Source organism: Actinomadura sp. ATCC 39365 (genome assembly GCF_054392275.1).
The window spans coordinates 6,731,066-6,786,858 of the sequence record NZ_CP184335.1 but is presented as its reverse complement, the minus strand read 5'-3'; the positions used below and the strand labels follow the sequence as shown (position 1 = coordinate 6,786,858).

The window sequence follows — 55,793 nt, the reverse complement described above, 5'->3', positions numbered from 1 at the left end:
CGTCCGAACCGCAGTCCAGCGCCCCGCCTTGACCTTTGCCGCTGATCAGCGTAAGTTGCGGCATTCGCAAACTTGAAGAGCGAAGGCAGGCGCGTCCCCAGCACCGTCGCCGCGTCTTCGCGGTAGGAGGCCGAGCCGATCGATGCCGAGCGTCTACTGCACGCAGTGCGGGCACGCCAACCCCGAGGATGCCCGTTTCTGTTCCCGCTGTGGGTCACCGCTGACCAGACCCGAGGTCTCCGGGGACACCACGTCGACGATCTCGGTCGCGGGAATCGAGGCGTACGAGGCTGAGACAGGCGACATGCTCCTGGCCGAACGGGCGCTGGTCGAACAGCTCCCGCCCGGCACGGCGTTGCTCACGGTGACCAGAGGGCCCAACCAGGGCAGCCGGTTCCGGCTGGACAAAGACCTCACCACGACCGGGCGCCACCCGGAGAGCGACATCTTCCTCGACGACATCACCGTCTCCCGCCGCCACGTCGAGTTCTACCGCCACCGCGGTGGCCAGTTCTCCGTACGCGACGTGGGCAGCCTCAACGGCACCTACGTCAACCGGGAGCGCATCGAGGAGGTCCCCCTGCACTCCGGAGACGAGGTGCAGATCGGCAAGTTCCGCCTCGTCTTCCTGATGAGGGTCAACGCCGGCGCATGAGCTCACAGGCGGCACGCTCGCACATGAGCATCGGGGAGGTGCTCGCCCTGCTGCAGGGCGAGTTCCCCGACGTCACCGTGTCCAAGATCCGCTTCTTGGAGGGCGAGGGGCTGATCGAGCCCGAGCGCAGCCCCTCGGGCTACCGCAAGTTCACCCATCTCCACGTCGAGCAGTTGCGCTTCATCCTGACCGAGCAGCGCGACCACTACCTGCCGCTGCGGGTGATCAAGGACAAGATGGCCGAGAGCTTCGGCCGTCCGCGCGCGGTGCAGCAGACCCAGGAGATCCGGTACGACCGGGCCCAGTTGCTGGAGGCGGCCGGCATCGACGAGGAGACCCTCGCCGAGCTGGAGGACTACGGCCTGCTCACCCCCGTGGCCAGGCGCTACGACGAGGAGGCGCTGAAGATCGCGCGCAGCGTCGGCGCCCTGGCCCGTTTCGGCCTGCACGCCCGCCACCTGCGCGCGGTCAAGGTCGCCGCCGAGCGGGAGTGCGGGCTGGTCGAGCAGACCGTCGCGCCCATACTCAAGCGCCGCGCGCCCGGCGCCATCGGCGAGGCCGACGAGGCTGCCAGGGAGTTGTCCACGCTCCTGCTCGACCTGCACGCCTCCCTGGTCCGCGTCGGCGTCAGGTCTGTCCTGGGCCGCTGAGGGCACAGAGCTGGAAGGCCGGGGCACATTCCAGGCCTGCCGGGTGTTACGTTGAAATGCACAAGCGTGTAGCAGAAACGACCCAGTCAACAGCTGTGCCGGGCGACCGGCCGGTCGAATACGGAGCAGCCCGTGTTGCAGATGGAGGTCGTGGGCGTTCGAGTTGAGATGCCCACAAATCAGCCGATCGTCTTGCTCAAGGAGGCACACGGGGAACGGTTCCTTCCGATCTGGATCGGCATGACCGAGGCGACCGCGATCGCCCTGGCGCAGGCCGAGGAGCCGCCGCCCCGGCCGCTCACCCACGACTTGTTCAGGGACGTGCTGAGCGCGCTCGGCGTCGGGCTGCGCGCGGTCAACATCGTGGCCCTGCGTGACGGCATCTTCTTCGCCGACCTGGTGTTCTCCAACGGCGTGGAGGTCAGCGCCCGGCCCTCCGACTCGATCGCCCTGGCGCTGCGCACCGGCGCGCGCATCTTCGCCAGCGAAGAGGTGGTCCAGGAGGCCGGCGTGATCATCCCTGACGACCAGGAGGACGAGGTGGAGAAGTTCAGGGAGTTCCTTGACACGATCACTCCCGAGGACTTCGGCAGGGCGGGGTAGGTATTTCAGTGCATTTACGCTTCACGACGCGCCGAGCCGGATCGTTGACTGAGCATGGTCACGGTCCTACGGTGCAAGTGAAACCCGTGGTCGCCCTTTACGAACCCCCAGATCAGGCCATGGGATGAGAGAAAGCCGGAGGTCCGCGTGGCGGTCAGCAGCGGCGAGGGAAAGACGGCCGGCCAGGAAGATCCGGTGCGGCGCGAGAGCGCGCGGCAGCGTGCCGGAGAGCAGGGCCTGCTCTTCGACGAGCAGCCCGCGACGCTGCCCGACGACATCGGATACCGCGGGCCCACAGCCTGCTCGGCGGCCGGCATCACCTACAGGCAGCTCGACTACTGGGCGCGCACGGGCCTGGTCGAGCCCACGATAAGAGCCGCGCACGGCTCGGGCTCGCAGCGGCTCTACAGCTTCCGCGACATCCTGGTGCTCAAGGTCGTCAAGCGGCTGCTCGACACCGGAGTGTCGTTGCAGCAGATCCGCACCGCGGTGCAGCACCTGCGTGACCGCGGGGTCGCCGACCTCGCGCAGATCACGCTCATGAGCGACGGAGTCAGCGTCTACGAGTGCACCTCGGCCGACGAGGTGATCGATCTCCTCCAGGGCGGCCAGGGCGTGTTCGGCATCGCGCTCGGCCGGGTCTGGCGAGAGGTCGAGGGCTCCCTCGCGGAGCTGCCGGGGGAACGGGCGGCGGTCGAGGACACCGTCCCGGCCGACCATCCCACTGACGAGCTCGCCAAGCGGCGCCGCGCACGCCGCACGGGGTGAGCTGAACCGCTGAACACACCGTAGTAATCTAGGACAGAGTAAGGCTGATGACCCCGTGCGGGAGAGTCCCTGGGCTTCGGTCCTGGGGCGCCGAAGGAGCAACCCTCCCCGGAATCTCTCAGGCATCCCGTACCGCTCGGGTGAGGCAACTCTGGAAAGCAGGTGCGCCCGCCAGGCGCACCTCACCGACGGTGCAAGCCCCACGGTGGGGTGAAGCTCTCAGGTCGCGATGACGTCGCGATGACAGAGGGGGAGATCCGGCACTCGCCCGCGCCCTGGCGCCGGTCTCCAAGCCTCGGGAGGCAACCTCCATGACCGACCTGTCCGCTCCGCCGTTCTCGTCCAGGCACATCGGCCCATCCGAGTCCGAGCAGCAGCGCATGCTCGAGGCGGTGGGCTTCGAGTCCGTCGGCGATCTGGTGGCCGTGGCCGTGCCCGAGGCCATCAGGGTCAAGGACCGGCTCAAGCTGCCGGCCGCCGCGAGCGAGACCGAGGCCATCGCCGAGCTGCGCGAACTGGCCTCCCGCAACCGGGTGCTGACCTCCATGATCGGCCTGGGCTACCACGACACCGTCACGCCCGCCGTCATCCGGCGCAACCTGCTGGAGAACCCGGGCTGGTACACCGCGTACACGCCGTACCAGCCGGAGATCTCGCAGGGCCGCCTGGAGGCGCTGCTGAACTTCCAGACGGTCGTCTCCGACCTGACCGGCCTCGACGTCGCCGGCGCCTCCCTGCTGGACGAGGCCACCGCCGCGGCCGAGGCCATGACGCTGGCCCGCCGGGCCGGCAAGTCCAAGAGCGACGTGTTCGTGGTCGACGCCGACACGCTGCCCCAGACCAAGGCCGTGCTGGCCACCCGCGCCGAGCCGCTCGGCATCACGCTGGTCGAGCACGACCTCGACGGCGAGCTGCCCGAGTGCTTCGGCGTGCTCGTCCAGTACCCGGGCGCCTCGGGCCGTCTGCGCGACTTCCGCGACGTGGCCGCCAGGGCGCACGAGGCGGGCGCGATCGTCGTGGCCGCCGCCGACCTGCTGGCCCTCACGCTCGTGGCCGCTCCCGGCGAGCTGGGCGCCGACATCGCCATCGGCTCCTCCCAGCGCTTCGGCGTCTCCTTCGGGTTCGGCGGGCCGCACGCGGCCTACATGTCCGTACGCGAGGGCCTGCAGCGGCAGATGCCCGGCCGCCTGGTCGGCGTGTCGGTCGACGTCGACGGCGACCCCGCCTACCGGCTGGCCCTGCAGACCCGCGAGCAGCACATCCGCCGCGAGAAGGCCACCAGCAACATCTGCACCGCCCAGGTCCTGCTGGCCGTGATCGCCGGCATGTACGCCGTCTACCACGGCCCCGAGGGCCTGCGCCGGATCGCGCACCGCGTGCACCGGCACGCCGTCGCGCTGGCCGGCGGGCTGCGCGAGGCCGGCCTGGAGGTCGTGCACGGCGAGTTCTTCGACACCGTGCTCGTCCGCGTGCCCGGCAGGGCCGCCGAGGTGGTGGCCGCCGCCGCCGAGCGGGGCGTCAACCTGTGGCAGGCCGACGACGACCACGTCTCGATCGCCTGCGACGAGAAGACCGGCGCGGCCGAGCTGGTCAAGGTGTGGGCCGCCTTCGGCGTCGAACGCGAGGAGGTGGCGCTGGAGGCCGACGCGCTGCCGGCCGAGCTGCTGCGCGAGTCGGACTACCTGACCCACCCGGTCTTCCACAGCCACCGCTCCGAGACCGCGATGCTGCGCTACCTGCGCAGGCTCCAGGACAAGGACATCGCGCTCGACCGTTCGATGATCCCGCTCGGCTCGTGCACGATGAAGCTGAACGCGACCACCGAGATGGAGCCGATCACCTGGCCGGAGTTCGCCGGCGTGCACCCGTACGCGCCGGAGGCCCAGACCGAGGGCTACCGGGAGCTCATCGGCACCCTGGAGGGCTGGCTGGCCGAGGTGACCGGCTACGACGCGGTCTCCATCCAGCCGAACGCCGGCTCCCAGGGCGAGTTCGCCGGTCTGCTGGCCATCCGGGCCTACCACCAGGCCAACGGCGACACCGGGCGCGACGTGTGCCTGATCCCGTCCTCGGCCCACGGCACGAACGCGGCCAGCGCCGTCATGGCGGGCATGCGGGTCGTGGTCGTGGCCTGCGACAGCGACGGGAACATCGACCTGGCCGACCTCGACGCCAAGATCGCCAAGCACCGCGAGAAGCTCGCCGCGATCATGGTGACGTACCCGTCCACGCACGGCGTGTACGAGGAGTCGATCACCGAGGTCTGCGCCAAGGTGCACGAGGCCGGCGGCCAGGTCTACGTCGACGGCGCCAACCTCAACGCCCTGGTGGGCCTGGCCAAGCCGGGCGAGTTCGGCGCCGACGTGTCCCACCTCAACCTGCACAAGACGTTCTGCATCCCGCACGGCGGCGGCGGCCCCGGCGTCGGCCCGGTCGCGGTCCGCGGCCACCTGGCGGCCTACCTGCCCGGCCACCCGCTGCGCGACGGCGGCCCGGTCGGCCCGGTCTCGGCCGCCCCGTACGGCTCGGCGGGCATCCTGCCGATCTCGTGGGCGTACGTGCGGATGATGGGCTCCGAGGGCCTCACGGCGGCCACCGAGCAGGCCATCCTGTCGGCCAACTACCTGGCCCGGCGGCTGGCCCCGCACTACCCGGTGCTCTACACCGGCCGCGGCGGCCTGGTGGCCCACGAGTGCATCGTGGACCTGCGCCAGATCACCAAGGAGACCGGCGTCACCGTCGACGACGTGGCCAAGCGCCTGATCGACTACGGCTTCCACGCGCCGACCATGTCGTTCCCGGTGGCCGGGACGCTGATGATCGAGCCGACCGAGAGCGAGGACCTGGACGAGCTCGACCGGTTCGTGGACGCCATGATCGCCATCCGCGGCGAGATCGCCAAGGTGGCCTCGGGCGACTACGACAAGACCGACAACCCGCTGCGCAACGCGCCGCACACGGCCGAGTCGGTCACCGCCGACGAGTGGGCCCACCCGTACTCGCGGACCGAGGCGGCCTACCCGGTGGCCTCGCTGCGCGAGGGCAAGTACTGGGTGCCGGTGCGCCGCATCGACCAGGCGTACGGCGACCGCAACCTGGTGTGCTCCTGCCCGCCGCTGGAGGCGTACGAGGACTGATCCGCCGCCGCGGGTCCCCGTCCGGGGGCCCGCGCCGGACCCGGCCAGTCCCACACCGTCAAGTGAGCAGACATGATCGCGACGAGCCGTTAGGCTCGGTGCGATCCGTCGCCGGAAGGAGCTCTCTTGACGTTCTCAGAGCTGGAGACCCCGCCTCTCGACACCGCCCGCCGCCTGGCCGAGGGCGGCGACCTCGAGGGTGCGGCGGCGATACTGACCGAGCTGGTCGCCGACCACGACAGCCCCGACCGGGCCCAGGCGGCCGTGGGGCTGGCCGTGGTGCTCGACGAGCGCGGCGACACCGAGGCCGCCCGAGCCGCGGCCCGCACCGCGCTGGCCACCGGCCATCCCGAGTACGCCGCCCAGGCCGCCTGCCACCTGGCCCAGGGCTTCGAACGCGAGGGCCGCGACGACCAGGCCAGGGCCGCCTGGCAGGCCGTGCTCGGCGTCGGCACGCCGGCCTACGTCCCGCTGGCGCACCTCGCGCTGGCCCGGCTGGCCGGCAGCCCGCAGGAGGCCGGCAAGGAGCTGCGCTCCGCCCTCGACGCGAGTCTCGACGCCGGCGACGCCGAGGCCGCCGCGCACGCGGCCCGCCAGCTCGCCGAGACGCTGCTGGAGTACGGCGACCCGGGGGAGGCGGCCGGGCTGCTGCTGGACGCGCTGGAGTTCGCCCCGGCGCGGGAACTGCCTGGGCTGCGGGTGCTGCTCGGCATCGCGCACCTGGAACTGGCCTGCGCGGAGTTCGCCGAGGCCGTCGAGAGCGGGGCCGACCCCCAGACGGGCGCGCTGGCCATCGAGCTGCTGGCGCGCACGCTGCCGCTGCGCGGGCGCACCGAGGACGCCGGCCGGGTGTGGACCTACGGCCTCGAACACGAGGACCTGACCATGGCCGCCGAGGTCCGGCTGCGTTTCCACCGCGACACCTGACCGCCCGCTGAGCGCGGCCCCTGAGCGCGGCCCCTGAGTGCGGCCGGGGAGGGCTCAGCCGCGGCGCATGATGGCCACGGCGGCGGCCAGGTTGATGGCGACGATCGCCAGCCACGTGATCGTCAGGCCGACCAGCCCCGAGTTGCCGGCCGCGATGGCGGTCAGCGGGATGCCGAGGCCCATCGAGCCCAGCGCGATGGGGATCATCGCCGCGCCGTTGTTCTGCCGCTGCCTGGGCTTGGCCGGGGCGAGGCCGTGGCCGTCCAGCTCGGCCTGGACGCGGGCGGCGATGGTGGCGTCGAGCCGTTCGACGAAGGACTCGACGAGCGCGGCCTCGTAGTCGGGACCGAGGTCGCGGCGGGCGTCGAGGGTGGCCTGCAGGTCATCCCGGATGGGGCGCATCTCTGGCATAAGGGTCATCATCCCGGTTGTCCGGCGCGCCGTCATCAGACCTGGGGGCCAACGGCGGATCCTCCCCAGGTACGGTGCTGCCATGGAGATCATGACTCCGAGGGGGCCGGCGCTGGTGCAGGTCGACGAGGCGGCCGAGCCCCGGCTGCTGCTGGTGCTGACCCATGGCTCGGCCGGGGGAGTGGACGCGCCCGACCTGCTGGCCGTCCGCGACGCCGCACTCGGGGTGGGGGCGACCGTGGCCAGGGTGTCGCAGGCGTTCCGGGTCGCGGGGGCGCGGGCGCCGGGGTCGGCCGCCAGGCAGGACGAGGCCTGGGAAGCGGTGCTGGGCGAGCTGCGCGCCGGCTGGCCGGGGTTGCCGCTGGTGCAGGGCGGCCGGAGCAACGGCGCCCGGGTGGCCTGCCGTACGGCCTCGGCGGTGGGCGCGGCGGCGGTGGTGGCGCTGGCCTTCCCGCTGCACCCGCCCGGCAAGCCGGAGCGGTCCAGGGCCGAGGAGCTGCGCGGGGCCGGCGTGGACGTACTGGTGGTCAACGGGGACCGGGATCCGTTCGGAGTGCCGGATCCCGCGGACTGCGCCCGGCTGGTGGTGCTGCCGGGCGAGGGCCACGACCTGAAGCGGGACCCCGCCCGGGTGGGCGAGGTCGTGGCCCGGTGGATCGGCGGCTACGCCGCCGTCAGGCGGCGCCCACCAGGGGGTCGGGCCGGTGCGGCGCGATGACGGTGCCGCTGGGCAGGAGCTCCCCGGTGTCCTCGAACAGGACGACGCCGTTGCAGAGAAGGCTCCACCCCTGCTCGGGGTGGCATGCGAGGGTGCGTGCTGCCTCGCGGTCCGGCGCCTCGGCAGACGGACAGGCCGGGTCGTGCGGGCACATCGGCGTGCCTCCGATATCTCGTGGGTGCTCCCGGGAGAGGGACGGGAGCGGCTCGGGTTTGTTGTTCTGGCAAGTGTGCGACGTGTGTCACACGGTCCGACATAGCCCGTTCGGACTGTTACAGGAGGATCCCCCGGTCGTGTGACCTTCGACACAGCGTGCCTTATGCAGGATAACGGGCCAAGCGCGACACGCGCACTACGTTTGCAACCCCTTGAGCAAAGCGTCGAGCCCTCTTTCGAAGTCCACATCCGCTCTTTCGTCCCGCCTGACCCATTCATCGACTTCTGGGTCAGCCCATCCTGATTGCTGGACTTCGACCGCCACGCTGCCGAACACGAACGCCCGCAGCGCGCGCACGGCCTCCGGGGCGTCGCTCAGACCCCCTTCGGCGAGCTGCTCGGTCTGCTCCCTGATGGCGACGGCGGTGGCGCCCTTGGGCGGCTTGGTCAGGGCCAGCGCGAGCACGCCCGGATGCTCGCGCAGCAGCTCCCGGCCCGCCCGGCACCACGCCCTGGCCGTCTCCTGCCAGGTGGCGGCCTGCTCCACGTGTACGGACGTGACGTGCTCGGCCAGCGCGTCCATCAGCGCCTCCTTGCCGCGGGGCAGGTGGTGGTAGATGGCCATGGCCTCCACCTCCAGAGCGTCGCCCAGCCGGCGCATGGTGAGCCGGCGCAGCCCCTGGCTGTCGGCGATGTGGAGTGCGGCCTCGATGATGCGCTCGCGGGAGAGTGGGACGGGAGGTCTCTTTGCGGGCATGGTGATCATCTTACTGGGCGGCCCCGTCCGTCGCCCGGTGTTCTGAGGCGGTGTCGGACGGCGTACCCTTGTGGGTTGAACAGCAAAGACTGCGTGAAGGGCAGGGTCGATGGCGTTTTTCCGTCCGCGCGTGAGCCGGGAGGCCGAGGTTCGCTACCACGCGGACCAGGAGATCTCCAAGGGCTTCCCGCAGCTGCTTGACAAGGCCAGGCAGGCCGAGCAGATCGTGCGCGACCTGCGTGCCGCCGCGGCCGACGAGATCGAGCTGCTGGCGGCGGGCCGGGCGTTCGACGTCGCGCTGACCGAGGCGCTGCGGGCCGCCGAGGCCGGGCAGCGGGCCACGTTCGGTGTGCGTTCGTACGACGACCGCATCGCGCGCCGCAAGGCCAGGGCCACCCCCGCGGGGCCATGTGGACGGCCGAGGTCGACCGGCTGCGTACGCTGCGCGAGGAGAACCGTATGTGGGGCATCCCGCGCGTGCCCCGGCCGGTGCCCGCCACCGTCTGACCGAAGGCACACGATAGCCCCGGCGCCGTGCGCGTCGGGGCTATTCGTGCGTTCCGGGCCGTCACCGTCAGGTCCTGACGGCCGGGGCGGTGCGGGTCAGCTGGCCCAGTCGAGCAGGGGGCGGGTGTTGCTCGGGTGGCGCAGCTTCGACAGCGACTCCTTCTCCAGCTGGCGGATGCGCTCGCGGGTCAGGCCGAGGTGCTTGCCGATCTCGTCCAGCGTGTGCGGCTTGCCGTCCACCAGGCCGAACCGCAGGGCCATGATCTTCGCCTCGCGCGGCGAGAGGTTGTCGAGCACGCCGCGCAGCTGGTCGCCCAGCAGCTGGCGGTCGACGATCTCCGACGCCTCCGGCGAGTCGACGTCCTCGATGAGGTCGCCGATCGTGGTCTCGCCGTCCTCGCCGATGGTCGCGTTGAGCGAGATCGGCTGGCGGCTGGTGCGCAGCAGCTCCTCGATCTGGTCCGGCGTCTTGTCGAGCTCGACGGCCAGCTCCTCGGGCGTGGGCTCGCGGCCCAGCCTCTGGTGCATGTCCCGCTCGACCCGCGACAGCTTGGAGAGCATCTCCAGCACGTGCACGGGCAGCCGGATCGTCCGGGCGGAGTCGGCGAAGCCGCGCTGGATGGCCTGCCGGATCCACCACATGGCGTAGGTGGAGAACTTGAAGCCCTTGGTGTAGTCGAACTTCTCCACGGCCCTGATCAGCCCCAGGTTGCCCTCCTGGACGACGTCCAGCAGGGACATGCCGCGGTCGGTGTACTTCTTGGCCACCGAGACCACCAGGCGCAGGTTGGCCTCCAGCATGTGGTCCTTGGCCTGCCGGCCGTCCTCGATGACCAGGTGCAGGTCGTCGCGCACGGACGGCGGCGCGTCCGGGTCGGTCTCCAGCTTGTACTCGGCGTACAGGCCGGCCTCGATCCGGCGGGCCAGCTCGACCTCCTGGGCGGCGGTGAGCAGGGTACGGCGGCCGATCGACTTCAGGTACGTGTGCACCGAGTCGCCCATCACGGACTGGGTGTCGTCCAGGTCCATGGCCTCGGTCTCGATCTCGGCGTCCTCGGCCGTGAGTTCGAGGTCGTCGGGGGCCACGTCCTCCTCGTGCTCCGGCTTGCCGTCCACCGGGTTTTTTGCCTCGGCGGCCGTGCGGCCGGTAGCCTTTGCCCCGGAAGCCTTCCTCGGCTTGGGGGCGCTCTTGTTCGCGGTCTTCTGGGTGGTCTTCCTGGCGGCGGTCTTGGCCAGCGACGGCTCGTTCTCGGCAGCCAGGCTCACACCGGCCTCCGAGAGCTCGCGCAGGATCGTGCGGCCTTCAGAGGGGCTGATGCCGGCCTCGGCGAACGCGTCACGCAGCTCCGCCAGAGAAAGGTGACCCTGGGCTCGCCCTCGTTCAATGAGCTGGTCGAGAGTCGCGGGTGGGGTCGCCACGGCGGTTCTGGGCATGAGGACACCTCCTCCGTACGGAGTCGAAGCGATCAGGCAGGTTGTGGTGGGGCGGTGGTCAATCTCCGCACGGCGCACCAGTATCAATAACGCCATCCACCGCTATTTGTTCCCGGAGGGATGAAAAAGGGGCGGAACGCCCAGAGGGCGCGCCACCCCCGGGAGGCGGGAACTACTCCGCCACCTCGAAGCTTCCGGTCCCCTCGGGCATGGGCATGGGCTCGGCCTCTTCCATGCGCTTGTCGGTCCAGTAGTCGATGACCTCGCGTGGATCGGGATTGACCTCCGTGGAGACCACGACGCCCTCGGTGTCGCCGGGCGAGGGCACCGGCCGGCCGGTCGGCGACGTCTGCTCGACCACGGCCCGGGTCTCCCTGGCGACCGCGTCGAGCTTGCCCGCCGAGGCGGCCGCCGCGACCGACGCGCCGCCGACGACGATCACGCCGACGACCGCCGCGGACGCCCACATCTTGCGGGTCTGGTTCATGAAGGCTCCCTTCCTTCTCTCCCCGTTATGACGCAGCCGCACCGCGTCAGGTTCCTGTACGCAGCCGTACGAGATCGGTCTTGCCGTTGGGCAGCAGCGGCAGGCGGGGGAGAAGGCGCAGGCCGCGCGGCGCGGCGTGGGCGGGCAGCCGGTCGCGGCAGTAGGCGCGCAGCTCGGCCAGCGTGGGCGGCGCGGCCGGGTCGGCCGGCACCACGAACGCCGTGACCGCCTCGCCCCACTCCGGGTCGGGCAGTCCGGCCACGGCCACGTCGGCGACCTCGGGGTGCGTGCCGAGCACCGCGCTCACCACGCCGGCCACGACCTTCTCGCCGCCGGTGTTGACGACGTCGTCGGCCCGGCCGAGCACGCGCAGCCGGCCGCCGTTCAGCTCGCCGAGGTCGGAGGTGACGAACCAGTCGCCGTCGAACGCGGTCCGCCCGCCGAAGCGGTAGCCGGAGAAGAGCACCGGCCCGGCGATCCTGATCAGGCCGTCCTCGCCGATTTTGAGATCTACATCGTAAAGGGGGCGGCCGTCGTAGACGCAGCCGCCGCACGTCTCGCTCATCCCGTACGTGGTGAACACCCGCGCGCCGAGCTCCACGGCCCGCTCGACCAGCCCGGCCCTGGGCGCCGCGCCGCCGAGCAGGATCGTGCGGAACACCGACAGGTCGGCGCCCGCCTCGACCAGCCGGTGGAGCTGCGTCGGCACCAGGGAGACGTGGTGGGCGCCCGAGGACAGCACGGCCCGCACGTCGAAGGAGGGGTGGATGATCGGCTCGCTGCCCGACAGCAGGGCGCGGACCAGCACCTGCAGGCCGGAGACGTGCGAGACGGGCAGGCAGCACAACCACCGGTCGCCCTCGGCGGCCCCGATCCTGCTCAGCGAGGCCGACGCCGAGGCGCGCAGCGCGGAGGCCGACAGCTGCACGCCCTTGGGCGCGCCGGTGCTGCCACTGGTGGCGATGACGACCGCCACGTCGCCCGGGACGCCTTCGCCGCCGGGCCACGGCTCGCCGCCGGCGTGCGTGGGGCGCAGGGCCTGGAGGGCCTGGTGCTCGTGGCCCGGCTGGAGCGGCAGGACGGCCGGGCCGTCGCCGGAGAGCGCGTCGCGGATCGCGGTGAAAAGGCCGGGGCCGGGAGGCTGCACAATGGCATGCAGCGGACGGTCCGGATGCGACGGGTTCCTCCACATGCTCGTAAGGTTAATGGCGACAGGTCGGACACAGGTGCAGGGTAGGGTCGTGACGCGTTCTCCCGTGGTCTTCCGGATTCCGATGCGGACGCGGTTTCGCGGGCAGACCGTCAGGGAAGGCGTGCTGCTGCACGGCCCGGCGGGCTGGGGCGAGTTCTCCCCGTTCCCCGAGTACGGTCCGCGCGAGTGCGCCCGCTGGCTGGCATGCGCCCGTGAGGCCGCCTTCGAAGGCTGGCCGGAGCCGGTGCGCGACCGCGTCCCGGTCAACGCGACCGTCCCGGCGGTCGACGCCGAGCAGGCCCACGAGCTGGTGCGGGGCTCCGGCTGCGGCACGGCGAAGGTCAAGGTGGCCGAGCGCGGCCAGACGTTCGCCGACGACCTGGCGCGGGTGGAGGCGGTGCGTGACGCCCTGGGGCCCTCCGGGCGGCTGAGGGTCGACGTCAACGGCGCCTGGGAGGTCGACGAGGCCGTCACCCGGCTCAAGCGGCTCGACCGGTTCGGCCTGGAGTACGCCGAGCAGCCGTGCGCGACCCTGGAGGAGCTGGCCGCGGTGCGCAGGGCGGTCGACGTGCCGATCGCGGCCGACGAGTCGATCCGGCGCGCCGAGGACCCGCTGCGGGTCAGGGCGGCCGAGGCGGCCGACATCGCGGTGGTCAAGGTGCAGCCGCTGGGCGGGGTGCGCGCCGCGCTGCGGGTGGTGGAGTCGTGCGGGCTGCCCGCCGTGGTCTCCAGTGCCGTGGAGACGTCCGTGGGTCTGGCCGCGGGGGTCGCGCTGGCGGCGGCGCTGCCGTCGCTGCCGTACGCGTGCGGGCTCGGCACGATGTCGTTGCTGGCGGGCGACGTGGTGGACGACTCGCTGGTGCCCGTGGACGGCTGGCTTGAGGTGCGACGCCCCTCGGTGAATTTTCAGCATTTGTCGGAATTTGAGATTGAATCTCCCCAGTGGCTCGGCCGGATGCAGGAGGCGTCACTTTGAACCCCGCAACCGCGCTGGCCACCGTGCTCGTCGACGAGCTGGTGCGCTGCGGCCTGACCGACGTGGTGCTCGCCCCCGGCTCCCGCTCGGCCCCCTGGCCCTGGCGCTGCACGCCGAGTCGCGGGTGCGCCTGCACGTCCGCATCGACGAGCGCTCGGCCTCCTTCCTCGCGCTCGGCCTGGCCAAGCGCTCCGAGCGGCCGGTGGCGCTGATCTGCTCCTCCGGCACGGCCGCGGCCAACTTCCATCCGGCGGTGATCGAGGCCGACGAGTCGGGCGTGCCGCTGCTCGTCCTCACCGCCGACCGTCCGCCCGAGCTGCGCGGCACCGGCGCCAACCAGACGATCGACCAGGTCAAGCTGTACGGCACCGCCGTCCGCTGGTTCGCCGAGGTCGGCGTGCCCGAAGACCGTCCCGGCATGGTCGCCTACTGGCGTTCGCTGGCCTGCCGCGCCTACCAGCGGGCCGCCGGGGCGGCCAACCCCGGCCCCGTGCACCTCAACCTGGCCTTCCGTGAGCCGCTGATCCCCGACGGCGACACGAGCTGGTCCGAGCCGCTCGACGGCGGCGCGAACGGCCCCTGGGTGCGGGCCCGCGTCGCGCCCCCGCCCATCGCCCTGCACATCCCGCCCACCAGGCGCGGCGTGCTCGTCGTCGGCGACGGCGCGGCCAACGTCCGGCGCTACGTGGCCGCCGCCGGCATGGCCGGCTGGCCGGTGCTGTCGGAGCCCAACGGCGGCGCCCGCTACGGCGACCACTCCATCTCCAGCTACCACTACCTGCTCGGCACGCCCGAGTTCGCCGACTCCCACCGCCCCGACGTGGTCGTCACGCTGGGCCGGCCCGGCCTGTCGCGGCCGCTGCTGTCATGGCTGAAGCGGACGGACGAGCACATCGTGGTCGCCCCCGACCTCGACCGCTGGCCCGACCCCACCAGGTCGGCCACCCAGGTCGCACAAGCCGTGGAGATCCCGGTGGCCTCCGGCGACGACAGCTGGCTGCACGCCTGGCGGCAGGCCGACACGGCCGTCCGGTCGGCCCTCGACGCGGTCCTGGACGTCTCCGGCACCTCCGAGCCGCGCCTGGCCCGCGACCTGGCCGACGCGCTGCCCAACGGCGCGCTGCTGTTCTGCGGCTCCTCGATGCCGATCAGGGACCTCGACCAGTTCATGCGGCCGCGGCGCGGCATCAGGCTCATGGCCAGCCGGGGCGCCTCGGGCATCGACGGGCTGGTGTCCACGGCCATGGGGGCCGCGCTGGCGCACAACGGGCCCTCGTACGCGCTGCTCGGCGACCTGTCGTTCCTGCACGACCAGAACGGGCTGATCCTCGGCCCCCGCGAGCCCAGGCCGGACCTGTGCATGGTGGTCGTCAACAACGACGGCGGCGGCATCTTCTCGCTGCTGCCGCAGGCGGCGGTGCGCGACCCGTTCGAGCGGGTCTTCGGCACGCCGCACGGCGTCGACCTGGCCTACGCCGCCGCCGCGAGCGGGACGCCGTACACGCTGCTCGGGGACGTCAGCGAGCTGTCCAAGGCGATGCGCGGCGAGGGGCCGCGGGTGGTGGAGGTGCGCACCGACCGCGAGGAGAACGCCGCCGTGCACGGCCGCCTGCGCGAGGCGGCCCAGGACGCCGTGCGCGAGTTCCTCAGCTCCTGAGCGCCTCCAGCAGGCGGTTGAGCGGGCTGTCGAGGCCGTGGCGGTCGGCCAGGGCCACCAGGGCCTCCGGGTCGCGCGGCTTGTCGGGCAGCGTCAGGTCGGCGGCGGGCAGCGGCGCGTCGGAGGCCACCTCGACAACGGCGGGCGCGGCGGCGAGGTAGTCGCGGGCGGCGGCCAGGCGGTTGCGGCTGCCGGCCGGGAAGCCCTCGGTGACGCCGGAGTCGAGCGCCTCCAGCAGGGCGGCGAGCGAGCCGAACCGGGTGATCAGGGCCGCCGCCGTCTTCTCGCCGACGCCGGGCACGCCGGGCAGGCCGTCGCTGGGGTCGCCGCGCAGGGTGGCGAAGTCGGCGTAGGCGCGGCCGGGGACGCCGTACTTGGCGGCGACGAACGCCTCGTCGACGAACTGCAGGTTGCGGATGCCGCGCGCGGTGTAGAGGACGCGGACCGGGCGCGAGTCGTCGACCAGCTGGAACAGGTCGCGGTCGCCGGTGACGATCTCGACGGCGCCCTCGGCCTGGTGGGTGAGGGTGCCGATCACGTCGTCGGCCTCGTAGCCGGGCGACTCGGGACGGGCGATGCCCACGGCGTCGAGGACCTGGTTGATCACGGCGATCTGCGGCACCAGCGCCTCGGGCACCTCCTCGACGTCGCCGTGGGCCACCCGGTGGGCCTTGTAGGTCGGGATCGCCGCCACCCTGAAGGCGGGCCGCCAGTCGGCGTCCATGGTGGCGGCCAGCGCCGTCGGGGAGTGTTGACGGACCAGCGTGGCGATCATGTCGATGAGCCCGCGCACCGCGTTGACCGGGGAGCCGTCGGGCGCCTTGACCGACTCGGGCACGCCGTAGAAGGCACGGAAGTAGAGGGACGGTGTGTCCAGAAGCATGAGCACCCGTCTATGGTCGCACTCCCGCCGCCCTCCCGTCCGGCTCCGGGACGGCGACGGCCAGCAGGCACGCGTCGTCCTCGGGGTTGGGGCCGCCGATGCGGGCCAGGAGGCGGTCGAGCCCGGCTTCGAGGTCGTGGGCGGACAGGCCGCCGGCGGCCGCCAGCACCAGCTCCAGGCCGACGTCGATGTCGCGGGTGCGCCGCTCGACCAGCCCGTCGGTGAACATCAGCAGCAGGTCGCCGGGGCGCAGCCGGGTGCGGGCCAGCTCGTAGGGCCGCCCGGAGACCGCGCCGAGCAGCACGCCCGCCGGCCTGCCCAGCCGGGCCGCCCGGCCCCCGCGCACCAGGATGGGGTCGAGGTTGCCCGCCTGCCCCCAGGTGAACAGCAGCGTGGCGGGGTCGAGGTGGCCGATGACGGCCGTGGCGGTGGTGTCCTTCAGCTGGTGCAGGACGAGGTCGTTGAGCCACGACAGCAGGCGGTCGGCGGGGCGGCCGGTCATGGTGAGGCCGACGAGGGCGTGGCGCAGGTGGGCCATGTGGGCGATGGCGGGCAGCCCGTGGCCCGACACGTCGCCGATGGCCAGCAGCAGGCGGCCGTCGGGCGTGGTCGCGGCCTCGAACCAGTCGCCGCCCAGGCTCGCGGTCTTCTCGGCCGGCACGTAGCGGACGGCGATCCTGGCCCCCGGCAGGTCGAGGCAGCCGGTGGGCGCGGGCAGGATGGCCTCGCGCAGCGCCAGCATCACGTTGCGCTCCTCGGCCGCCTGCTCGCGGGCCTCCAGGAGCTGGCGGCGCGACTCCGACATCATGCGCTCGGCCCTGCGGCGGCCGGTGATGTCCTGGATGACGCCGTGCATGCCGACCGGGCCGCCGGGCGACATCAGCGGTTCGAGCACGACGCGCAGGTCGCGCAGCTCGCCCGTGCCGCGCCTGACGCGGAACTCGGCGTGCACGGGCTCGACGCCCTCCACCACGTGCCACAGCAGCCGGTCGAGCGCGTCGAGGTCGGCCGGCTCGACCATGGCGGCCAGGTCGGGAAGGGACAGCGGCCCCTCCTCACGGTCTCTTCCGAAGATCGCGTAGACCTGGTCGGACCAGATGGCGGCCCCGGTGCGCAGGTTCCATTCGGCCCAGCCCATGTTGCCCAGCCGCTCGGCGTGGGCCAGCCGGACGGCCAGCAGCTCCGCGCCCGCCCCGCGTGCCCGCCCGTGCGGGGCCTTCTGCCTGACCAGCTCTGCCGCGCCTGCGAAGTCGACCATGGCCTCACTCTCAAAGTGCAGTGGAACTGGACAATTGGTCCCACACTACGTGATCAATGTGGAACGGAGTGTAGTCATGGGCTCTCATGTTGTGAGAAGTTTTCGCGGATTTTAGCCCTCGGCGGACAAGCGGCCTGCTGGAGTGGGGGCACCGGCCGTCCGAGTAGATTTGGCTCGTGACGTCCTCAGACCTGTATCCCGTGTCCCGTCTTGCCGCCGCGCAGGAGGCCACCGCCAAGGCCGGCCTCGACGCCCTGCTGCTCACCCCCGGGCCCGACCTGCGCTATGTCAGCGGCTACGACGCCAAGCCGCTGGAGCGGCTGACCTGCCTCGTGGTGCCCGCCTCGGGGGAGGCGTACATGATGGTGCCCCGCCTTGAGCTGCCGGCCGCGCAGGCCTCGCCCGCCTCCCGGCTCGGGCTGGAGTTCGTGGCCTGGGACGAGACCGACGACCCCTACAGCATCGCCGCCTCCCGGCTGGGCCGGGTGGCCAAGGTGGGGCTCGCCGACCGCATGTGGGCCATGTCGTCGCTGCGCTTCCGCGACGTGCTGCCGGAGGCCGAGCAGGTGCTGGCCGGCACGGTGCTGCGCGACCTGCGCATGCGCAAGTCGCCGGCCGAGGTGGCGGCCCTGCGCGAGGCCGGCGAGGCCATCGACGCGGTCCACCGGCAGGTGCCGGAGCTGCTGCGCGCCGGTCGCACCGAGCGCGAGGTGGGCCGCGACATCGCCGAGGCGATCCTGGCCGCCGGCCACGCCACGGTCGACTTCGTCATCGTCGCCTCCGGGCCCAACGGCGCCAGCCCCCACCACGACGTGTCCGACCGGGTGATCCAGGCCGGCGAGCCGGTCGTGGTCGACATCGGCGGCCAGCTCCACAACGGCTACTGCTCCGACTCCACCCGCACCTACTGCGTGGGCGAGCCGCCCGCCGAGTTCGCCGCCTACTACGAGGTGCTGCGCCGCGCCCAGGAAGCCGCCTGCGCCGCGGTGCGGCCGGGCGTGTCGTGCGAGTCGATCGACGCGGCGGCCCGCGAGGTCATCGCCGAGGCGGGCTACGGCGACTACTTCATCCACCGCACCGGCCACGGCATCGGCATCGAGACGCACGAGGAGCCCTACATCGTCTCGGGCAACGACGAGCCGATGGAGGCCGGGTTCGCCTTCTCCGTCGAGCCCGGCATCTACCTGCCCGGCCGCCACGGCGCCCGCATCGAGGACATCGTCGTCTGCACCGAGACCGGCGGCGAGCGGCTGAACAACACGCCGCGCGAGCTGGTGACCGTCCAGCCGTAACGGCATGTTCACTGAGGTCAGGTACGCCACCCGGCCCGGGTCGGCGCGGCCCAACGAGGACCTGGCGGTGGCCGGGCCCTCGTGGGCGGTCGTGCTCGACGGGGCCACGGCGGCGGCCGGGGCCGGCGGCGGCTGCGCCCACGGCGTCGCCTGGCTGGTCGGGCGGCTCGGCGGGGCATTGGCCGCCGGGCTGGCCGCCGGTGGGCGCTCGTCGCTGGCCGACATCCTGGCCGAGGCCATCTCCGTCACCATGGGCGCCCATTCGGGCACGTGCGACCTGGGCGACCCCGACTCGCCGTCCGCCACCGTGGCCATGATGCGTCTCGGTGGGGGAGTGGTGGAGTACCTCGTACTGGGGGACTCCCCGGTGGTGCTCGCGCGGGCCGGCGGCGGGGCCGAGGTCATCGGCGACGACCGGGTGGAGCGGCTGCCGGGCGGACGGCCGTACTCGCCGGCGCTGGTGCGGCGCATGCGCAACGCCGAGGGCGGGTTCTGGGTGGCCTCCACCCGGCCCGAGGCCGCCGGGCAGGCGGTCAGCGGGGTCGTGGAGGCGTCCGGGCTGCTGGGGGCCGGGCTGTTCACCGACGGGGTGACCCGGCTGGTGGAGTGGTACGGGTGGAGCTGGGAGGCCGTGCTGGCCGAGCTGGTCGGCGGGGGCCGGGGGCGTTGATCTCGGCCGTACGGGGGTTGGAGGTCGAACGCGGGGCGGTCCGCGGCAAACCCCACGACGACGCCACCGCCCTCTGGGCCGCTTTCCCTTCCCCACCCTGACGTCGCCTCCCTCCTGACGTCGCCTTCTGTGTGACCCGTCCTCCCGCTTGGCTTGCGCCGTCGGCCTGCCGCTGTCTCGGGACCGGTCGACGGCCTCCCCGCCTGATTCGGCCTCCGGCGTGACCCCCGTCTCTCGCCTGGCTCGGCCTCTTGGTCTGACCTGGTTCCCGGACTGTCCCTTGATCGGGTCGCTAGATCCCGTTTCCGTCACATCCCGCGTGGCTTGCGCCGCTGGCATGCCGCGAACTCTGGACCGGTCTCCGGCCGCCCGGCTTGGCCCGGTCTCCTGGCTTGGCCCGGCCTGATGCTGACCGGCTGGCTCCTGTCTTGCCTGGGACTCGGTGGGACGTCTCTGGCTTGTGGCGGGCCTGGTCGGTTTTCTGTGGCGCCTGGGGTGACCGGGCGGTTGGTAGTGGTTGGGGGGCGTTTGGTCGGGTGCCTCTGGCCCGGTTCTGGTGTGGGGGTGGGCGGGGGGAGGTGGGGATGGCTTGATGGGGTGTATGTGATCATGAAAGGATTCTTCGGCAGGTGCATTCGTCCGGCCGGCTGTTGGGGGGCGTCGCCATGAGCTGTGTACCGTGCGGGTGGCCCTAGGGTGCCCGGCGAGGAGCTGGACGAGGCGTACCGGCTCGGCCGCACCTGCGCCCTGGCCGCCGAGTGCGGCAGGGACCTGCGGCGTTGCGCCCAGCTGTACGACGGCCTGTTCCTCGGCGCCGCCTTCGACGCCGAGTTCTACCAGGCCCTGACCCTCGGCACGGCCTTCAGTGCCCCCTGGGCGGGCGCGGGCGGGCTGAAGGCGGTCAACCGCAGCGCCCTGTGGGTGCTGGCCGTCGGCCGCCTGGTCGACCACACCGCCACCACCCGCGAGCAGGTCGACCGGCTGACGCGCGAGTGCATGGAGGTCGCCGGCGGCGCGGTGCCGCGGTCGCCGGTCACCCGCTTCCTGGCCGACCTGCGTGACGAGCTGGCCACAGTCGAGGGGTCCGGGCCGGCGCAGCGACTCTGGCACGACCAGCTCGCCCGGACGCTGGCCGGGATGGCCAGGGCCTGGGTGTGGCGGGACACCCGGGCCGTGCCCACGCTGGAGCGCTACCTCGACAACGCCGACAGCCGCGGCTCCTGCTTCGTGGACCTGTCCCACTGGATCTACACCGGCGACGGCTGGACCAGGGGCCACCTGGAGGAGCTGCGGGCGGTCAGCCGCCAGGTGCAGCGTTACCTGCACCTGCTCGGCGACGTCGCCTCCTACCGCAGGGACCTGAGCTGGGGCGATCTCAACGTGCTGGGGCTCGGGGTCACCGGCGGCGAGGTCACCACGGCGATGGACGGCCTGGCCCGCGAGGCGACCGGCCTGATCGAGACGCTGCGCGGCTGCAGCCCGCGGACGGCCGCCTACCTGGGCCGACGGATCGGCTTCAACGCCGGCTTCACCGGCATTTCGGACCCGGACCACGCAACCTAACGATCTCGTCGAATAAGCTGACAAGCCTCTTGACCACCTGTCGCCCGCCAGGCGATTTATGGGACTAGCGACGATAAATCGTGACATTTGGTTCGTTGTAAAAGTTTATGTCTTGAGTGGAAAATGTGGCGTTGCTAGGGTGACTCGATGCCAGGCACGTCGAACGGCCTTCACCACGCGCCTTGACAGATTTCACTGACCATGCGCGAAGGCCGCGACGTGCGCGGGACCTGTACGGGCGGTGCTGGATGGAATTCGGTCGCGTCGACCGTTGGCGGCTGCCGACCGCGATCAAGATCTTGATCGCCGGCGGATTCGGCGCGGGCAAGACCACCATGGTCGGCGCCGTCTCCGAGACCCGCCCGCTGCGCACGGAAGAGGCGCTCACCCACGTCGGCACGCACGTCGACGACCTGTCGGGCGTCGAGCGCAAGCTCACCACCACCGTCGCGATGGACTTCGGCCGCATCACCATCCGCGACGACTACATGCTCTACCTGTTCGGCACCCCCGGGCAGGAACGTTTCTGGTTCGTGTGGGACGAGCTGGCCATGGGCGCGCTGGGAGCCGTGGTGCTGGCCGACACCCGCCGCCTGGCCGACTGCTTCCCGGCCGTCGACTACTTCGAGAAGCGCGAGCAGCCGTTCATCATCGCGCTCAACTGCTTCGACGGCACCCGCCCCTTCACCGTCGGCGAGGTGCGCTCGGCCATCGGGCTGGAGCCCGACGTGCCCATCGTGCTGTGCGACGCCCGCCGGCGCGATTCCGGCCGCCAGGTGCTCATCACCCTGGTCGAGCACGCGATGAACCGAGGGGTCGCTCCCGTCGGGACCATGTCGTGACCATCACCGGCTACCTTTGACCGATGGAGGAGATCGACCGCCGGATCGTCACGCTGCTCGCCCACGACGGCCGCATGAGTTTCACCGACCTGGCCAGGGAGACCGGGCTCTCCGTCTCCGCGGTCCACCAGCGCGTACGCCGCCTGGAGAAGCGCGGCGTCGTCCGCGGCTACGCCGCCATCATCGACCACGACGCGATCGGGCTGCCGCTGACCGCGTTCGTGTCGATCAAACCGATCGACCCCGCCGCGCCCGACGACGCCCCCGTGCGGCTGGCCCACCTGAGCGCCATCGAGGCCTGCCACAGCGTCGCCGGGGACGAGAGCTACATCCTCAAGGTGCGCGTGGCCTCGCCGGTGGCGCTGGAGGACCTGCTGCAGCAGATCCGCGCCTCGGCCAACGTCTCCACCCGCACCACCGTGGTGCTGAGCACGCCCTACGAGCACCGCGCCCCCGTCGTCGCCCCCGACGTCACGCCGGCCGAGCCCGACCACAACGCCTCCGCCTGAGAGCGCGGAGCCCGACCATAACGCCTCCGCCCGAGAGCCCGCTGGGCGCCGCCCCCGTAGGGACCGGCGCCCAGGCCCGGCGGAGAAGCCGGGCGCGGCCCCGTACCAGGCGAACGGGACACGCACGGCGGCGGGCGGGTCAGCGGGTGACCGGAAGCGCGAAGTGCGAGCGCAGCCGGGCCAGCGCGGTCTCCGGGGCGCCCAGGTGCTCCAGCCCCAGCAGCGCCGCTCCCGCCACCGGCGGCAGGTCCGCCACCACGAGCTCGGCCTGCGGCGCCCTGGCCGCGAACGCCGCCTCCAGCAGCGGCGTCAGCAGCGGGTCCCGGGCCGTCAGCATGCCGCCGCCGAGCACCACCTCGACCGGGGTCTGCAGCAGGCCGAGCCGCCGCAGGCACACCTCGGCCATCACGGTCACCTCCTCGGCCTGCCGCTGGACCAGCGACCGGGCGACCGCGTCCCCGGCCGCGGCGACGGCCAGCACGCCGGGGGCCAGCTCGTGCAGCCGCCCTTCGTCCACGCGCCCGAAGTGCAGGTCGAGCACCAGCTCCTCGACGGTGGCCGTGCCGAAGTGGGCCGTGACCAGCTCCGCCAGGGCCGTCGGCGCGCCACGGCCGTCCTCGGCGCGCGCGGCGTGCCACAGCGCATCCTCGGCCACGCCCTGGCCGCCGCCCCAGTCGCCGCTGATCCGGCCCAGCGACGGGAAGCGGGCCACCTGCCCGCCGGGGGAGACGCCGACCGCGTTGATGCCCGCGCCGCACACCACCGCGACCCCCCACGGGGCCGACGTGCCGGCCCGCAGCAGCGCGAAGGTGTCGTTGCGCACCACCACGTCGCCGAACCCGCGGGCGGCGAACTCGGCGGCCAGCGCCTCCTCCTCCACCGGGAAGTCGGCCCCGGCCAGGCAGGCCGACACGTGGCCGAACGCCTGGGCCGGCAGGCCGGTGCGGGCCGTCGCCTCGGCCACCACGTCCACGGCCGCGGCCACGCCCGCGCTCTGCGGCTCGAAGGGGCCCGCCCGGCCGGTCGCGACCACCTCGCCGTCGTCCGCGACCACCGCGACGTCGGTCTTGCTGTTGCCGCCGTCGACGGCCGGGAGCAGCCCGGGGCCCGCCACTAGCCCACCGTCCAGGGCAGGTGCTCGCGGTTGGCCGCCAGCAGCAGGCCGGTCAGCTCCTCGGCGACGTCGTCCTGGCCGATCAGCGGGTGCGCCAGCAGGGCGTCGCGCACGCGGTCCGCGCCGCCCCGGCGGGCGGCGTCCAGGGCCAGGGTCTCGTACGCCGACACGTGCGCGATCAGCCCCGCGTACAGCGGCTCGACGGGCGGCACCGGCAGCGGCGCGGCGCCGGACGCGGTGACGGCCGCGGGCACCTCGATGACGGCGTCGTCGTGCAGGAAGGGCAGGGTGCCCTGGTTGCGCACGTTGACGACCTGGGCGTCGCCCCGGTCGCCGAGCAGCGAGGCGATCAGCGCGACCGCCGACTCGGAGTAGAACGCGCCGCCGCGCCGGTCCAGCAGCTCCGGCTTGGTCACCACCGACGGGTCGCCGTACATCTCCAGCAGCCGCGTCTCCATCTCCGCCACCTCGGCCGCCCGCGACGGCTTGGAGCGCTGCTCGCGCACCACCGCGTCGTGGGCGTAGAAGTAGCGCAGGTAGTACGACGGGATGACGCCGAGCCGCCGGATCAGCTCCACCCGCAGCCCGAGGGCGTCGGCGATCTCCTCGCCGGCCCGGTCGATGATGTCGGGCAGCACGTCCCGGCCGTCGAGGTGCACCGAACGTTCCCAGCTCAGGTGGTTCAGCCCGACGTGACCCAGCGAGATGCGGCCGGGGTCGACGCCCAGCCCCGCGGCGAAGCGGCGCTGGAAGCCGATCGCGACGTTGCACAGCCCGATGGCCCGGTGGCCGGCGTCGAGCAGCGCCCTGGTGACGATGCCGACCGGGTTGGTGAAGTCGATGATCCAGGCGTCCGGTGCCTCCCGGCGTACGGTCTCGGCCAGCTCCAGCACGACCGGCACCGTGCGCAGCGCCTTGGCCAGGCCGCCCGCGCCGGTCGTCTCCTGGCCCACGCAGCCGCACTCCAGCGGCAGCGTCTCGTCGACGTTCCTGGCCGCCTGCCCGCCCACCCGGAGCTGGAACAGCACGACCTCGGCCCCCGCGACCCCCTCGGCCACCGAGGAGGTGGCCAGCACGCGCGCCGGATGCCCGGCGTGCGCCAGCATGCGCCGCGACATCCCCGACACCAGCTCAAGACGGGACGGATCCGGATCGATGAGGGCGATCTCCGTCACGGGCAGCTCGTCGCGCAGCCTCGCGAACCCGTCGACCAGCTCCGGCGTGTACGTCGAGCCGCCCCCGACCACGGCGAGTTTCAACCCTTCACTCCTGTCAAGGTCACGCCCTCGATGAAGACTTTCTGGGCGAGGAAGAACACGATGATCACCGGGGCGGTCACCAGCAGGGTGGCGGCCATGGTGAGATTCCACTGGACGCTGTGGAACGCCTTGAACGTGGCCAGGCCGAGCGAGAGCGTCCAGCCCTCCTGCTCGACGCCGGCGTACAGCAGCGGGCCGTAGTAGTCGTTCCAGCAGTAGAAGAACTGGAACAGGGCGACGGCGGCGACCGCCGGACGGGCCATCGGCAGGATCACCCGCACCAGCGTCCTGAAGTCCGAGCAGCCGTCCACCTTCGCCGCGTCGATGTACTCGCGCGGGATCGTGATGAGGAACTGGCGGAGCAGGAAGATGGAGAACGCGTCGCCGAACAACATCGGCACGATCAGCGGCCACAGGCTGTCGGTCAGCCCCAGCCGGGCCCACACCAGGTAGATCGGCACCGCGATGACCTGCGGCGGCAGCATCATGGCGGTGATCACCAGCAGGAACGCCGCCCGCCGCCCCCGGAAGCGGAACCGGGCCAGCGCGTAGGCCACCGGGATGGAGGAGGCCAGCGTGAAGACCGTGCCGAGGCCCGCGTACAGCAGCGTGTTGATCCCCCAGCGCAGCAGCTTCGACTTCTCGAACACCACCACGAAGTTGTCGAAGTTCCACGTGCGCGGCCACAGGTCGCCGGTCAGCGCCTGCTCGTCGGTCATCAGCGCGGTCAGGGTCAGGAACACCACCGGCGCCAGGAACATCAGGGCCAGCACGATCGCCGTCGCGTGCGTGGCGATCCACATCAGCGTGCGCCGCCGCCGCGCCCTGACCCCCTGCCGCCGCGCGGGGGCCGCGGGCGGGGCGGGGGCGGTCATGGTCGCGCTCATATCGCCTCCTCGGCCCGGCGGAACTGCCGCAGCAGGATCAACGTGAAGATCATCGACGTGGCGAACAGCAGCAGCGCCAGCACGCACGCGTAGCCCATCGTCCAGTCGCGGAAGCCCGACTGGAAGAGCCACTGAGGCAGCGTCAGCAGCGACTCGTCCGGATAGCCGGGGGTGAAGGTGGAGCCGGGGGAGTCGGTCGAGCCCGAGGCCACCCGGGAGGCGATCATCGCCTGGGTGAAGTACTGCAGGGCGTAGATGACGTTGGTGACCAGGGCGAACATCAGCACCGGCGCGATCGTCGGCAGCGTCACGCTGCGGAACTGCCGCCAGGCGCCGGCGCCGTCGATGGCGGCGGCCTCGTACAGGTGCCGGGGGACGTCCAGCAGCGCCGCCATGAAGATCACCGCGAGCTGGCCGCAGCTCCACAGCGACAGCAGCGTCAGGCTCGGCTTGGACCAGGCCGGGTCGCCGAACCAGTCGGGCCCGTGGATGCCGAACAGGGCCAGGAACTTGTTCCACGGTCCGGTGGCCGGGTTCATCAGGAAGACGAAGGTGATCGTCCCGGCCGCCAGCGGGACCAGCGACGGCAGGTAGAAGATCGTCCGCAGCACGCCGACGCCGGCCTTGAGCCGGACCACGAGCTGGGCCAGGGCCAGGGAGAACAGCACCGTGGCCGGCACCATGATCGCCACCAGCCACAGCGTGTTCTTGGCCGACATCGCGACCCGCGGGTCGTGCAGCAGGTACGCGTAGTTGTCCAGCCCGATGAACTCCGGCGTGCTGGTCATGTCGTAGCGGTAGAAGGAGAAGTACACCGTGGACAGCAGCGGATAGACGAAGAAGATCGACACTCCGGCGATCCACGGCGACAACCACAGCAGGGCGCGCAGGCCCTCGCCGCGCCGCCGCCTCGGCGGCGCGGCGTGGGGGGAGGAGGCCATCGCCGATCAGCCCCCGGACAGCTTCAGCTTGTCGTCGATCTGCTTGTCCACGCCCTTGAGGCCGGTGTCGAGGTCGGTGACCGCGCCCTTCTCCCACTTGACGACGAAGGTCGCCAGCGCCTCCTGGTTGAAGACGCTGTTGACGCTCGGCGGCAGCGTCGAGGTCTTGGGGTGGGAGAAGACGTCGAGGAAGGTGGCGAAGTTCGCGTCCTTGCTCAGGTCGGGCGATTCCATCGCGGCCTTGGTCGTGGGCACGTTGCGCAGGGCGTTAGAGAGCGTCACCAGCGAGCTGGTGTCGGTGGTCAGGTACTTGACCAGCTCCCAGGCCTGCTGCGGATTCTTGGCGCCCTTGGGGACGCCGATGACGGTTCCGGCGGTGAAGCCGCTGCCGTACAGGTCGGGCTTGTCGTCGGCGACCGGCAGGGGAGCGGTGGCGTAGTCGAGCTTCTTGGCGTCGTTGGCGATCATGGCGTTGCGCCATTCGCCGTCCAGGACCATCGCGATCTTGCCCTTGTAGAACGGGTGGTCGGCGCTCCACTCGTCGCCCAGGCTCTTGCGGAACTTCTCCAGCTTGTCGTAGCCGTACCAGTCGATGAGCTCCTTCTGCCAGCGCAGCAGGGCCTTCCACGCCGGGTCGGTGCCGATGGCCGAGGTGCCGTCGGCGTTGTACCAGGTGGCGCCGACCATGGGGGCCAGGTGGCTGGGGCTGTTCTCGTAGTACTGCGTGCTGGGGACGAACCCGGCCACCTTGATGTCGCCGTTCGCGTCGCGCACGGTCAGCTTCTTGGCCAGCTCGGTCAGCTCGGTCAGCGTCCTGGGCGGCTGGTTGCCCTTCATCAGGGCCTTGTTGTAGTAGAGGCCGTACGCGTCGGCCAGCAGCGGCAGCGTGCACTGTCGGCCGCCGAAGCCGGTGTAGGAACGTGCCACCTCGGGCAGCACCGACAGGTCGATCCCGTCCTGCTTGATGACGGGGGTGAGGTCTTGGAACGATCCCGACCTGCACCATTGGGCGACGTTGTCCGTCGTGAACGAGGCCGCCACGTCCGGCGCGTTGCCGCCCCGGATGGCCTGCGTGATCTGGTCGTCCTGGACGCCCTTGGTGGCCTTGACGGTGATCTGCGGGAACTTGGCGTGGAACCCGGCGATGGCCTCCTCGAACGCCTTGACCTCGGCGTCGGTGGAGAATCCGTGCCAGAGCTGGATCGTGGCCGCCGGGAGGGCCGCGGAGGCCGAACCCGAGGGTCTTGGCTGGGAGCCGAGCGAGGGCCCGGCCTCCCTGCCGGCGGTGCAGGCGGCGAGCGCGAGGATCGCGACGGCCGCCAGGGGGACGAAGCGCACGGGGGGTGCCTCCTACCGCTGGGGGATCATGAAGGGAGGGTGGAACGGGATGGAGAAAGAGGTTCAGGAAGGGACGGTCGAGCTGAAGACCTCGTCGCGCACGGTGTCCAGGGCCAGATCGAGCGCGCCGGCCAGCACCGGGTTGCCCTCCACGTGCGACAGCCGCACGACGGGGCGGGGGATGGTGAGCGCGTGCAGCTCGTGCTCGACCAGCTCGCGCAGCGGCTCGCCGCCCGACAGCACGACGCCGCCGGTCAGCACGATCAGGCCGGGGTCGATGACGGAGGTGATGGCCGCCAGGCCCACCGCCAGGCGGGCGGCGATGTCGCGCAGCCCCGCCTTGGCGTCGTCGGCCTTCTGCCCCGAGCCCTCCGACACGCGTACCGCCTTGGCGATGGCCTGGCGGAAGTCGGTGCCGTGCACGCCGTAGGAGCGCAGCAGCCGCAGCACGGCCGGGCCGCCGGTGAGCGCCTGGTAGCCGTGGTTGGCGTAGCGGCCGGCCTCGCGGGCGGTCGGCGCGCCCGGGGTCGGCATGTAACCCACCTCGCCCGCGCCGCCGGTCGCGCCCCTGTGCATGCGACCGCCGAGCACGATGGCCGAGCCGATGCCCTCGTCGGCCCACAGCAGCACGAAGTCGGAGTGCCCGCGCGCCGCGCCGTGCGCCTGCTCGGCCAGGGCGACGAGGTTGACGTTGTTCTCCACGTCCACGGCCGTGCCGAGACCCGCGCTGAGGGTGGGCACGAGGTCGTCGATCTGCCAGCCGGGCACGTCCTTGGCGGCGGCGTAGCCGAGCCGGCCGGTGGCCGGGTCGATCGCGGCCTGCACGCCGATCACGACCCTGCGCAGCTTGTCCGGCGGGTTCGCGCCGGCCAGCGCCGCGCCCAGCCGGTCGACCAGCTCGCCGCCCGGCCGCCGGGGCGTCGGCAGCGTGTACGAGCCCACGACCGTGCCGGTGATGTCGGCGACGCGGGCCTCGATGCGGTCGGGGGCGACGTCGAGCGCGCCCACGTAGGCCGCCGCCGGGTTGATCCGGTAGACCTCGGCGGTACGGCCCGGCAGGCCCTCCCTGATGCCGTCCAGGACCACCAGCCCGGCGTCCTGCAGGCGCGACAGGAGCTGGGAGGCGGTGGGCTTGGACAGGCCCGTCAGGGCGCCCAGCTCCGGGCGGGTCAGCGACCCGCGCTCGAGGAGCGCCCGCAGGGCCGCGCGGTCGTTGATCGCGCGCAGCAGGCTCGGCGTTCCCGGAACCGGACCGCTCATCAGGAGGACCCCTTCGACGAAGTTAGGAAACTTTCCTAACTCGAGAACATAGGGAGTTCTCCCATGCTGGTCAAGAGGGCGAAACCAAGCCGTGACCCGGAAGGGGGAAGGGAAGATGGGAGTGCCTCGACAGGCGTGCTAATGTCATCGTTTGTCGCAACAACAAGCAGAATGGCCCGGAGTGTCCCATTAACCACAATAATGGTCAGGCGGCAACTCGTCAAACGGAGCTCGCCAAAGAGCAGTCCTACGTCACCGGTCTGTACGACCGTCTCGACGAGCTGCGCGAGCGCACCCAGCGCCGGCTCAAGGAAGTGCTGGCCACGGGTGCCGTCGGCACGATGCAGAACAGATCCGAGCGCGACTCCTTCGCCGACATGTACGCCGGGCGCCTGGCCCGGCTCTGGGCGGTGGAGCGCGGCCTGGTTTTCGGCCGGCTCGACCACGTCGAGGAGGGCCGGCTCTACATCGGCAAGCTCGGACTCACCGACGACGAGCAACGCCGTCTGCTCATCGACTGGCGCGCGCCCGTGGCGCAGCCCTTCTACCGCGCCACCCCCGCCGCGCCCATGGGCGTGACCAGGCGCCGCCACCTGCAGACCAGGGAACGCAGCGTCGTCGGCGTCGACGACGACCTGCTCGATCTCGACGCGCTCACCGACGACGACCGCGCCACCCTCAACGGCGAGGCCGCGCTGCTGGCCGCCCTCGACGAGCGCCGCACCGGCCGCATGCGCGACATCGTCGCCACCATCCAGGCCGAGCAGGACCGCGTCATCCGCAGCGACCTCAACGGCGTCCTGGTCGTGCAGGGCGGCCCCGGCACGGGCAAGACCGTCGTGGCCCTGCACCGGGCCGCCTACCTGCTCTACACCCACAGGGAGCGCCTGGAGCGCCGCGGCGTGCTCATCCTCGGCCCCAACCTCACCTTCCTGCGCTACATCGAGCAGGTGCTGCCCTCGCTCGGCGAGACCGACGTGCTGCTGTCCACCGTGGGCGAGCTGTACCCGGGCGTGACCGCCACCCGGCGCGACCGTCCGGAGGTGGCCGCGGTCAAGGGCGACGCGCGGATGGCCCAGGTGATCGAGCGCGCCGTGCGCGACCGGCAGAAGGTGCCGCGCAAACCCATCGAGCTGACGATGGGGCGGCTGACGCTCACCGTCGACCGCGCCATGCTCGACGCGGCCAAGAACAAGGCCGTGCGCTCGCGCCGCCCGCACAACCAGGCGCGCGCGGTGTTCGTCAGGTCGCTGTTGAACGCGCTGGCCCGGCAGCAGGCCCGCAAGATCGGCAAGGGGCTCATCGACGACGACGAGCTGGCCGATCTGCGCGAGGAGCTGCGGACCGAGCCGGTGGTCAAGGCGGCGCTCAACCGGCTGTGGCCGTACCTGACGCCCCAGCGGCTGCTGCTGGGCCTGTACGGGTCGCCCGAGCGGCTCGACGCGGCGGGGGGCGTCCTGAGCCCCGCGGAGAGGGCGCTGCTGCGCCGCGACTCGGCCGAGTGGACCGACGCCGACGTGCCGCTCCTGGACGAGGCCGCCGAGCTGCTGGGCGACATCGACGAGCACGTGCTGCGCGCCTCGGCGATGCAGGCCGAGGAGGAGCTGGCCGCCGCCCGGCAGGCCGAGGAGCACCAGCGCGAGGCCGAGCTGGCCTACGCGCGCGAGGTGCTGGAGCTGACCGGCCTGTCCGACGTCATGGAGGCCGAGCGGCTGGCCGAACGCCAGCGCGGCGACGGCCCCTACCTCACCACCGCCGAACGCGCCGCCGCCGACCGCACCTGGGCCTACGGGCACGTGATCGTGGACGAGGCGCAGGAGCTGTCGCCGATGGCCTGGCGGGCGGTCATGCGGCGCTGCCCGACGCGGTCGATGACGATCGTCGGCGACATCGCCCAGACCGGCTCGGCGGCGGGGGCGCGCTCGTGGGCGCAGGTGCTGGACCCGTACGTGGCCGGGCGCTGGCGTCAGGAGCGGCTGACGGTCAACTACCGCACGCCCGTGGAGCTCATGGAGGTGGCCGCGCGGGTGCTGGCCACCATCGACCCGGCCCTGGAGGCGCCGACGTCGGTGCGCGAACTCGGCGCGCGGCCCTGGTCGGCGCCGCTGCCCGCGCTGCCCGAACTGGCCAGGTCCGAGGTCGGGGAGGGCGGCAAGGTCGCCGTGGTGGTGCCCGACGCGCTGCTGGACACGCTCGGCGCGCGGCTGGTCGCGGCCGTGGAGGGCGCCGCGGTGGTCACGCCCGGCGCCGGACGGGCCGGCGGGGCCGCCGCCCTGGACGCGCCCCTGGCGGTGATGGGCGTGGCCGACGCCAAGGGCCTGGAGTTCGACTCGGTGATCGTGGCCGAGCCGGACCTCATCGCCGCCCAGTCGCCACGCGGGCCGAGCGACCTGTATGTTGCTCTGACGCGTGCCACGCAACGGTTGGGCGTCGTCCACGAAGGGCCGTTGTCGCAGGCGCTGTCGGGCCTGCCGGGCAGGTCCCCGACGTCGGCAAATGGGCTTTGACCCGCTTTACGACGGCAGGCCGAACATGTCCCACCTGCGGAAACTTGAGGTTCCCGCTGATCGGGACACGGTTGACATCTGAGGTGGAGTCGGTAGTTTGCTGCGCAGTCCAGCACGGGACTTGGCCGGTTGGCCGTCTCTGACATCGCCGGATCCTGCGTCCGTGACGGAGCGTGACTTCGTCCACACAGCCAGGTGCAGGGCCGTCGGTCCGTCGAGTCGGGGCACCCCAACCGGTTGGGGGTTGGACCCGGGACGGGTCCGGGAGCCCAGTAGACAACGGAATTCCGCGCTCGCCGCCGACGAGACGGGTCCGGTCCGAAGGGTTTCCGGGCCCTCTTCCCGCTCTCGTGCGCAGGATCGCGGATCGCGCCGGGTGATCCCGTCCCGAACGGGATCACCCAGCCGGCCGCCTGCGAGCGGCCGTTTTCGATCTAGGTGTGCGCCGCTGGCTTGAGCGCGGCCCCGGGGCGGTAGCGTTTTCGCAAGCAGGCGTGCGATTTTGCGAGGAGACCCGGCGTGGTTCAGGACAAGACGAGCGTTCCGCCCGTCCCCGGGCGCGAACCGGCTCCCGAGGCGGACGCCACAGCCGCCGACACAGCCGCCTCCTCGGGTGAGGGCGACGGTGTTCGCGCCGAGGGCGAGGGCCGGTGGGTCCTGGCCGCGCGGGTCGTGGCCGTGGTCGCCGGCGGGCTGCTGCTCTTCACCGCCTTCCCGCCGCTCGACTGGTGGTTGTGCGCGCCGGTCGGCATCGGGCTGATCGTCGCCGCCCTCTACCGCGCCCGTCCCCGGCGCGCCGCGTGGCTGGGTTATCTGGGTGCCGCCGTGTTCCTGTTCCCCGCCCTGGCCTGGGTGCGCACGATCGGCGACGACGTCTGGGTCATGCTGGTGGCCACCGAGAGCGTGTTCTACGCCGTCATGGCCGCCCTGGCGGCCCTGGTGTTCCGGCTGCGGCTGTGGCCGCTGTGGTTCGGCGCGCTGTGGGTGATGATGGAGTGGGCCCGCGGTCTGGTGCCCGTCGGCGGCTTCCCGTGGGCGCGGGTGGCCTTCAGTCAGGGCGAGTCGCTGTTCACCTCCTACGCCGCGCTGGGCGGCGCGCCGCTGGTGTCCTTCGCCGTCACGCTGTGCGGCGCCCTGCTGGCCCACGCCGTCCTGGTGCGCCCTGCCGCCACCGTGAACAAGGGCGTGAACAAGGTCGTGCGCAGGGCCGTCCCGGCGGCCGTGGCGCTGGCCGTGCCGCTGCTCACGCTCGTCCTGCCGAGGCCGGGCGACGAGGGCCGCTCGATCAACGTCGGCATCGTGCAGGGCAACGTTCCGGGGCGGGGCATGCACCCGCTCGGCGACGAGCCGGCCGTCGTCCTGCGCAACCACGCCGAGGAGACCAAGCGCCTGGCCGACGCCGTGCGCGCCGGGGCCCTGCCGAGGCCCGACATCGTCGTCCTGCCCGAGAACTCCACCGACATCGACCCCTACACCAGCGCCTTCGCCCGCCAGGTCATCGACGAGTCGGTCAAGTACGTCGGCGTCCCCACCCTGGTCGGCGCCGTCGTGGCCATCGGCGACGAGCACCGCGCCACGCGCAGCCTGGTGTGGGACCCGGTGACCGGTCCCGGCGCCTACTACGACAAGCAGCACCTGGTGCCGTTCGGGGAGTACACGCCGTTCAAGGAGATCGTGCTGGCCCTGTGGGAGCGGGCCAACCTGGTCGGCCGGCAGTCGGTCGCGGGCACGAAGCCGGGCGACCTGAAGCTCGGCCCGGTCACGATCGGCGCGGTCAACTGCTACGAGGTGGCCTACGACGACACCGTGCGCGGCACCGTGCGCGCCGGCGGCACCCCGCTGGTGGTGCAGACCAACAACGCCAGCTACGCGCTGTCCAACCTGCCGCCGCAGCAGCTCGCGATGTCCAAGCTGCGCGCCGTCGAGCACAACAGGGCCGTCGTCACGGCCGCCACGACCGGGATCTCCGCATATGTCACGCCTGACGGTAAGGTCTCCTGGCAGACCCGTGAACTTGTCCCCGACATGAACGTGGTCAAGGTGCCCGTACGCACCCAGGAAACGATCGCCACAAAGGTGGGCGAGCTTCCTGAATGGGCATTGATGTTGATGGGAGCGGTGGCTGTCGGAGTCGCCGCACGGCGCGGCAGGCGAGGCGACCGAATGGGGAACGGCTCATGATGGAGACTGTCGGCCGGGTGCTCGTCGTCGTCCCGACCTACAACGAGCGCGACAACCTGCCCGCCATCGTCGAGCGGTTGCGCGCCGCCCTGCCGGAGGCCCACGTGCTGGTGGCCGACGACAACAGCCCCGACGGCACCGGCGAGGTCGCCGACGGCCTGGCCGAGGCCGACGAGCACGTCCACGTGCTGCACCGGCCGGGCAAGCAGGGGCTCGGCGCGGCCTACATCGCCGGGTTCCGCTGGGGCCTGAGCGAGGGCTACGACGTGCTGGTCGAGATGGACGCCGACGGCTCACACCAGCCAGAAGAGCTGCCCAAGCTGCTGCAGGCCCTGGCCGACGGCGCCGACCTGGCGATCGGCTCGCGCTACGTGCCCGGCGGCAAGGTGGTCAACTGGCCCCACCGGCGCGAGCTGCTGTCCAAGGGCGCCAACATCTACACCCGGGTGATGCTCGGCCTGCCGGTGCGCGACGCCACCGCCGGCTTCCGCGCCTACCGGGCCTCCACGCTGGAGAAGGTGGGCCTGGCCGGGGTCGAGTCGCAGGGCTACTGCTTCCAGGTCGACCTCACGCTCCGCACGTCCAGGCACGGCCTGCGGGTGGTGGAGGTGCCGATCACGTTCGTCGAGCGCACGGTCGGCAAGAGCAAGATGAACGGCAAGGTCATGTCCGAGGCGTTGTGGCGCATCGGCATGTGGGGCGTCACCGGTCTGCCCCGCCGTCTGCGCCGCACCCGCGGCTGACCGGCGCGAGGATCCGCGTCCAGGAACGCGCGCGGCCCGCCGGACGTTGTTCCTGATGTACGTGTGCGCGGAATCGAGGAAACGATGCGGCTGCTGCTGTTCCTGGCCTTGCTGGGCGTCCCGGTGCTGGAGGTCTGGCTGCTGATCCAGGTCGGATCGATGATCGGCGGATGGCCGACCGTCGGCCTGCTCGTCGCGGGCAGCCTGGTGGGCGCCTGGCTGGTGCGCCGCGAGGGCCGCCGGGTCTGGCGGCGTCTGCAGGCGGCGTTGTCGGAGGGCCGGGTGCCCGACCGCGAGCTGGCCGACGGTGGCCTGGTGCTGGCCGGCGGCGCGCTGCTGATGATCCCGGGCTTCTTCACCGACGTCGTCGGCTTCGTCTTCGTGCTGCCCTTCACCCGGCCGCTGATGCGGCGGCTGGCGTCGTGGTTCTTCGACCGGCGGGTCAAGCGGGTGGCGGCGGCCTCGCCGTACGCGAACCTGTTCCCGTCGGCGCCCGGCGTGGACCGGGCCCCTCAGGGCGGCAAGGTCGTGCACGGCGAGGTCATCCACGGCGAGGTCATCCGCGACGACCGCGACGCCTGACGCCGCTACCAGCGCCGGTAGACCTCCTCGGCCCAGCCGTACAGGCCGTCGACCGTCACGCTCTCGCCGTCGTCGGCGACGACCGTGCCGCGGTAGTGGCCGAACGCCTGGGCCTCCTGGCTGCGCATGTAGAACGCGCGCCGCACGTCGGCCTCGCGCACGTGCTCGGGGACGAACTCCAGGTCCACGCGCTCGCCCACGATGTGCCAGGGCGCGCGCCAGTCGGTGGTGTCGTACCGCCAGACCAGCTCCTCGCTGATCTTGTGCAGGCGGCCGTCGAGGATGAGGCCGTTCTCCACGCTGCCGGTGCCGTCGGTCCACTTGCCGCCGATCTGAAGGGCGACGTCGCGGCCGCCGGGCCGTCCGGCGGCGGCGCCCCAGTTCCAGCGGATGTCGCCGGGCCAGCGCCCGCGCCCGAGGTCGAGCGTGGCCAGGGCGTCGGCGGGGTCGAACTCGTAGGTCTGCCCGCCCACGCGCACGGTGCCCTCGGCGGGCCGGCCGACGTCCTTGACCGTGTACTGGAAGCGGCGGGGGCCCCAGGGCACCACGACCGACAGGCTCTCGCGGCCCGGCACCCGGCGCACCAGCACGTCGGCGGCGATCTCGGCGGACTTCAGCCGCAGCCGGGTGCCGTCGGCGGTCTCGTCGACGCTGATGCGGACCGGGCCGGCGCCGATGCGCACGCTGCCCTCGCCGCCGCGCTCGGAGAAGGACACGCCCCTGGCCGGGACGAGCAGGCCCCGGCTGGAGACCTGCTCGCCGGTGCGCCGGTCGAGGAAGAACGCCGACTCGCCGGCCAGGTAGTCGAGGCTGCTGGCGCTGAAGGCGAACACGTGGCCGGGGCTGGTGACGCACCAGTAGTCCCAGCGCATCGTGCGGCCCCAGCCGCGGATGTTGGCGCGGTGGAGCGGGGTGCGGCTCCAGCCGACCGCGGCCGGGTTGAGCCGGCCGTCGGGCAGGCACAGGTCGACCCGGCGGGTGATCTCGCGCTCTGCGACCGCGCGCGGGCTCGTCTTCATCGTGCTCTCCGTCATCGTCCCAGCCCCACGCTGAGGTACTTGTACTCCAGGTAGTCGGCCACCCCGTGGTGGCCGCCCTCGCGCCCGTAGCCGCTGCTCTTGACCCCGCCGAACGGCGCCTGTGGCGGCGCCAGCGGGCCGCCGTTGACGGTGACCATGCCGAACTGCAGCTCCTCGGCCACCCGCAGGGTCCTGGTCAGGTCGTTGGTCCACACGTAGGCGGTCAGCCCGTACGGGGTGGCGTTGGCGCGTTCGACGACCTCGTCGCAGTCGTCGAACGCCAGCACCGGCGCGACCGGCCCGAACGTCTCCTCGCGGCAGACCAGCATGTCCTCGCTCACCCCGCCCAGCACGGTCGCCGGGTAGTACGTGCCCGCCCCCTCGGGACGCCGCCCGCCGGTCAGGACGGCCGCGCCCTTCGCGACGGCGTCCTCGACGTGCCTGCTCACCTTGGCCACGGCCGCCTCGTCGATGAGCGGGCCCAGCTCGGCCGCCCGCGCCTGCCGCACCAGCTCGCCGGTGAAGGCGGCGGCCAGCGAGGAGTGGACGAAGATGCGGTTGGGCGAGGTGCAGGCCTGCCCGGCGTTGAGGAACTTGCTGCGGGCCACCGCGCGGGCGGCGGCGACCGGGTCGGCGTCGGGGAAGACCAGCACGGGCGCGTGCCCGCCCAGCTCGACGCTGAGCCGCTTGACGTCGTGGGCGCTCTGCCTGATCAGCTCGCGGCCGACCTCGGTGGAGCCGGTGAAGGACACCTTGCGCACCCGCGGGTCGGTCATCACCGCCTGGCCGAATTCGGCCGGCCGGGACGTGGTGACCAGGTTGAACACGCCCGGCGGCAGCCCGGCCGCGACGAACGCCTCGGCCACCGCGATCGCCGACAGCGGGGTCTGCTCGGCCGGCTTGAGCACGACCGTGCAGCCGGCGGCCAGCGCCGGGCCGAGCTTGCGGGTGATCATCGAGACCGGGAAGTTCCACGGGGTGATGCCCGCGACCACGCCGACCGGCTCGGGCAGCAGCCAGATGCGGTTGCCCTCGTGCGCGCCGGGCACGGTCTCGCCGTACAGGCGGCGGGTCTCCTCGGCGGCCCACAGCAGGTGGTCGGCGCCCGAGAGCACCTCGCCGGTCGCCTCGGCGAGCGGCTTGCCCTGCTCGGCCGTCATGATCGCGGCGATCCGGTCCGCCCGCGCGGTCAGCTCGCCGGCGGCGGCCCGCATGAGGCCGGCGCGCTCGTGCGCGGGCATGGCCCGCCAGCCGGGCAGCGCCGCCGCGGCCGCGTCGACGGCCTGCGTGGCCAGCTCGGGGCCGCAGTCGGCGACCTGCGCCAGCGGCTCGCCGGTGGCGGGGGAGCGGACGGTGAAGGTCTGGTCGGCCTCCTGCCATGCGGCTCCGACGAGAGCCCTTCGGGTGTCAGCCATGTGTCTCCTGGATTCCTTCGATGAGGGCCTTCATGGCGGCCATCTCGTGCGCGTGCTGCAGCCTGCCCGCCAGCGGGATGTCGCCCGCGACCAGGGCGTTCCTGATGGCGATGTGCTCGGCGTGCGACTTGGGCAGCCGCCAGGGCACCAGGCGGAAGCCGCGCTGGGCGGTCTCCGTGCGGGCCCACAGGCTCTGCAGCATGCGGTGGGTGAGCTTGCTGTGCTCGGTGTCGCACAGCAGGGAGTGGAAGCGCCGGTTGAGGCGGGCGAAGGCGGCGACGTCCTCGCGGGCGACGGCGGTCTCGCACTCGGCGAGCACCGCGTCGACCTCGGCCAGCCGCGCGCCCTCCAGCGGCACGCCGCCCAGCTCCAGCGCCAGCGCGGTGAGCGCGGCCCGGACGCTGTAGAGCTCGCGCACGTTGGCCACCGTGAGCTCGGCGACGACGGCGCCGACGTGCGGGCGCTCGACCAGCCAGTCCTCCGAGCAGAGCTGCTTGATCGCCTCGCGCACGGGCGTCTCGCTGATGCCCACGGCCTCGGCCACCACCCTGGTGGTGATCTTCGTGCCGGGAGGCGCCTCGCCGCTCATGATCAGATGTTTGATGTGCTCCGCCGCAAGATCCGCCTTGGTGCGGAAGGGGGAACGCGATTCGGCCATGGTTGAGGAGCCCTTCAGACCCGCTGGACGGTGAGCGGCTCGATCGCCGCGTGGTCCAGCTCTACACCGATTCCGGGCCCCGTCGGAACGGCGACGAGACCGCGGGAGTCGGGCAGCAGCGGTTCGGTCAGCATGGCGTGGAACACCTCCGGGACGATCACCGGCGGATCGTAGGGGTACTCCAGCCAGTCGCAGTTCGGCAGCGAGGCGCAAAGTTGCAGGTTGCCCGCCACGCCGAGCCCGGTGGCCCAGGCGTGCGGGATGACCTTGCGCTGCCGGGCGGCGGCCATGGCGCCGAAGTCGCGCAGCGCGCCGATCTCCTCGCTCTCGTTCGCGTCGGGCTGAAAGATGTCGAAGCAACCATCCTCCAGCATGCGCACGAGCTGGCCGATGCCCCGGTTGTGCTCGCAGCCCGCGATCGGGATCGGCGAGGCCGCGGTCAGCTCGCACAGGGCGCGGTAGTCGTGCCGGGGCAGCGGCTCCTCCAGCCACGCCACGCCGAGCCCGGCCAGCTCTCTGGCGGTGGTGAGGGCGCGCTCGAAGTCCCAGATCAGGCGGGTGCCGTCGGGGGAGTAGCGCCAGCGGGCGGCCGCCTGGTTGGCGTCCACCATGATCGCCACGTCGGGGCCGACCGCCTCGCGCACGGCGGCGACCTGCCGCACGTCCTCGGCGACGGTGGCCGCGTGCACCCGCAGCTTGATCCCCTGGAAACCCCGTTCGACGGCGGCCAGGGCGTCCTCGGCCCGCTGCCGCGGGTCGCGGAGCTCGCCGAAGCTCGCGTACGCGCGGACAGCTCCCGAGTGCCCGCCCCAGAGCTTGTACAGCGGCTGCCCGCAGGCCTTGCCGACGGCGTCCCACACGGCGACGCCGACGACCCACGGCCGGGGGAAGACGTACTCGGCCACGTACCGCAGCCGGTTGGCGACGTGCGTGGTGTCGAAGGCGTCCAGGCCGACGAGCTGCGGGCGGATCCAGCCGCGGATCGCCTCCAGCAGCATCGGCCCGGTGCCGTGGCCCATGTCGCCGCCGGACACCCCGACGGTGCCCTCGTCGGTCTCGACCTCGACGATGACCGCCGACATCGCCCGGTGCGCGCCCTCCGGGGCCCACGACGGCACGAACGGCCGGGGATAGGGCAGCTCGATGACCCGCGCGCGGACGTCTGTGATCCTCATCGGCTCCTCACCCCTTGGTCGCGCCGTCCGCGAGACCCTTGATCAGGTACTTCTGCACCAGCAGCGCGAAGACCACCACGGGCAGCACGGTCAGCACGCCGACCGCGGCCAGCGGCCCCCACATCCCGCCCTTCTCGGTGTCGGCCGCGATCCCGGCGATGGCGACGGGGATGGTGACCGCCCGGTCGTTGGTGAGGATCAGCGCGAACAGCAGCTCCTCCCAGGCCAGGATGATGCAGAAGATCAACGTCGAGACCAGCCCGGTCAGGCTCGTCGGCACGATGATCCGGAAGAACGCCCCGAACCGCGAGCAGCCGTCGATCATCGCCGCCTCCTCCAGCTCCTTGGGCAGCCCGCGGAAGAACGCCCGCATCAGCCACACCACGTACGGCACCAGGAAGGTCACGTACGCCAGGATCACGGTGATGTACTGGTCGGTCAGCCCCAGCTTCCTGGCCACCAGGAACAGCGGCACCACCAGCGCGATCGGCGGCACCGCGCGCGAGGCCAGGATCAGCCCGCCCACCACGCCAGCGCCGCGCATCCGCAGCCGCGACAGCGCGTACCCGGCCATCGAGCCGGCGACCATGGAGATGGCCGAGGCGCCCGCCGCCACGATGACCGTGTTGACCATGCGGGGCAGGATGCGCGCCTGCTGGAAGTAGCTGACGTAGTTGTCGAGGGTGAACTCGCTCAGCCACCGCGGCGGCACCGTGAAGATGTCCCTGGGCAGCTTGAACGAGATCGAGACCATGTAGAGCACGGGGAACAGGAAGGCCAGCGTCACCAGGACGGCCCCGGTGACGGCCGCGTACCGTCTCACCATCGGTTCTCCAGACGCCGGGTCACGCGGAACAGGACAAAAGTGATCAGCATCGTCAGGAGCAGGACGATCGTCGCCATCGAGGAGGCCGAGCCGAACTCCAGGCTCCTGAACCCCTTCTCGTAGATGTAGAGGTTGATGACGTTGGTCGAGTTGCCCGGCCCGCCCCTGGTGGCGGCCAGTGCGATGTCGAACATCTTGACCGCGCCCAGCCAGCGCACCACGAACGCGGCGGCCATCACCGGCACCAGCAGCGGCAGCGTGATGCGCCGCAGGATCGCCCAGCGGCCGGCGCCGTCGGAGCGGGCGGCCTCGTACACGTCGCCGGGCAGCGCCATGATCCCGGCCGAGGCGATGAGCACCACGAACGGCGTCCAGCGCCAGGTGTCGATGACGATCAGGCTGACCATGGCCAGCGTCGGGTCGCCGATCCACTCGACGGGCCCGACGCCGACCAGGCCGAGGGCGTAGTTGACCACGCCCCACAGCGGGTCGAGCAACATCCGCCACACGCCGCCGGCGACCACCGGGGCCACCACCATCGGGATGAGGAACAGGGCGCGCAGCACGCCCCGCCCCCGCCAGGCGACGTTGAGCAGGAACGCGATGGCGAACCCGAGCACCATCTGCAGCGGCAGCGCGATCACCAGGTAGACGCCGGTGACCCTGAGCGAGTCCAGGAAGCCCGGATCGCGCAGCACGGCCTCGTAGTGGCGCCGGCCGACCCATCCCGACGGCTGGAAGGAGGCCAGGTCGAAGTCGGACACGCTCACCCAGGCCGTGTAGAGGATCGGGTAGAGCAGCATGCCCGCCAGCAGCAGCAGGGCGGGGGCCAGGAAGAGCCAGGCCGTGCCCGGCTCTCCCAGTCGGGCACGCCTCACTGGTTGTAGCCCTTGGACTTCAGCAGGTCGCCGATCTCCTTGGCGGCCTGGTCGATCGCCTGCTGCGCGGTGGCCTGCCCGGACATGGCCCGGCTCGTCTGCAGCGCCAGGATCTGCTGCACGGCGTCGGACTCGGGCAGCCTGGGCCGCCACATCTCGCCCTTGGAGACGACCTCGTAGCCGTCCTTGAGCGCCTTGTAGACCGGGCCGGCCCACTCGGCCGGCGGCGTGCCGTCGAGGCTGGAGTCACGGGCGGGGAAGGTGCCGAACGCCTTGCCGGTGAACTGCTCGCCCGCCTTGGAGGTCACCCACTGCAGCCAGGTCCAGGCGGCGGCCGGGTGCGTGGACTTCTTGGAGATGCCCGCCGTCCAGATGCCGCGGTGGGCGCCCGGCGCCGTCGATCCGGCGGGCAGGGTGGTGATGCCCACCTGCTCGGGGGTCAGGGTGGTGGTCTCCTTGTCCACGGCGGTGCCCTTGTAGACGCTGCCCCACATGAACATGGTGGCCGTCTTGCCCTGCCTGAAGGCCTCCAGCGGCTCGTTGAACTGGTACGTGCTCGCCCCGGGCGGCGCGTACCTGAGCAGGTCCACCTGCGTCTGCAGGGCCTTGACGCCCGCGGGGCCGCCGAAGGCGACCTTCGTGCCGTCCAGGATCTTGCCGCCGTCGGAGTTGAGCACGGTCTGCCACACGGTGGGGGTGAGCGGGTCCTTGGTGAAGTACGTGCCCACGGCCCAGGAGTCGGTCCTGCCGTCGCCGTCGGTGTCCTGGACCAGCTTGGGGGCGTCCTTGAAGTACTGCTCCCAGGTCGTCCGCGCGGTCGGCTCGGCCACGCCGGCCTTCTTGTACAGCGACTTGTTGTAGAACATCAGCAGCAGGTTGGAGCGCACGGGCACGGCGTACTGCTTGCCCTCCCACTCCCCGGCGGCCAGCGGCGAGGGGTTGAAGTCGGCCCAGTCGTAGCCGGGGTCGTTCCACTTGGCCAGCTCGGGGCCCTTGAGGTCGTACAGGGCGCCGGTCTTGGCGAGCTGCGGCAGCCAGGGGTCGTCGGCGAGCACCACGTCGTAGGTGGCGGTGGTGCCGGTCAGCTCCAGCATCGTCTTGGGGAGCTGGTCGTTGTAGGGGACGCCGTCCACGGTGACCTTGATGCCGGGATACTTCTTGGCGAACTCCGGCACGAGCTTGTCCTGCCACTGCTTGGCGAACGCGTCGTTGGCGATCACGCGGATCGACACCGGGGCCTGCGCCGTGCCGAGGCCGCCGCCGTCGGCCGCGACCTCCTGCGACGGCGAGCCGCAGGCGGCGACGCTGAGCGCGAGCACGGCCGCGGCCGTGACGAGCCGGGTGTTGTTCAACACTGGTGTCCTCCCGGAGGGGAATGGGGGATTTCAGGCGGAGGGGTCGACGGCGAGCTTGACGACGTCCCGGCCGTCCAGCGGATGGCCCGAGCCCAGGGCCTCGAGCGCCTCGCGGACCCGGCCGAGCGGCACGCGGTGGCTGACCACGCGCTCGAAGGGGCTGCCGCCGCGTTCCAGGATCGTCAGCGCCTGGTGGTAGCGGCGCTGCATGTCGGGGCCGGCGCCGTAGACGCCGGCGATCGTGAGGTCCCGCTTCAGCAGGTCGCTGTAGGGATTGAAGGGGACGGTGCCGCGATCGGTGAAGTTGCCCAGCTCGGCCAGCACGCCGCCGTCGGCGACCAGGCCGAGCGCCTCGGTGAACGCCTCGGGCGAGCCCGCGGTGCCGATGACGGCGTCGGCGCCCGCGCGTCCCAGCGCGTCGAACACCGCCCGGCGGCGCCCGGCGGGTCCTTCGCCGAGGTCGACGACGGTGTCCGCGCCGAGCAGCGCGGCCAGTTCCAGGCGGGCGCCCGGCGCGCCGACGGCGACCACCTTGGCCGCTCCGGCCGCGCGGGCGGCGACCACGGCCATCAGGCCGATGGCGCCGACCCCCTGGACCACGACGGTGGAGCCGATCCGGATCGCGGAACGTTCCACACCGTGCAGGGCCACCGACAGCGGCTCCTGCAGCACGGCGACCTCGGCGGGCAGATCGGTCCGGTAGAACACCGTTCCCGCGTTCGAGGCGTACAGGTGGGTGGCGAAGCCGCCGGTCAGGTACGGCGGCCGGTCGGCGGGGGAGGCGAACCCGTAGGACGGCCGCCGGTCCGGGCAGCTTCCCGGCCTGCGGCGCACCTGGCACTCGAAGCACCGGCCGCAGCTCAGCGACGGGAAGACGCCGACCCGGTCGCCGACGGCCACCGGCCGGCCCGCGTGGTCGGTCGCGACGCCGTCGCCGAGCGCGGCCAGCCGGCCGACGATCTCGTGCCCGAGCAGCGCGGGGAAACGCACGCTGGCCAGCCGCCCCCGGTAGATGTGGGCGTCCGTGCCGCACATGCCGCACAGCTCGACCTCCAAGACGAACTGCCCCGGACCGGGCTGCGGCAGGCCGTACTCGCGCACCTTCACCGCTCCCGCGACGTCGGTGACGATCGCCGCGCGTGCCGTCGCGTCCATGCACCGCCTCCTGCATTCTGCTTTCTATAGAATGTGGAAGACGGTAGTTCGTCCGGTTTTGAACGGTCAATCCTTGTTACCGGAATGTTTCTGAGGCCACGTCCACGAAGTAGGCCCGCAGCAGCCTGCGTCCTTGCTCGATCATGGCCGGATCACCCTGCGGCGTCGCGGAGAACGTCAGGTACAGCACCGCCGCCGTGGACTGGATCGCCAGCCGCATCACCCGGTACGGATCCGGCAGCGCCGGCAGCCCCGCCTCCTCCAGCGCGAAGTGGTAGAGCCGCTCGGCCAGCACGTCCCCGCTCTCCCGCACCCGCCCGGCGGGCAGGAACGACGGCCCGCCCGGCCGGGTGTCGGCGAAGTCGACCACGGTGAAGCCCGGCACGCTCCGGCGCATCTCCACCGTCTCGGCCAGCACCAGCTCCGCCGCCCGCGGCCAGGTCAGCGGCGGCTCCTCGGCGACCCTGGCGCGCAGCCGGGCCAGCAGGACCTCCAGGTTGCGCAGCGCCAGCTCGCGCAGCATGCCCGGCTTGCCGTCGAAGAACTGGTAGATCGTGCCGGAGGGCACGCCGGCGCTCCTGGCGACGTCGGAGATCGTGAGGGCGTCCAGACCGACCTCGTCCAGCAGGCGGGCGCAGGCGTCGAGGATGCGTTCGACCCTGTCGATGCTGCGCCTCTGGACCGGTCGGCGCCGGATGCCGGGGTTCTCCACGAACAAGTCTTAACATAACGACCTGTCATGTTCTAACGTGACATCCTCTCACGTTCCCCCCAGGGAGGACCTGCATGGCCGAAACGCGCCTCGCGCCTGACAGACGGGTGTCCGCGGGCTGGATGTCCCTGCTGGCGCTGGCCCAGATGGGGGTCATCATGGCGATGACCGTCGGAAACCAGATCCTGCTCCCCTCCCACGTGGCGCGCATCGATCCGCAGCACAAGGAGGCGTCGCTGGCGGTGGTGTTCGCCGTCGCCGCCGTCTGCACGATCGTGGCCAACCCGCTGTTCGGAGCCCTGTCCGACCGCACCCGCGCCCGGATGGGCCGGCGCCGTCCCTGGATCGCGGGCGGCGCGCTGGTCTGCGCCGCGTCCCTGGTCTTCCTGTCCCGTCAGGACTCCCTGGCCGGGCTGGTCGTCGGCTGGGCGGTCGCCCAGCTCGCCTTCACCGCCGCCCTCGCCACCGCCATCGCCACCGTGCCCGACCAGGTGCCGATCAGCCAGCGGGGCAAGGCCTCGGCGCTGGCGGGCGTGGGCCAGCTCGCCGGGCCGCTGCTGGGCGGCGTCGTGGTCACCGTCGTGGCGACCGGCTCGCAGGCCGGGTTCGTCGCGATGGCCGTGCTGGTGCTGCTGCTGGTGCTGCCGTTCAGCCTGTTCACCAAGGAACCCGCGAGCGCGCCGGTCGACCTGCCGCCGTTCGGGCTGCGCTCGATGCTGCGCAGCTTCAAGGTGAGCCCGCGCAAGCACCCCGACTTCGCCTGGGCCTGGCTGAGCCGCTTCCTGATCACCCTCACCCTCGCCATGGCGATCGGCTACCTGCAGTACTACCTGCGCGACGGTGTCGGCTACGAGGCGCTCTTCCCCGGCTCCACCGTCGAGCAGGGCGTCGTGGTGCTGGTCGCGGTCTTCACGCTGAGCAGCGTCGCGCCCACCCTGGTCGCGGGCTGGTTGTCGGACCGGTTCGGCAACCGCCGGACGGCCGTCTTCGTCGGCGGCCTCACCATGGCCGCCTCCGGGCTCGTGCTGACCCTCCTGACCAGCTGGCCCGCCGCGATCGCCGCCAGCGTCCTGCTCGGCGCGGGCTACGGCATGTTCGCCGCCGTGGACCAGGCCATGGTCACCCAGCTCCTGCCCGCCGACGCCGACCGCGGCAAGGACCTGGGGATCGTCAGCCTGGCCAACTCCGCCTCCAGCACGTTCGGGCCGGTCATCGCCGCGCCCCTGGTCACCTCCGCGGGCGGCTACCCGCTCATGTACGCCGTCGCGGCGGCCTTCGCCGCGCTCGGCGCCTGCCTCATCTGGAGAATCCGCAGTGTCCGATAAAGCAGTGTCTGATAGAGCAGTGTCCGACGGATCCGGAGCCTTCGACGGCGACGCCTGGTGGCGCGACGCCGTCGTCTACCAGATCTACCCCCGCAGCTTCGCCGACGCCGACGGCGACGGCCAGGGCGACCTGCCCGGCGCGCTGGCCCGCCTGGACCACCTGGCCGACCTGGGCGTGGACGCCGTCTGGCTGAGCCCCTTCTACCCCTCGCCGCTGGCCGACGGCGGCTACGACGTCGCCGACTACACCGACGTGGACCCCCGCTACGGCACGCTGGCCGACTTCGACGCCTACGTGGCCGCGGCCACCGCCCGGGACATCAAGGTCATCGTCGACATCGTGCCCAACCACTGCTCCTCCGCCCACCCGCGCTTCCAGCAGGCGCTGGCGGCCGGCCCCGGCAGCCCCGAACGCGAGTGGTTCGTCTTCCGCGACGAGCCCAACAACTGGCAGTCCATGTTCGGCGGCCCCGCCTGGACCCAGACCCCCGACGGCCAGTGGTACCTGCACCTGTTCGACTCCGCCCAGCCCGACTGGAACTGGCGGCACCCCGGCGTCACCGCCATGTTCGCGGACGTGCTGCGGTTCTGGCTGGACCGCGGCGTGTCCGGGTTCCGCATCGACGTGGCCGCCATGCTGTTCAAGGAGGACGGCCTGCCGGACGTCGTCCCCGGCAGCCAGGGCGCCCCGCTGGCGCCCGGCCGGTCGGCGGTGCCGTACGAGCACCAGCCCGAGCTGCTGGAGCTGTACCGGTCCTGGCGCAAGATCCTGGCCGCCTACCCCGGGCCGCGCGGCACGGTGGCCGAGATCTGGTTCGCCGACCCCGCCCAGGCCCGGCCCTACCTCACCGGCGACGGCCTGGCCCAGCTGTTCAACTTCCGCCTGATGCCCCTGCCGTGGTCGGCCGGGGAGTTCCGCGCGGTGATCGAGGAGTCGCACCGGCTGGCCCGCGAGACGGGCGGGTCGATCCCCTGGGTGCTGGGCAACCACGACGTGCCGCGGATGGCGACCAGGTTCGGCATCGACCAGGACCACGTCCGCGCCCCCACCGCCGACGTGCTGCTCGGCCGGGTCGCCGTCGACCGCGAGCTCGGCCTCAGGCGCGCCCGCGCCGCGACGTTGCTGCTGCTCGCCCTGCCCGGCGCCGCCTACCTCTACCAGGGCGACGAGCTCGGCCTGCCCGAACACCTCGACATGCCGGCGCAGGCGCGGCAGGACCCGATGTTCGAGCGCACCGGCCGCGCCTTCATCGGCAGGGACGGCTGCCGCGTGCCGCTGCCCTGGTCCGGCACGTCCGAGCCGTACGGGTTCGGCCCGGGGGGCACCTGGCTGCCCCAGCCGGCCGACTGGGCGCACCTCACCGTCGCCGCCCAGCGGGACGACCCCGGCTCCACGCTCAACCTCCACCGCGCCGCCATCGCCCTGCGCCGCGAGCACCCCGCGCTCGGCGACGGCGACCTGACCTGGCTCGACGCCCCGCCCGGCGTGCTGGCCCTCACCCGTGAGCCCGGCTTCACGCTCATGGTCAACTTCGGTCCGGACGCGGTGCCGCTGCCCCCGCACCACGACGTCCTGCTGGCCAGCGCCCCCTGGACGGCGGCGCCCTGCCCGCCGACACGGCGGTGTGGCTCTCGTGACCGGCGACTCGATCCCGCTGCCGGAGTACCCCCGCCCCCAGCTCGTCCGCGACAGCTACGTCAACCTCAACGGCCGCTGGCGGTACGCGATCAACGACGGCTCGCGGCCCGGGGCGTACGACGGCGACATCCTCGTGCCGTACTCGCCGGAGGCGCCGCTGTCCGGCGTCGGCCGGCAGCTGCTGCCGGGGGAGACCCTGTGGTACCGCCGCTCCTTCGAGCCGCCCGCCGGGCCCGCCGGCGGGCGGGTGATCCTGCACTTCGGCGCCGTCGACCAGACCTGCCGGGTGTGGGTCAACGACGTCGAGGTCGGCGGCCACAGCGGCGGCTACCTGCCGTTCTCCTTCGACGTCACCGACGCGCTGACCGAGGGCGCCAACACCCTCGACGTGGCCGTCCGGGACGACAGCGACACCGGCTGGCAGTCGCGCGGCAAGCAGCGGCTGCGCCGCGGCGGCATCTGGTACACCGCCCAGTCGGGCATCTGGCAGACCGTCTGGGCCGAGCGTGTGCCCGGCCTGCATGTGGAACGGCTCACGCTGACGCCCGTGCTCGCCGAGGAGTGCGTCGAGGTGACCGTGCACGCCGCGGACGGCGAGGCCGAGGTCGAGATCCTCGCCGCCGGGCAGGTGGCGGCCCGCGCCACCGTCCCCGCCGGGCGGCCGGTGCGCGTCCCGCTGCCCGGCGCGCGCCCGTGGACCCCCGAGGACCCCTTCCTGTACGACGTGACCGTCTCGCTCGGCGAGGACCGCGTCCGCGGCTACGTCGGCATGCGCTCCTTCTCCGTCGGCCCCGACGCCGACGGCGTGCCCCGGCTGCTGCTGAACGGCCGGCCGTACTTCCACGCCGGGATCCTCGACCAGGGCTACTGGCCCGACGGCCTCTACACGCCGCCCTCGGACGAGGCCATGGTCGACGACATCGTCATGATGAAGCAGCTCGGCTTCACCATGCTGCGCAAGCACATCAAGATCGAGCCGCTGCGCTGGTACCACCACTGCGACCGGCTCGGCATGCTCGTCTGGCAGGACCTGGTCAACGGCGGCGAGACCTACCGGCCGCTGGTCATCACCACCCCCGCGCTGCTGCCGCTGCGCCTGGACGACCGCCGCCACCACCGCTTCGGACGGGCCGACGCCGCGGGGCGGGCCGCGTTCGAGGCCGAGCTGCGCGAGACCGTCGAGCACCTGCGCAACGTGGTCGGCCTGGCGGTCTGGGTGCCGTTCAACGAGGGCTGGGGCCAGTTCGACGCCGCGCGGATCGCCGGCGAGCTGGCCCGGCTCGACCCCACCCGCACGATCGACCACGCCAGCGGCTGGCACGACCAGCGCGCGGGCGACCTGCTCAGCCTGCACGTCTACTTCCGCCGCTTCCGCCCGCCCCGCCCGGACGGCCGCGTCCTGGCCCTGACCGAGTACGGTGGCTACAGCCTGGCCGTCGAGGGCCACACCTGGGGCGAGAAGGAGTTCGGCTACCGGCGTTACCGCACCGCCGACGAGCTGGGCGCGGCGTTCGTCCGGCTGCACGAGGAGCAGATCGTCCCGGCCATCCGCCAGGGCCTGAGCGCCACCGTCTACACCCAGCTCTCCGACGTCGAGGACGAGCTGAACGGCCTGCTCACCTACGACCGGGCCGAGCTGAAGCTGCCCGCCGACCTCATCCGCTCCGTCACGAGGAGGCTCGCCTTCCATGACCACCCATGAACGGGAGCTCACCGCCCCCGCCGACCTGTGCCTGCCCGGCGGGCGGCTCGACCCGGCCGCGGTCGGCTGGACCCGCACGCCGCTGCACCGGGCCAACCTGCGCGGCTGGGGACGGCGCAAGCGCTGGGAGTACTGGGGCGTCGTCACCCCCTCCCACATCATCGGCCTGGTGGCCTCCTCGCTGGACTACGCCGGCGTGCACGGCGTCTACGTGCTCGACCGGGCCACCGGCGCGGAGTACGCCAAGGACGTCGTCGTGCCGCTGGCCCGCGGCGCCGTCTTCCCCGACCGCAGCGGCGCCGGCACGGTGTCCGTGCGCGGCGGCGGGCTGGCGATCGACATCCGCCAGGACCCGGCCGCCACCGTCATCCGCGCCGCCGCCCCCGGCGTGCGGATCGACCTGGAGGTGCCGCTGCCGGAGGGCCACGAGTCGCTCGGCGTCGTGGTCCCCTGGGGGCCGAACCGGTTCCAGTACACGGTCAAGGACGTCGGCCGCCCGGCACGCGGACGGCTGCGCCTCGGCCCGGACGAGTTCGCGATCGACCCCGCGGACTCCTTCGCGGTGCTAGACCACGGCCGGGGGAAGTGGCCGTACGCGGTCACCTGGAACTGGGCGGCCGGCAGCGGGCCCGGCAGGTCCGTCCAGCTCGGCGGCAAGTGGACCGACGGCACCGGCGTCACCGAGAACGCCCTGTTCACCGGCGGCCGGCTGCACAAGATCGGTGACGAGCTGGAGTGGACCTACGACCGCGGCGACTGGCTGCGCCCCTGGCGGATCACCGGTGCCCGGGTCGAGGTGGAGTTCCGGCCGTTCCACGAGAAGGTGGCCCGTACCCAGCTGGGCGTGGTGGCCAGCGAGACCCACCAGTGCTTCGGCCACTTCTCCGGCCGCGTCCAGGACGACGACGGCGCGTGGGTGGACCTCGACGGCCTCACCGGCTGGGCCGAGGAGGCGCGTAACCGCTGGTAGCGGGGGCCGGGCACAGCAAAACCCCCGGGCGTCGCCCGGGGGTTTCCACCGTGTGGTCAGGCGCTCTTGCGCCGTTGGGCGCGCAAGACCGCGAGTCTCTCGTTGAGTACCTCTTCCAGGTCCTCGATGGACCGCCGCTCCAGCAGCATGTCCCAATGAGTCCGTGGGGGCTTGGTCTTCTTCGACTCCGGCTGCTCACCGTCGACCCGCACCGCGGTCACGCCGCACATGCGGCACTCCCAGGTCGCGGGGATCTCGGCCTCGGCGGCAAGCGGAACCTCGAAGCGATGGCCCTTAGGACAGGTGTAGGACACCTCCTGGCGTGGGGCCAGATCCGTGTTACGGTCGTTCTCGTAGCTGGTTGCCCCGAGCCGGGTGCCACGAAGCGCGCGCTCGCCCATGTCTAAATGCCTCCTACAGGGCCCCCATACGTGGGGGGTCTGTCTCCCACGGTGTCTAACGCTTGGTACCGTGATGGGATTCCCACCCGCGGGGTGATCCAATCGCGCTTGGGGCCTCGGTTATTCGAGCCCGCTCCCACCGGGGCCGCGCCCTCAGGCCGCGGCAGCCGCTCGCGGGGCTCTGAGCAGGCTCGTCGCCAGCCACAACCCGCCGATCATGATGAGCGCCCCGTGCGCGATCCGCACCGGGTACGGGCCGAAGAACTGCGGGATGAACAGCGCCAGACCCAGCGCGAGCGCCGTCCCGGCCCCCTTGGGCAGGATTCCCGAACGCCACACGGCCACGGCCGCCATCACCGCGCCGGCGCCCAGCAGCGCCAGCCCGGCGGCGAACATGGTGACCGCGAGCGGGTCGAAGCGGAACCGCTCGGCCAGTTCCATCAGCGCGGGCGCGCCGTCGCGCAGGGAACGTTGCGCGATCACGTGCAGGCCGAAGTCCTCGGCCCCGTAGTAGGGGAGCGTCAGGCCGGCGCCGGCCCAGGTCACCGCGGCCGCGCGCAGCGACAGGCGGTCGCCGAGCACCTGGTGCAGCCCGAGCGTGCCCAGCCCGAGCAGCACGAAGCCGAGCATCGCGGCCAGATGGCCGGTGACCCACGCGGTCGAGGCCATGGCGGCGGCGTCGTCGCCGGACGGCCGTACCACCGGGTAGACGAACAGCAGCACGCCGCCGAGGGCGAAGGCGGCGGAGGTGAGGCGGGGGGAGGTCATGAGGTAACTCCTGGCTGAGGGCGTTGCTCTGTTGTGAGAGCAATGCTCTCGTAATGGGGGATCCCGTGTCAAGAGCACTGCTCTCTCTTCAGAGCGACGTCCGCAGCCGTGTCAGGCGAGGAGCGGCACCAGCGTCCTGTCGCCGAACCTGGTCATCGCGGCCAGCGGTGCCGAGGCCGCCCCCACCAGCAGTGGAAGGCCCGGCTTGCCCTTGTCCCTGGCGATGCGTGGGCCCAGGGCGGCCATCAGCGCGGTCAGGCCCGGCAGCGGCCTGATCCACATGGTGATCTCCCGGACCAGGCCGTCGTCGTCCAGTTCGAGCTGGGCGACCTCGTTCAGCGGCTGGCGGCCCACCCGGGCGGTCGCCGTGAGCATGCGGGTGCGGCCGTCGCCGATGTCGCTCTGGTAGCGCAGGTCCGACAGGACGTCGAAGACGGCTTCGAACAGCGCTCCCACCTGTGTCAGGCCCTCGAATCTGGCCCGGTAGCTCAGTGGCGAGTGGAACACCACGCCGTCGGCGAGGGTGGCCTTGAGCGCCTGGGCGTCGTGCGCCTCGCCGGCCCGGCGGTACGCGCCGGCGGGTGAGTCCTGAATGTGAACTGTCATGGGTTCACATTATCAACCCACTATGCTGGGTGCATGAACAGGTTCGGTGAGATGCACTGCTCCATCGCCCAGGCCGTCGGTGTCATCGGCGAGCCCTGGACTCCGCTGATCCTGCGCGACCTGTTCCTGGGCCTGCGCAGGTTCGACGACCTCGCCGAGGACCTGGGCATCTCGCGCAACCTGCTGGCCCGCCGGCTCGACCATCTCGTCGCCACGGGGGTCGTGGAGAAGCGGCCCTACCAGGAGCGTCCGGTGCGCCACGAATACCTGCTGACCGAGGCCGGGCGCGACGTGGTGCCCGCCCTGCTGACGCTCATGGCCTGGGGCGACCGGTGGTCCACCCCGCCCGGGGGGCCGCCCGCGCTGCTCGTCCACTCCTGCGGGCGGGAGTTCACGCCCGTCGTCACCTGCCCCCACTGCGGGGGCGAGGCCACGGCCGAGACCGTGCTGCCGATGCCCGGTCCCGGCGCCGCCCGGGGGCCGGGCACCATGGTCCTGGCCGCCGATCTGTGACGTTCCGTGTTTGACGCGCGACCCTTCGTGAGAGGACTCTCATGGCCCGCTCACGGCCGCCCCACGGCGGCCGCGCAGGCTGAGGGGACCGCGACGTCGATCAGGAGGCGTAGATGGATCTCATGCCACGGTGGCCGGCGGCGGTGGCCGCGCTCGCGTTCGTCCTCGTCGGGGGAGGGATGCTGCTTCCGGCCCAGGCGGCGGCCGGGCCGCCTCCGGCGCTCGTCCTGGCCGCCCACGACGACGACGGCGACGACGGTGGTGACGACGACGAGGCCGCTCCCCGGTCCGGGCGGCGCGAACCGGCCAGGAGGCAGGCGCACGCCCCGCGCGTGCTTCCTGGCCGCGACGACGACGTCGAGGCCATCCCCGGCCTGCAGGCCCGCGACTCCCGGCCCCCGAGCCCGTCACCCGCCCGGCAGAGGCTCCCGGGCGGGCCGAGATCCGGCTGGAGAGCGGCACCATGACCAGCGGAAGCCACGTCGGCCCGATGATGCTGCTGGCCATCCTGGGCACCGGCGTCCTGGTGGGCACCTCGTACTGGCTCTCGCGCCGGTACGGCCCCTGACGGGGGTCAGATCCGAGAGGGCACCTCGTTGCCGGCCGCCCTGATGGCCTTGGGCAGGTTCGTCAGGGCGAGCAGCACGAAGCCCACCACGAAGAATATGATCATGGACACGATGGCGATCCGGTAGCTGTTGGTGACCTGCAGCGCGATCGTCACGGTCAGCGACCCGATGAACGCCGACCCCTTGTCGCTGATCTGCAGCAGGCTGAAGTACTCCGCCTCCCGCCCCTTCGGGATCACCTGCGAGAACAACGACCGCGACAACGCCTGCGTGCCGCCCAGCACGATGGCGATGGCGAAGGCCATCAGGTAGAACTGCAGCGCCTGCCCCTCGCCGACGAACATCGCCACCACCACGATCCCGGTCCACAACACCAGGCTGGCCAGCACCGTGCGCTTGGTGCCGAAGCTGCGCGCCAGCCGCCCCAGCAGCAGCGCCCCGAAGAACGCCACGAACTGCACCATCAGGATCGCCGTGATCTGTACGGTCTTGTCCAGCTTGAGTGCCTCGGAGGCGAAGGCCGCGCTGTTGCCGATGACCGTCTGCACGCCGTCGTTGTAGACCAGGTAGGCCACCAGGAACAGCAGCGTCAGCGGGTAACGTCGCAGCTCGGCCAGCGTACGGCCGAGCTGGCGGAAGCTCCCGCGCACCGAGCGCAGCGCCGTGGTCTCGTGCGCCGGCACGGGACGGTTGCGCAGCCGCAGCAGCGGGATGACCGTGAACGTCGCCCACCACAACCCGGCCGACATCATGCTGATGCGCACCGCCATGCCCTCGCTCAGCCCCAGGCTGTCGTGCTGCAGGAACAGCGCCAGGTTGAGCAGGAGCAGCAGCCCGCCGCCGAGGTAGCCGATCGCCCAGCCGCGCGAGGAGACCCCGTCGCGCTCCTCGGGGGTGGAGATCTGCGGCAGGAAGGAGTCGTAGACCACCACGGAGGAGCCGTAGGCCAGGTTGGCCACCACGAACAGCACGCCGCCCAGCAGGTACCGGTCGCCCTCGACGAAGTACAGGCCCATGGTGGCCAGCGCGCCGACGTAGGCGAACCCGCCGAGCAGTTCCCGCTTGCGGCCGGTGTGGTCGGCCAGCGCGCCCACGATGGGCAGGAACACGATCTGCAGGAACACCGCCACCGTCAGCGTCAGCCCGAAGAAGGCCGCGGGCCTGATGTCGGCGCCGAGCACGTCGACGTACCCCAGGCCGGGGTGGCGCAGGACCAGCGCGTCGAACTGGGACGCGCACGTCTCGGGCGCGAGGGCGGGGAAGTCTTTCGCGCAGGCCGCGGTCCTGGCGACCGGGATCAGGTACGGGCCCAGGAAGACCGAGATGATCGTGGTGTAGAAGGCCGAGTTGGCCCAGTCGTAGAAGTACCAGCCGCGTTGCTCGCGGCGGCGTGCCGCGGGGGAGTCGTCGAGGGCCGCGGGGGGTGCGGTGGAGGCCATGGTGTCGTGTCGCTCCTCTGCGGCCGGGCGGCCGGGGGCCTCGCGCGGCCCGGCCACGGGTCAATGCCTGACGAAGTGCCCATCTTCGCAGGTCGTGGGTCACGTCCACGTGTCGTGCCCATGACCTTACAGTGATCACCTCATGAGAGGAAGGTCGCCGCCGCGGGGTGGGTCAGGCGGCCATGCCGCGCGGGTGCCACAGGCCCCGCCGCTCGAGGACCTCGCGCAGGCCGGTGACGTTGTCGGTCATGATGCCGTCGACGCCGAGGTCGAGCAGGTGCTCCATGCGGACGGTGTCGTTGATCGTCCACACGTGCACCTGCATGCCGATGGCGTGGGCCGTGCGGACCAGGCGGCGGGTGGTGACGCGCAGGCCGCGGAAGCCGACCGGCACCTGCGCGCACGGGATCCCGGCGCGCGACAGGCGGGCCAGCAGGCGGCCGTAGCCGGAGGTGGTGGCGGCGGCCCGCAGCGCGGCCACACCACGCGGGCCGAGCGCCGAGCACACCTCGCGGCCCATGGCCGCCCTGGCCATGACCAGGCGCTCGTCGGAGAAGGAGGTCAGGCAGACGCGGTCGTAGGCGTTGGTGCGGCGGACCACCTCGGCCAGCGGCGCGATGGCCGCCGCCTCCTTGACGTCGATGTTGAAGCGCACCTGAGGCCAGGTGCCGAGCAGGTCCTCCAGCAGCGGGATCTCGTGCACGCCGGCGATGCGGGCCTGCCGCACCTCCCGGTAGGGCAGCTCGGAGATGCGGCCCCGCCGGTCGGTCACCCGGTCGAGGGTGTGGTCGTGGAAGGCCAGCAGCATGCCGTCGGCGGTGGCGTGCGCGTCGGTCTCCAGGTAGTCGTAGCCGAGCGCGACCGCGCGTTCGAAGGCCGCCAGGGAGTTCTCGGCGCCCTCCAGCGCACCCCCGCGGTGGGCGAAGGCCAGCGGCCCCGGATGGTCGAGAAAGGCGAAACGACGGCTGAGCACGACCCGGTGTCCCTTCCGATGGTGGACGGTTCGGTCACGGTTCGGGAAGATTCTCCCACTCCTGGCGGCGCGCCTCGGCCAGCGCGATGGCCGCGGCCACCGACACGTTGAACGAGCCGACCCGCCCGACCTGCGGGATGTAGCAGACGCCGTCGGCGGCCTCCAGCAGGGCGGGGGAGCAGCCGTGGTCCTCGCTGCCGACCACCAGGCACACGTCGCGGCCGAGATCGGCGCGGTGCAGCGGCACGGCCTCGGAGGTCAGCTCGATGGCCAGCACGGCGTAGCCGTCGTCCTTGGCGGCCTTGACCGCCTCGGTGGCCGGGACCGCCTCGTGCCAGGTGACCAGGCGCTCGGTGCCGAGCGCCGTCTTGCCCGCCTTGGGGTTGGTGGGCGGCGTGGCGTTGCCCGCCAGCCAGATCTGGTCGACGCCGAACGCCGCGGCGCTGCGGAAGATCGAGCCGACGTTGAACGGGCCCGTCACCGACTCCAGGATCAGCGCGAGCCGGTTGTCGGTGTTCCTGCGCCAGGTGCGGTTGAGCCGCTTGACGTCGGTGGGGCGCAGCTGCCTTCTCATCGGGCCACCTTCAATATGCGGTAGGCGGCTCGGGAGGCCTCGCGGGAGGCCTGCCAGCCCTGCTCGCCGAGCCAGCGCTGCAGGGAGTCCGAGCCGAGGTGTTTCTGGACGACCAGGTAGGCGACGCCGTCGGGCGTCAGCCGGGTGAGCCACCTGGTGAGCATCTCGTGCAGAGCCGGCTTGCCAATCCGGATGGCGGGATTGGACCAGATGGCCCGAAATTTCACGTCATCCGGCACTTCGTCAACATGAACAGG

The 55,793-nt window shown here is 72.2% G+C and carries 52 protein-coding genes, 2 pseudogenes and 1 riboswitch (1 of these 55 cut by a window edge); of the genes and pseudogenes, 24 read left to right on the top strand and 30 right to left on the bottom strand.

The window, feature by feature from the left end:
• Positions 1-142: 142 nt before the first annotated feature.
• From ACNF49_RS33230 to ACNF49_RS33205, 6 genes are all read left to right on the top strand, one after another.
• A complete protein-coding gene (locus ACNF49_RS33230; protein ID WP_352325615.1) occupies positions 143-655 on the top strand; it encodes a double zinc ribbon and FHA domain-containing protein in 513 nt (170 codons plus the stop codon).
• 23 nt (positions 656-678) lie between these two features.
• The gene (ftsR, locus tag ACNF49_RS33225) at positions 679-1,305 is read left to right on the top strand and encodes a transcriptional regulator FtsR (RefSeq protein ID WP_357975611.1); all 627 of its coding nucleotides are present in this window, start codon (positions 679-681) and stop codon (positions 1,303-1,305) included.
• A gap of 132 nt (positions 1,306-1,437) precedes the next feature.
• On the top strand, positions 1,438-1,908 hold the full coding sequence (locus ACNF49_RS33220; protein ID WP_090771501.1) for a bifunctional nuclease family protein: 471 nt from the start codon (positions 1,438-1,440) through the stop codon (positions 1,906-1,908).
• Between the two features lie 147 nt (positions 1,909-2,055).
• Positions 2,056-2,676 (top strand): MerR family transcriptional regulator, encoded by a 621-nt coding sequence (locus tag ACNF49_RS33215; protein WP_357975614.1) that lies wholly within the window; start codon positions 2,056-2,058, stop codon positions 2,674-2,676.
• A 48-nt stretch (positions 2,677-2,724) separates the two neighbouring features.
• Positions 2,725-2,821: riboswitch (glycine riboswitch) on the top strand.
• Between the two features lie 166 nt (positions 2,822-2,987).
• Positions 2,988-5,813 carry an aminomethyl-transferring glycine dehydrogenase gene (gene gcvP, locus ACNF49_RS33210; RefSeq protein WP_357975616.1) on the top strand — a complete coding sequence of 942 codons (2,826 nt, stop codon included), beginning with the start codon at positions 2,988-2,990 and terminating at the stop codon, positions 5,811-5,813.
• Positions 5,814-5,939: 126 nt separating this feature from the next.
• The gene (locus ACNF49_RS33205) at positions 5,940-6,740 is read left to right on the top strand and encodes a tetratricopeptide repeat protein (protein ID WP_482940034.1); all 801 of its coding nucleotides are present in this window, start codon (positions 5,940-5,942) and stop codon (positions 6,738-6,740) included.
• Positions 6,741-6,794: 54 nt separating this feature from the next.
• On the opposite strand, the gene ACNF49_RS33200 is transcribed toward ACNF49_RS33205, so the two are convergent.
• Positions 6,795-7,151, bottom strand: a complete 357-nt coding sequence (locus ACNF49_RS33200) for a hypothetical protein (RefSeq protein WP_482940033.1) — start codon at positions 7,149-7,151, stop codon at positions 6,795-6,797.
• A gap of 82 nt (positions 7,152-7,233) precedes the next feature.
• On the opposite strand from ACNF49_RS33200, the gene ACNF49_RS33195 reads away from it, so the two are divergent.
• Entirely contained in the window at positions 7,234-7,869 is a 636-nt protein-coding gene (locus tag ACNF49_RS33195) for an alpha/beta hydrolase family protein (RefSeq protein ID WP_357975625.1), read from the top strand.
• Here the strand turns inward: ACNF49_RS33195 and ACNF49_RS33190 are convergent.
• The 5 genes from ACNF49_RS33190 to ACNF49_RS33170 all read right to left on the bottom strand — a co-directional run bounded on the left by ACNF49_RS33190 (position 7,826) and on the right by ACNF49_RS33170 (position 12,402).
• Positions 7,826-8,023, bottom strand: a complete 198-nt coding sequence (locus tag ACNF49_RS33190) for a DUF5999 family protein (protein WP_125637444.1) — start codon at positions 8,021-8,023, stop codon at positions 7,826-7,828. The genes ACNF49_RS33195 and ACNF49_RS33190 overlap by 44 nt on opposite strands.
• Before the next feature lie 198 nt (positions 8,024-8,221).
• Complete coding sequence (locus ACNF49_RS33185; RefSeq protein WP_357975627.1) at positions 8,222-8,782, bottom strand: TetR/AcrR family transcriptional regulator C-terminal domain-containing protein; 561 nt, start codon at positions 8,780-8,782, stop codon at positions 8,222-8,224.
• Between the two features lie 603 nt (positions 8,783-9,385).
• Positions 9,386-10,723, bottom strand: coding sequence for an RNA polymerase sigma factor (locus ACNF49_RS33180; protein WP_357975630.1), 1,338 nt, complete (start codon positions 10,721-10,723; stop codon positions 9,386-9,388).
• A 172-nt stretch (positions 10,724-10,895) separates the two neighbouring features.
• Entirely contained in the window at positions 10,896-11,210 is a 315-nt protein-coding gene (locus ACNF49_RS33175; RefSeq protein ID WP_357975633.1) for a hypothetical protein, read from the bottom strand.
• Between the two features lie 46 nt (positions 11,211-11,256).
• Positions 11,257-12,402, bottom strand: a complete 1,146-nt coding sequence (locus tag ACNF49_RS33170; protein ID WP_357975636.1) for an AMP-binding protein — start codon at positions 12,400-12,402, stop codon at positions 11,257-11,259.
• An 82-nt stretch (positions 12,403-12,484) separates the two neighbouring features.
• Between ACNF49_RS33170 and ACNF49_RS33165 the strand changes: the two genes are divergently transcribed.
• Complete coding sequence (locus ACNF49_RS33165) at positions 12,485-13,378, top strand: o-succinylbenzoate synthase (RefSeq protein WP_482945621.1); 894 nt, start codon at positions 12,485-12,487, stop codon at positions 13,376-13,378.
• Positions 13,375-15,035: pseudogene (gene menD, locus ACNF49_RS33160) on the top strand (2-succinyl-5-enolpyruvyl-6-hydroxy-3-cyclohexene-1-carboxylic-acid synthase). Before ACNF49_RS33165 ends, menD begins: the two are co-directional and overlap by 4 nt.
• On the opposite strand, the gene ACNF49_RS33155 reads toward menD, so the two are convergent.
• On the bottom strand, positions 15,025-15,918 hold the full coding sequence (locus tag ACNF49_RS33155) for a 5'-3' exonuclease (RefSeq protein ID WP_482945620.1): 894 nt from the start codon (positions 15,916-15,918) through the stop codon (positions 15,025-15,027). The pseudogene menD and the gene ACNF49_RS33155 sit on opposite strands and share 11 nt — an antisense overlap.
• A gap of 10 nt (positions 15,919-15,928) precedes the next feature.
• Complete coding sequence (locus ACNF49_RS33150) at positions 15,929-17,176, bottom strand: PP2C family protein-serine/threonine phosphatase (RefSeq protein WP_357975642.1); 1,248 nt, start codon at positions 17,174-17,176, stop codon at positions 15,929-15,931.
• Between the two features lie 176 nt (positions 17,177-17,352).
• Here ACNF49_RS33150 and ACNF49_RS33145 point away from each other — a divergent pair, with 176 nt between their 5' ends.
• From ACNF49_RS33145 to ACNF49_RS33125, 5 genes are all read left to right on the top strand, one after another.
• Complete coding sequence (locus tag ACNF49_RS33145; RefSeq protein ID WP_357975645.1) at positions 17,353-18,468, top strand: M24 family metallopeptidase; 1,116 nt, start codon at positions 17,353-17,355, stop codon at positions 18,466-18,468.
• Between the two features lie 4 nt (positions 18,469-18,472).
• Complete coding sequence (locus ACNF49_RS33140; RefSeq protein WP_482940032.1) at positions 18,473-19,138, top strand: protein phosphatase 2C domain-containing protein; 666 nt, start codon at positions 18,473-18,475, stop codon at positions 19,136-19,138.
• 696 nt (positions 19,139-19,834) lie between these two features.
• On the top strand, positions 19,835-20,701 hold the full coding sequence (locus ACNF49_RS33135; protein WP_482940031.1) for a terpene synthase family protein: 867 nt from the start codon (positions 19,835-19,837) through the stop codon (positions 20,699-20,701).
• A 248-nt stretch (positions 20,702-20,949) separates the two neighbouring features.
• Positions 20,950-21,543, top strand: a complete 594-nt coding sequence (locus tag ACNF49_RS33130) for a GTP-binding protein (protein ID WP_357704895.1) — start codon at positions 20,950-20,952, stop codon at positions 21,541-21,543.
• A 23-nt stretch (positions 21,544-21,566) separates the two neighbouring features.
• Positions 21,567-22,052 carry an Lrp/AsnC family transcriptional regulator gene (locus tag ACNF49_RS33125; RefSeq protein ID WP_357975653.1) on the top strand — a complete coding sequence of 162 codons (486 nt, stop codon included), beginning with the start codon at positions 21,567-21,569 and terminating at the stop codon, positions 22,050-22,052.
• 139 nt (positions 22,053-22,191) lie between these two features.
• Here ACNF49_RS33125 and ACNF49_RS33120 read toward each other — a convergent pair whose 3' ends face one another.
• The 6 genes from ACNF49_RS33120 to ACNF49_RS33095 all read right to left on the bottom strand — a co-directional run bounded on the left by ACNF49_RS33120 (position 22,192) and on the right by ACNF49_RS33095 (position 28,851).
• Entirely contained in the window at positions 22,192-23,166 is a 975-nt protein-coding gene (locus ACNF49_RS33120; protein WP_482940030.1) for an N-acetylglucosamine kinase, read from the bottom strand.
• Positions 23,166-24,425, bottom strand: a complete 1,260-nt coding sequence (locus ACNF49_RS33115; protein ID WP_482940029.1) for a 6-phospho-beta-glucosidase — start codon at positions 24,423-24,425, stop codon at positions 23,166-23,168. Before ACNF49_RS33115 ends, ACNF49_RS33120 begins: the two co-directional genes overlap by 1 nt.
• Positions 24,422-25,312 (bottom strand): carbohydrate ABC transporter permease, encoded by an 891-nt coding sequence (locus ACNF49_RS33110; RefSeq protein ID WP_357975662.1) that lies wholly within the window; start codon positions 25,310-25,312, stop codon positions 24,422-24,424. The genes ACNF49_RS33115 and ACNF49_RS33110 overlap by 4 nt, the downstream gene beginning before the upstream one ends.
• Positions 25,309-26,253 (bottom strand): carbohydrate ABC transporter permease, encoded by a 945-nt coding sequence (locus ACNF49_RS33105; protein ID WP_357975665.1) that lies wholly within the window; start codon positions 26,251-26,253, stop codon positions 25,309-25,311. Before ACNF49_RS33105 ends, ACNF49_RS33110 begins: the two co-directional genes overlap by 4 nt.
• Before the next feature lie 6 nt (positions 26,254-26,259).
• Positions 26,260-27,591, bottom strand: coding sequence for an ABC transporter substrate-binding protein (locus ACNF49_RS33100; protein ID WP_482940028.1), 1,332 nt, complete (start codon positions 27,589-27,591; stop codon positions 26,260-26,262).
• A 63-nt stretch (positions 27,592-27,654) separates the two neighbouring features.
• Positions 27,655-28,851 carry an ROK family transcriptional regulator gene (locus ACNF49_RS33095; RefSeq protein ID WP_357975671.1) on the bottom strand — a complete coding sequence of 399 codons (1,197 nt, stop codon included), beginning with the start codon at positions 28,849-28,851 and terminating at the stop codon, positions 27,655-27,657.
• 188 nt (positions 28,852-29,039) lie between these two features.
• Here ACNF49_RS33095 and ACNF49_RS33090 point away from each other — a divergent pair, with 188 nt between their 5' ends.
• The 4 genes from ACNF49_RS33090 (at position 29,040) to ACNF49_RS33075 (ending at position 34,864) form a co-directional block, all read left to right on the top strand.
• A complete protein-coding gene (locus tag ACNF49_RS33090) occupies positions 29,040-31,358 on the top strand; it encodes a HelD family protein (protein WP_498703860.1) in 2,319 nt (772 codons plus the stop codon).
• A gap of 519 nt (positions 31,359-31,877) precedes the next feature.
• Positions 31,878-33,539, top strand: coding sequence for an apolipoprotein N-acyltransferase (lnt, locus tag ACNF49_RS33085; RefSeq protein ID WP_482940026.1), 1,662 nt, complete (start codon positions 31,878-31,880; stop codon positions 33,537-33,539).
• Positions 33,536-34,282 (top strand): polyprenol monophosphomannose synthase, encoded by a 747-nt coding sequence (locus ACNF49_RS33080; protein ID WP_357975680.1) that lies wholly within the window; start codon positions 33,536-33,538, stop codon positions 34,280-34,282. Before lnt ends, ACNF49_RS33080 begins: the two co-directional genes overlap by 4 nt.
• An 84-nt stretch (positions 34,283-34,366) precedes the next feature.
• The gene (locus tag ACNF49_RS33075) at positions 34,367-34,864 is read left to right on the top strand and encodes an FxsA family protein (protein WP_482940025.1); all 498 of its coding nucleotides are present in this window, start codon (positions 34,367-34,369) and stop codon (positions 34,862-34,864) included.
• Positions 34,865-34,869: 5 nt separating this feature from the next.
• Here the strand turns inward: ACNF49_RS33075 and ACNF49_RS33070 are convergent, their stop codons facing one another.
• From ACNF49_RS33070 to ACNF49_RS33030, 9 genes are all read right to left on the bottom strand, one after another.
• Entirely contained in the window at positions 34,870-35,883 is a 1,014-nt protein-coding gene (locus tag ACNF49_RS33070) for a DUF2804 domain-containing protein (RefSeq protein ID WP_357975686.1), read from the bottom strand.
• An 11-nt stretch (positions 35,884-35,894) separates the two neighbouring features.
• On the bottom strand, positions 35,895-37,298 hold the full coding sequence (locus ACNF49_RS33065) for an NAD-dependent succinate-semialdehyde dehydrogenase (RefSeq protein ID WP_357975689.1): 1,404 nt from the start codon (positions 37,296-37,298) through the stop codon (positions 35,895-35,897).
• Positions 37,291-37,956, bottom strand: a complete 666-nt coding sequence (locus tag ACNF49_RS33060) for a GntR family transcriptional regulator (RefSeq protein WP_357791147.1) — start codon at positions 37,954-37,956, stop codon at positions 37,291-37,293. The genes ACNF49_RS33065 and ACNF49_RS33060 overlap by 8 nt, the downstream gene beginning before the upstream one ends.
• A 14-nt stretch (positions 37,957-37,970) precedes the next feature.
• Positions 37,971-39,131 carry a mandelate racemase/muconate lactonizing enzyme family protein gene (locus tag ACNF49_RS33055; RefSeq protein WP_482940024.1) on the bottom strand — a complete coding sequence of 387 codons (1,161 nt, stop codon included), beginning with the start codon at positions 39,129-39,131 and terminating at the stop codon, positions 37,971-37,973.
• A gap of 7 nt (positions 39,132-39,138) precedes the next feature.
• Positions 39,139-39,957 carry a carbohydrate ABC transporter permease gene (locus ACNF49_RS33050; protein WP_352324937.1) on the bottom strand — a complete coding sequence of 273 codons (819 nt, stop codon included), beginning with the start codon at positions 39,955-39,957 and terminating at the stop codon, positions 39,139-39,141.
• Positions 39,951-40,835, bottom strand: coding sequence for a carbohydrate ABC transporter permease (locus ACNF49_RS33045; protein WP_482940023.1), 885 nt, complete (start codon positions 40,833-40,835; stop codon positions 39,951-39,953). The genes ACNF49_RS33050 and ACNF49_RS33045 overlap by 7 nt, the downstream gene beginning before the upstream one ends.
• Positions 40,832-42,190: an ABC transporter substrate-binding protein gene (locus tag ACNF49_RS33040; protein WP_357975701.1), complete on the bottom strand. Its 1,359-nt coding sequence runs from the start codon at positions 42,188-42,190 to the stop codon at positions 40,832-40,834. Before ACNF49_RS33040 ends, ACNF49_RS33045 begins: the two co-directional genes overlap by 4 nt.
• A 30-nt stretch (positions 42,191-42,220) precedes the next feature.
• A complete protein-coding gene (locus tag ACNF49_RS33035) occupies positions 42,221-43,345 on the bottom strand; it encodes a zinc-binding dehydrogenase (protein WP_357975704.1) in 1,125 nt (374 codons plus the stop codon).
• Positions 43,346-43,421: 76 nt separating this feature from the next.
• A complete protein-coding gene (locus tag ACNF49_RS33030; RefSeq protein ID WP_352324949.1) occupies positions 43,422-44,057 on the bottom strand; it encodes a TetR/AcrR family transcriptional regulator in 636 nt (211 codons plus the stop codon).
• A gap of 74 nt (positions 44,058-44,131) precedes the next feature.
• On the opposite strand from ACNF49_RS33030, the gene ACNF49_RS33025 reads away from it, so the two are divergent.
• From ACNF49_RS33025 to ACNF49_RS33010, 4 genes and pseudogenes are all read left to right on the top strand, one after another.
• Complete coding sequence (locus ACNF49_RS33025; protein WP_357975707.1) at positions 44,132-45,382, top strand: MFS transporter; 1,251 nt, start codon at positions 44,132-44,134, stop codon at positions 45,380-45,382.
• Positions 45,372-46,778 (top strand): annotated as a pseudogene (locus ACNF49_RS33020) (alpha-amylase family glycosyl hydrolase); the annotation flags it as partial. The gene ACNF49_RS33025 and the pseudogene ACNF49_RS33020, both read left to right, overlap by 11 nt.
• Positions 46,779-47,016: 238 nt before the next feature.
• On the top strand, positions 47,017-48,723 hold the full coding sequence (locus ACNF49_RS33015) for a glycoside hydrolase family 2 protein (protein WP_482940022.1): 1,707 nt from the start codon (positions 47,017-47,019) through the stop codon (positions 48,721-48,723).
• Entirely contained in the window at positions 48,710-49,693 is a 984-nt protein-coding gene (locus tag ACNF49_RS33010; RefSeq protein ID WP_482940021.1) for a DUF2804 domain-containing protein, read from the top strand. The genes ACNF49_RS33015 and ACNF49_RS33010 overlap by 14 nt, the downstream gene beginning before the upstream one ends.
• A 56-nt stretch (positions 49,694-49,749) precedes the next feature.
• On the opposite strand, the gene ACNF49_RS33005 is transcribed toward ACNF49_RS33010, so the two are convergent.
• The 3 genes from ACNF49_RS33005 to ACNF49_RS32995 all read right to left on the bottom strand — a co-directional run bounded on the left by ACNF49_RS33005 (position 49,750) and on the right by ACNF49_RS32995 (position 51,468).
• Complete coding sequence (locus ACNF49_RS33005) at positions 49,750-50,094, bottom strand: RNA polymerase-binding protein RbpA (protein ID WP_125637410.1); 345 nt, start codon at positions 50,092-50,094, stop codon at positions 49,750-49,752.
• A gap of 153 nt (positions 50,095-50,247) precedes the next feature.
• A complete protein-coding gene (locus ACNF49_RS33000; RefSeq protein ID WP_357975719.1) occupies positions 50,248-50,862 on the bottom strand; it encodes a hypothetical protein in 615 nt (204 codons plus the stop codon).
• A 111-nt stretch (positions 50,863-50,973) separates the two neighbouring features.
• On the bottom strand, positions 50,974-51,468 hold the full coding sequence (locus ACNF49_RS32995) for a nuclear transport factor 2-like protein (RefSeq protein ID WP_357975721.1): 495 nt from the start codon (positions 51,466-51,468) through the stop codon (positions 50,974-50,976).
• A 33-nt stretch (positions 51,469-51,501) separates the two neighbouring features.
• Here ACNF49_RS32995 and ACNF49_RS32990 point away from each other — a divergent pair, with 33 nt between their 5' ends.
• Both ACNF49_RS32990 and ACNF49_RS32985 read left to right on the top strand, forming a co-directional pair.
• Entirely contained in the window at positions 51,502-51,981 is a 480-nt protein-coding gene (locus tag ACNF49_RS32990) for a winged helix-turn-helix transcriptional regulator (protein WP_352350760.1), read from the top strand.
• A 113-nt stretch (positions 51,982-52,094) separates the two neighbouring features.
• A complete protein-coding gene (locus tag ACNF49_RS32985; RefSeq protein WP_482940020.1) occupies positions 52,095-52,448 on the top strand; it encodes a hypothetical protein in 354 nt (117 codons plus the stop codon).
• A gap of 107 nt (positions 52,449-52,555) precedes the next feature.
• On the opposite strand, the gene ACNF49_RS32980 is transcribed toward ACNF49_RS32985, so the two are convergent.
• The 4 genes from ACNF49_RS32980 to ACNF49_RS32965 form a co-directional block, all read right to left on the bottom strand.
• Positions 52,556-53,989: an MFS transporter gene (locus tag ACNF49_RS32980; RefSeq protein WP_357975727.1), complete on the bottom strand. Its 1,434-nt coding sequence runs from the start codon at positions 53,987-53,989 to the stop codon at positions 52,556-52,558.
• A gap of 172 nt (positions 53,990-54,161) precedes the next feature.
• Entirely contained in the window at positions 54,162-54,962 is an 801-nt protein-coding gene (locus ACNF49_RS32975) for a glycerophosphodiester phosphodiesterase family protein (protein WP_357975731.1), read from the bottom strand.
• 34 nt (positions 54,963-54,996) lie between these two features.
• Positions 54,997-55,536, bottom strand: a complete 540-nt coding sequence (locus ACNF49_RS32970) for a TrmH family RNA methyltransferase (protein WP_357975733.1) — start codon at positions 55,534-55,536, stop codon at positions 54,997-54,999.
• A protein-coding gene (locus ACNF49_RS32965; protein WP_352350751.1) for a class I SAM-dependent methyltransferase crosses the window boundary here: on the bottom strand, positions 55,533-55,793 show its 3' portion. Its footprint extends 330 nt past the window's final position; the window shows 261 of its 591 coding nt (coding positions 331-591); its start codon lies off the right edge, out of view — the gene reads right to left on this strand; its stop codon occupies positions 55,533-55,535. Before ACNF49_RS32965 ends, ACNF49_RS32970 begins: the two co-directional genes overlap by 4 nt.

Excerpts from the sequence above, each read along its gene's own strand:
- ACNF49_RS32990 (WP_352350760.1), top strand. The coding sequence starts at position 51,502 with ATGAACAGGTTCGGTGAGATGCACTGCTCCATCGCCCAGGCCGTCGGT.
- ACNF49_RS33175 (WP_357975633.1), bottom strand. The coding sequence starts at position 11,210 with ATGAACCAGACCCGCAAGATGTGGGCGTCCGCGGCGGTCGTCGGCGTG.
- ACNF49_RS33125 (WP_357975653.1), top strand. The coding sequence starts at position 21,567 with ATGGAGGAGATCGACCGCCGGATCGTCACGCTGCTCGCCCACGACGGC.
- ACNF49_RS33130 (WP_357704895.1), top strand. The coding sequence starts at position 20,950 with ATGGAATTCGGTCGCGTCGACCGTTGGCGGCTGCCGACCGCGATCAAG.
- ACNF49_RS32970 (WP_357975733.1), bottom strand. The coding sequence starts at position 55,536 with ATGAGAAGGCAGCTGCGCCCCACCGACGTCAAGCGGCTCAACCGCACC.
- ACNF49_RS33070 (WP_357975686.1), bottom strand. The coding sequence starts at position 35,883 with ATGAAGACGAGCCCGCGCGCGGTCGCAGAGCGCGAGATCACCCGCCGG.
- ACNF49_RS33000 (WP_357975719.1), bottom strand. The coding sequence starts at position 50,862 with ATGACCTCCCCCCGCCTCACCTCCGCCGCCTTCGCCCTCGGCGGCGTG.
- ACNF49_RS33230 (WP_352325615.1), top strand. The coding sequence starts at position 143 with ATGCCGAGCGTCTACTGCACGCAGTGCGGGCACGCCAACCCCGAGGAT.
- ACNF49_RS33140 (WP_482940032.1), top strand. The coding sequence starts at position 18,473 with ATGTTCACTGAGGTCAGGTACGCCACCCGGCCCGGGTCGGCGCGGCCC.
- ACNF49_RS33155 (WP_482945620.1), bottom strand. The coding sequence starts at position 15,918 with ATGCTTCTGGACACACCGTCCCTCTACTTCCGTGCCTTCTACGGCGTG.
- ACNF49_RS33035 (WP_357975704.1), bottom strand. The coding sequence starts at position 43,345 with ATGGACGCGACGGCACGCGCGGCGATCGTCACCGACGTCGCGGGAGCG.
- ACNF49_RS33060 (WP_357791147.1), bottom strand. The coding sequence starts at position 37,956 with ATGGCCGAATCGCGTTCCCCCTTCCGCACCAAGGCGGATCTTGCGGCG.
- ACNF49_RS33150 (WP_357975642.1), bottom strand. The coding sequence starts at position 17,176 with ATGGTCGACTTCGCAGGCGCGGCAGAGCTGGTCAGGCAGAAGGCCCCG.
- ACNF49_RS33065 (WP_357975689.1), bottom strand. The coding sequence starts at position 37,298 with ATGGCTGACACCCGAAGGGCTCTCGTCGGAGCCGCATGGCAGGAGGCC.
- ftsR (WP_357975611.1), top strand. The coding sequence starts at position 679 with ATGAGCATCGGGGAGGTGCTCGCCCTGCTGCAGGGCGAGTTCCCCGAC.
- ACNF49_RS33075 (WP_482940025.1), top strand. The coding sequence starts at position 34,367 with ATGCGGCTGCTGCTGTTCCTGGCCTTGCTGGGCGTCCCGGTGCTGGAG.
- ACNF49_RS33110 (WP_357975662.1), bottom strand. The coding sequence starts at position 25,312 with ATGAGCGCGACCATGACCGCCCCCGCCCCGCCCGCGGCCCCCGCGCGG.
- gcvP (WP_357975616.1), top strand. The coding sequence starts at position 2,988 with ATGACCGACCTGTCCGCTCCGCCGTTCTCGTCCAGGCACATCGGCCCA.
- ACNF49_RS33180 (WP_357975630.1), bottom strand. The coding sequence starts at position 10,723 with ATGCCCAGAACCGCCGTGGCGACCCCACCCGCGACTCTCGACCAGCTC.
- ACNF49_RS33095 (WP_357975671.1), bottom strand. The coding sequence starts at position 28,851 with ATGAGCGGTCCGGTTCCGGGAACGCCGAGCCTGCTGCGCGCGATCAAC.
- ACNF49_RS33185 (WP_357975627.1), bottom strand. The coding sequence starts at position 8,782 with ATGCCCGCAAAGAGACCTCCCGTCCCACTCTCCCGCGAGCGCATCATC.
- ACNF49_RS32995 (WP_357975721.1), bottom strand. The coding sequence starts at position 51,468 with ATGACAGTTCACATTCAGGACTCACCCGCCGGCGCGTACCGCCGGGCC.
- ACNF49_RS33200 (WP_482940033.1), bottom strand. The coding sequence starts at position 7,151 with ATGCCAGAGATGCGCCCCATCCGGGATGACCTGCAGGCCACCCTCGAC.
- ACNF49_RS33010 (WP_482940021.1), top strand. The coding sequence starts at position 48,710 with ATGACCACCCATGAACGGGAGCTCACCGCCCCCGCCGACCTGTGCCTG.
- ACNF49_RS33050 (WP_352324937.1), bottom strand. The coding sequence starts at position 39,957 with ATGGTGAGACGGTACGCGGCCGTCACCGGGGCCGTCCTGGTGACGCTG.
- ACNF49_RS33105 (WP_357975665.1), bottom strand. The coding sequence starts at position 26,253 with ATGGCCTCCTCCCCCCACGCCGCGCCGCCGAGGCGGCGGCGCGGCGAG.
- ACNF49_RS33025 (WP_357975707.1), top strand. The coding sequence starts at position 44,132 with ATGGCCGAAACGCGCCTCGCGCCTGACAGACGGGTGTCCGCGGGCTGG.
- ACNF49_RS33190 (WP_125637444.1), bottom strand. The coding sequence starts at position 8,023 with ATGTGCCCGCACGACCCGGCCTGTCCGTCTGCCGAGGCGCCGGACCGC.
- ACNF49_RS33170 (WP_357975636.1), bottom strand. The coding sequence starts at position 12,402 with ATGTGGAGGAACCCGTCGCATCCGGACCGTCCGCTGCATGCCATTGTG.
- ACNF49_RS32980 (WP_357975727.1), bottom strand. The coding sequence starts at position 53,989 with ATGGCCTCCACCGCACCCCCCGCGGCCCTCGACGACTCCCCCGCGGCA.
- ACNF49_RS33165 (WP_482945621.1), top strand. The coding sequence starts at position 12,485 with ATGCGGACGCGGTTTCGCGGGCAGACCGTCAGGGAAGGCGTGCTGCTG.
- ACNF49_RS33055 (WP_482940024.1), bottom strand. The coding sequence starts at position 39,131 with ATGAGGATCACAGACGTCCGCGCGCGGGTCATCGAGCTGCCCTATCCC.
- ACNF49_RS33195 (WP_357975625.1), top strand. The coding sequence starts at position 7,234 with ATGGAGATCATGACTCCGAGGGGGCCGGCGCTGGTGCAGGTCGACGAG.
- ACNF49_RS33005 (WP_125637410.1), bottom strand. The coding sequence starts at position 50,094 with ATGGGCGAGCGCGCGCTTCGTGGCACCCGGCTCGGGGCAACCAGCTAC.
- ACNF49_RS33080 (WP_357975680.1), top strand. The coding sequence starts at position 33,536 with ATGATGGAGACTGTCGGCCGGGTGCTCGTCGTCGTCCCGACCTACAAC.
- ACNF49_RS32985 (WP_482940020.1), top strand. The coding sequence starts at position 52,095 with ATGGATCTCATGCCACGGTGGCCGGCGGCGGTGGCCGCGCTCGCGTTC.